The 56,390-nt window shown below is 74.4% G+C and carries 49 protein-coding genes; 23 read left to right on the forward strand and 26 right to left on the reverse strand.

Annotation, left to right across the window (positions count from 1 at the left end; genetic code table 11):
* Window positions 1-495: 495 nt before the first annotated feature.
* A complete protein-coding gene (locus RCG67_RS13525) occupies window positions 496-1,023 on the forward strand; it encodes an Lrp/AsnC family transcriptional regulator (RefSeq protein WP_368827070.1) in 528 nt (175 codons plus the stop codon).
* On the opposite strand, the gene RCG67_RS13530 is transcribed toward RCG67_RS13525, so the two are convergent.
* The 5 genes from RCG67_RS13530 to RCG67_RS13550 form a co-directional block, all read right to left on the reverse strand.
* Window positions 998-1,321 (reverse strand): hypothetical protein, encoded by a 324-nt coding sequence (locus RCG67_RS13530; protein WP_368826997.1) that lies wholly within the window; start codon window positions 1,319-1,321, stop codon window positions 998-1,000. The two genes, RCG67_RS13525 and RCG67_RS13530, sit on opposite strands and share 26 nt — an antisense overlap.
* A gap of 155 nt (window positions 1,322-1,476) precedes the next feature.
* Window positions 1,477-2,013 (reverse strand): hypothetical protein, encoded by a 537-nt coding sequence (locus tag RCG67_RS13535; RefSeq protein WP_368826999.1) that lies wholly within the window; start codon window positions 2,011-2,013, stop codon window positions 1,477-1,479.
* Window positions 2,014-2,193: 180 nt separating this feature from the next.
* Window positions 2,194-2,898 carry a response regulator gene (locus RCG67_RS13540; RefSeq protein ID WP_368827001.1) on the reverse strand — a complete coding sequence of 235 codons (705 nt, stop codon included), beginning with the start codon at window positions 2,896-2,898 and terminating at the stop codon, window positions 2,194-2,196.
* Window positions 2,895-4,097 (reverse strand): sensor histidine kinase, encoded by a 1,203-nt coding sequence (locus RCG67_RS13545; RefSeq protein WP_368827003.1) that lies wholly within the window; start codon window positions 4,095-4,097, stop codon window positions 2,895-2,897. The genes RCG67_RS13540 and RCG67_RS13545 overlap by 4 nt, the downstream gene beginning before the upstream one ends.
* Before the next feature lie 12 nt (window positions 4,098-4,109).
* Window positions 4,110-4,631: a hypothetical protein gene (locus RCG67_RS13550; protein WP_058873093.1), complete on the reverse strand. Its 522-nt coding sequence runs from the start codon at window positions 4,629-4,631 to the stop codon at window positions 4,110-4,112.
* Between the two features lie 247 nt (window positions 4,632-4,878).
* Here RCG67_RS13550 and RCG67_RS13555 point away from each other — a divergent pair, with 247 nt between their 5' ends.
* Window positions 4,879-5,706 carry an SRPBCC family protein gene (locus RCG67_RS13555; protein ID WP_368827005.1) on the forward strand — a complete coding sequence of 276 codons (828 nt, stop codon included), beginning with the start codon at window positions 4,879-4,881 and terminating at the stop codon, window positions 5,704-5,706.
* Window positions 5,707-5,823: 117 nt separating this feature from the next.
* On the opposite strand, the gene ilvD is transcribed toward RCG67_RS13555, so the two are convergent.
* Window positions 5,824-7,515: a dihydroxy-acid dehydratase gene (gene ilvD, locus RCG67_RS13560; RefSeq protein ID WP_368827006.1), complete on the reverse strand. Its 1,692-nt coding sequence runs from the start codon at window positions 7,513-7,515 to the stop codon at window positions 5,824-5,826.
* Between the two features lie 201 nt (window positions 7,516-7,716).
* Here ilvD and RCG67_RS13565 point away from each other — a divergent pair, with 201 nt between their 5' ends.
* Window positions 7,717-8,619: an SDR family oxidoreductase gene (locus tag RCG67_RS13565; protein ID WP_368827007.1), complete on the forward strand. Its 903-nt coding sequence runs from the start codon at window positions 7,717-7,719 to the stop codon at window positions 8,617-8,619.
* Between the two features lie 26 nt (window positions 8,620-8,645).
* Window positions 8,646-9,068 (forward strand): ChaB family protein, encoded by a 423-nt coding sequence (locus RCG67_RS13570; RefSeq protein WP_058873097.1) that lies wholly within the window; start codon window positions 8,646-8,648, stop codon window positions 9,066-9,068.
* 13 nt (window positions 9,069-9,081) lie between these two features.
* Here RCG67_RS13570 and RCG67_RS13575 read toward each other — a convergent pair whose 3' ends face one another.
* Window positions 9,082-9,834: a TSUP family transporter gene (locus RCG67_RS13575; RefSeq protein ID WP_368827009.1), complete on the reverse strand. Its 753-nt coding sequence runs from the start codon at window positions 9,832-9,834 to the stop codon at window positions 9,082-9,084.
* Window positions 9,835-9,956: 122 nt separating this feature from the next.
* Between RCG67_RS13575 and RCG67_RS13580 the strand changes: the two genes are divergently transcribed.
* Window positions 9,957-11,420 carry an aldehyde dehydrogenase family protein gene (locus RCG67_RS13580; RefSeq protein WP_368827011.1) on the forward strand — a complete coding sequence of 488 codons (1,464 nt, stop codon included), beginning with the start codon at window positions 9,957-9,959 and terminating at the stop codon, window positions 11,418-11,420.
* A 14-nt stretch (window positions 11,421-11,434) separates the two neighbouring features.
* Complete coding sequence (locus tag RCG67_RS13585; protein WP_368827012.1) at window positions 11,435-13,120, forward strand: RecQ family ATP-dependent DNA helicase; 1,686 nt, start codon at window positions 11,435-11,437, stop codon at window positions 13,118-13,120.
* A 21-nt stretch (window positions 13,121-13,141) separates the two neighbouring features.
* Here RCG67_RS13585 and RCG67_RS13590 read toward each other — a convergent pair whose 3' ends face one another.
* Window positions 13,142-13,699 carry a dihydrofolate reductase family protein gene (locus RCG67_RS13590; protein WP_368827013.1) on the reverse strand — a complete coding sequence of 186 codons (558 nt, stop codon included), beginning with the start codon at window positions 13,697-13,699 and terminating at the stop codon, window positions 13,142-13,144.
* Between the two features lie 195 nt (window positions 13,700-13,894).
* On the opposite strand from RCG67_RS13590, the gene RCG67_RS13595 reads away from it, so the two are divergent.
* Complete coding sequence (locus RCG67_RS13595; RefSeq protein ID WP_368827014.1) at window positions 13,895-15,133, forward strand: FAD-dependent oxidoreductase; 1,239 nt, start codon at window positions 13,895-13,897, stop codon at window positions 15,131-15,133.
* A gap of 33 nt (window positions 15,134-15,166) precedes the next feature.
* Here RCG67_RS13595 and RCG67_RS13600 read toward each other — a convergent pair whose 3' ends face one another.
* Window positions 15,167-15,712 (reverse strand): TetR/AcrR family transcriptional regulator, encoded by a 546-nt coding sequence (locus tag RCG67_RS13600; protein ID WP_368827016.1) that lies wholly within the window; start codon window positions 15,710-15,712, stop codon window positions 15,167-15,169.
* A gap of 123 nt (window positions 15,713-15,835) precedes the next feature.
* Between RCG67_RS13600 and RCG67_RS13605 the strand changes: the two genes are divergently transcribed.
* The 6 genes from RCG67_RS13605 to fmdA all read left to right on the forward strand — a co-directional run bounded on the left by RCG67_RS13605 (window position 15,836) and on the right by fmdA (window position 23,385).
* Window positions 15,836-17,353, forward strand: coding sequence for an MFS transporter (locus RCG67_RS13605; RefSeq protein ID WP_368827017.1), 1,518 nt, complete (start codon window positions 15,836-15,838; stop codon window positions 17,351-17,353).
* Window positions 17,354-17,479: 126 nt separating this feature from the next.
* Window positions 17,480-18,004 carry a mycothiol transferase gene (locus RCG67_RS13610; protein ID WP_368827019.1) on the forward strand — a complete coding sequence of 175 codons (525 nt, stop codon included), beginning with the start codon at window positions 17,480-17,482 and terminating at the stop codon, window positions 18,002-18,004.
* A 234-nt stretch (window positions 18,005-18,238) separates the two neighbouring features.
* On the forward strand, window positions 18,239-20,107 hold the full coding sequence (locus tag RCG67_RS13615) for a M23 family metallopeptidase (RefSeq protein ID WP_368827021.1): 1,869 nt from the start codon (window positions 18,239-18,241) through the stop codon (window positions 20,105-20,107).
* A gap of 110 nt (window positions 20,108-20,217) precedes the next feature.
* Window positions 20,218-21,645, forward strand: a complete 1,428-nt coding sequence (locus RCG67_RS13620; protein ID WP_368827023.1) for an FAD-binding oxidoreductase — start codon at window positions 20,218-20,220, stop codon at window positions 21,643-21,645.
* A gap of 149 nt (window positions 21,646-21,794) precedes the next feature.
* Window positions 21,795-22,079, forward strand: coding sequence for an FmdB family zinc ribbon protein (locus RCG67_RS13625; RefSeq protein ID WP_368827024.1), 285 nt, complete (start codon window positions 21,795-21,797; stop codon window positions 22,077-22,079).
* Between the two features lie 52 nt (window positions 22,080-22,131).
* The gene (gene fmdA / locus RCG67_RS13630; protein ID WP_368827026.1) at window positions 22,132-23,385 is read left to right on the forward strand and encodes a formamidase; all 1,254 of its coding nucleotides are present in this window, start codon (window positions 22,132-22,134) and stop codon (window positions 23,383-23,385) included.
* Between the two features lie 2 nt (window positions 23,386-23,387).
* On the opposite strand, the gene RCG67_RS13635 is transcribed toward fmdA, so the two are convergent.
* From RCG67_RS13635 to RCG67_RS13645, 3 genes are all read right to left on the reverse strand, one after another.
* Window positions 23,388-24,335, reverse strand: a complete 948-nt coding sequence (locus tag RCG67_RS13635; protein WP_368827028.1) for a serine hydrolase — start codon at window positions 24,333-24,335, stop codon at window positions 23,388-23,390.
* 52 nt (window positions 24,336-24,387) lie between these two features.
* Complete coding sequence (locus RCG67_RS13640) at window positions 24,388-24,921, reverse strand: alpha/beta fold hydrolase (protein ID WP_368827029.1); 534 nt, start codon at window positions 24,919-24,921, stop codon at window positions 24,388-24,390.
* Between the two features lie 74 nt (window positions 24,922-24,995).
* Complete coding sequence (locus RCG67_RS13645) at window positions 24,996-25,643, reverse strand: maleylpyruvate isomerase family mycothiol-dependent enzyme (RefSeq protein ID WP_368827031.1); 648 nt, start codon at window positions 25,641-25,643, stop codon at window positions 24,996-24,998.
* 73 nt (window positions 25,644-25,716) lie between these two features.
* Between RCG67_RS13645 and RCG67_RS13650 the strand changes: the two genes are divergently transcribed.
* From RCG67_RS13650 to RCG67_RS13670, 5 genes are all read left to right on the forward strand, one after another.
* A complete protein-coding gene (locus RCG67_RS13650; RefSeq protein ID WP_368827033.1) occupies window positions 25,717-26,160 on the forward strand; it encodes a MarR family winged helix-turn-helix transcriptional regulator in 444 nt (147 codons plus the stop codon).
* A 114-nt stretch (window positions 26,161-26,274) separates the two neighbouring features.
* Entirely contained in the window at window positions 26,275-27,312 is a 1,038-nt protein-coding gene (locus tag RCG67_RS13655) for a zinc-dependent alcohol dehydrogenase (RefSeq protein WP_368827034.1), read from the forward strand.
* The gene (locus RCG67_RS13660) at window positions 27,300-27,719 is read left to right on the forward strand and encodes a 6-pyruvoyl trahydropterin synthase family protein (RefSeq protein WP_058873117.1); all 420 of its coding nucleotides are present in this window, start codon (window positions 27,300-27,302) and stop codon (window positions 27,717-27,719) included. Before RCG67_RS13655 ends, RCG67_RS13660 begins: the two co-directional genes overlap by 13 nt.
* Window positions 27,716-28,954, forward strand: coding sequence for a glycosyltransferase (locus tag RCG67_RS13665; RefSeq protein ID WP_368827036.1), 1,239 nt, complete (start codon window positions 27,716-27,718; stop codon window positions 28,952-28,954). The genes RCG67_RS13660 and RCG67_RS13665 overlap by 4 nt, the downstream gene beginning before the upstream one ends.
* Window positions 28,951-29,817, forward strand: a complete 867-nt coding sequence (locus RCG67_RS13670; RefSeq protein ID WP_368827038.1) for a class I SAM-dependent methyltransferase — start codon at window positions 28,951-28,953, stop codon at window positions 29,815-29,817. Before RCG67_RS13665 ends, RCG67_RS13670 begins: the two co-directional genes overlap by 4 nt.
* Here the strand turns inward: RCG67_RS13670 and RCG67_RS13675 are convergent.
* Window positions 29,810-30,577 (reverse strand): CDP-alcohol phosphatidyltransferase family protein, encoded by a 768-nt coding sequence (locus RCG67_RS13675; RefSeq protein WP_368827039.1) that lies wholly within the window; start codon window positions 30,575-30,577, stop codon window positions 29,810-29,812. The genes RCG67_RS13670 and RCG67_RS13675 overlap by 8 nt on opposite strands.
* 93 nt (window positions 30,578-30,670) lie before the next feature.
* On the opposite strand from RCG67_RS13675, the gene RCG67_RS13680 reads away from it, so the two are divergent.
* The 3 genes from RCG67_RS13680 (at window position 30,671) to RCG67_RS13690 (ending at window position 35,812) form a co-directional block, all read left to right on the forward strand.
* Window positions 30,671-31,603: a lysylphosphatidylglycerol synthase domain-containing protein gene (locus RCG67_RS13680; RefSeq protein ID WP_368827041.1), complete on the forward strand. Its 933-nt coding sequence runs from the start codon at window positions 30,671-30,673 to the stop codon at window positions 31,601-31,603.
* 167 nt (window positions 31,604-31,770) lie between these two features.
* Window positions 31,771-34,116: a coiled-coil domain-containing protein gene (locus tag RCG67_RS13685; RefSeq protein WP_368827042.1), complete on the forward strand. Its 2,346-nt coding sequence runs from the start codon at window positions 31,771-31,773 to the stop codon at window positions 34,114-34,116.
* Between the two features lie 232 nt (window positions 34,117-34,348).
* Window positions 34,349-35,812, forward strand: coding sequence for an Ig-like domain-containing protein (locus RCG67_RS13690; protein WP_368827044.1), 1,464 nt, complete (start codon window positions 34,349-34,351; stop codon window positions 35,810-35,812).
* 57 nt (window positions 35,813-35,869) lie between these two features.
* On the opposite strand, the gene xdhC is transcribed toward RCG67_RS13690, so the two are convergent.
* The 3 genes from xdhC to RCG67_RS13705 are packed head-to-tail and all read right to left on the reverse strand — an operon-like array spanning window position 35,870 to window position 40,552.
* A complete protein-coding gene (gene xdhC / locus RCG67_RS13695; RefSeq protein ID WP_368827047.1) occupies window positions 35,870-36,664 on the reverse strand; it encodes a xanthine dehydrogenase accessory protein XdhC in 795 nt (264 codons plus the stop codon).
* Window position 36,665: 1 nt separating this feature from the next.
* The gene (xdhB, locus tag RCG67_RS13700; RefSeq protein ID WP_368827049.1) at window positions 36,666-39,047 is read right to left on the reverse strand and encodes a xanthine dehydrogenase molybdopterin binding subunit; all 2,382 of its coding nucleotides are present in this window, start codon (window positions 39,045-39,047) and stop codon (window positions 36,666-36,668) included.
* Complete coding sequence (locus tag RCG67_RS13705) at window positions 39,044-40,552, reverse strand: xanthine dehydrogenase small subunit (RefSeq protein WP_368827050.1); 1,509 nt, start codon at window positions 40,550-40,552, stop codon at window positions 39,044-39,046. Before RCG67_RS13705 ends, xdhB begins: the two co-directional genes overlap by 4 nt.
* A 483-nt stretch (window positions 40,553-41,035) precedes the next feature.
* On the opposite strand from RCG67_RS13705, the gene RCG67_RS13710 reads away from it, so the two are divergent.
* Window positions 41,036-41,533 (forward strand): nucleoside deaminase, encoded by a 498-nt coding sequence (locus tag RCG67_RS13710; RefSeq protein ID WP_368827052.1) that lies wholly within the window; start codon window positions 41,036-41,038, stop codon window positions 41,531-41,533.
* Window positions 41,534-41,690: 157 nt separating this feature from the next.
* Window positions 41,691-43,301 carry a nucleobase:cation symporter-2 family protein gene (locus RCG67_RS13715; RefSeq protein ID WP_368827054.1) on the forward strand — a complete coding sequence of 537 codons (1,611 nt, stop codon included), beginning with the start codon at window positions 41,691-41,693 and terminating at the stop codon, window positions 43,299-43,301.
* 93 nt (window positions 43,302-43,394) lie between these two features.
* Here RCG67_RS13715 and RCG67_RS13720 read toward each other — a convergent pair whose 3' ends face one another.
* The 10 genes from RCG67_RS13720 to RCG67_RS13765 all read right to left on the reverse strand — a co-directional run bounded on the left by RCG67_RS13720 (window position 43,395) and on the right by RCG67_RS13765 (window position 56,322).
* On the reverse strand, window positions 43,395-44,027 hold the full coding sequence (locus RCG67_RS13720; RefSeq protein WP_368827055.1) for an AmiS/UreI family transporter: 633 nt from the start codon (window positions 44,025-44,027) through the stop codon (window positions 43,395-43,397).
* Between the two features lie 195 nt (window positions 44,028-44,222).
* Entirely contained in the window at window positions 44,223-45,539 is a 1,317-nt protein-coding gene (gene allB / locus RCG67_RS13725) for an allantoinase AllB (protein ID WP_368827071.1), read from the reverse strand.
* A 461-nt stretch (window positions 45,540-46,000) separates the two neighbouring features.
* Window positions 46,001-47,167: a glycerate kinase gene (locus RCG67_RS13730; RefSeq protein ID WP_368827057.1), complete on the reverse strand. Its 1,167-nt coding sequence runs from the start codon at window positions 47,165-47,167 to the stop codon at window positions 46,001-46,003.
* Between the two features lie 31 nt (window positions 47,168-47,198).
* The gene (gene gcl, locus RCG67_RS13735) at window positions 47,199-48,974 is read right to left on the reverse strand and encodes a glyoxylate carboligase (protein WP_368827058.1); all 1,776 of its coding nucleotides are present in this window, start codon (window positions 48,972-48,974) and stop codon (window positions 47,199-47,201) included.
* A 65-nt stretch (window positions 48,975-49,039) separates the two neighbouring features.
* Window positions 49,040-49,924, reverse strand: a complete 885-nt coding sequence (locus RCG67_RS13740; RefSeq protein WP_368827059.1) for a 2-hydroxy-3-oxopropionate reductase — start codon at window positions 49,922-49,924, stop codon at window positions 49,040-49,042.
* Between the two features lie 76 nt (window positions 49,925-50,000).
* A complete protein-coding gene (locus RCG67_RS13745; protein ID WP_368827060.1) occupies window positions 50,001-50,807 on the reverse strand; it encodes a hydroxypyruvate isomerase family protein in 807 nt (268 codons plus the stop codon).
* A 233-nt stretch (window positions 50,808-51,040) separates the two neighbouring features.
* Complete coding sequence (locus RCG67_RS13750; RefSeq protein WP_368827062.1) at window positions 51,041-51,862, reverse strand: bifunctional allantoicase/(S)-ureidoglycine aminohydrolase; 822 nt, start codon at window positions 51,860-51,862, stop codon at window positions 51,041-51,043.
* Entirely contained in the window at window positions 51,862-53,190 is a 1,329-nt protein-coding gene (locus RCG67_RS13755; protein WP_368827064.1) for a DUF6986 family protein, read from the reverse strand. Before RCG67_RS13755 ends, RCG67_RS13750 begins: the two co-directional genes overlap by 1 nt.
* Window positions 53,187-54,815, reverse strand: coding sequence for a malate synthase A (gene aceB, locus RCG67_RS13760; RefSeq protein ID WP_368827065.1), 1,629 nt, complete (start codon window positions 54,813-54,815; stop codon window positions 53,187-53,189). Before aceB ends, RCG67_RS13755 begins: the two co-directional genes overlap by 4 nt.
* A 91-nt stretch (window positions 54,816-54,906) precedes the next feature.
* A complete protein-coding gene (locus tag RCG67_RS13765) occupies window positions 54,907-56,322 on the reverse strand; it encodes an NAD-dependent malic enzyme (RefSeq protein ID WP_368827066.1) in 1,416 nt (471 codons plus the stop codon).
* Window positions 56,323-56,390 lie beyond the last annotated feature (68 nt).

Genomic DNA, 56,390 nt, shown 5'->3' on the forward strand with positions numbered 1-56,390 from the left:
TCTGGGCCACCATCGCCCTGGGCCTGGCCTTCGCCGCGCCGTTCCTGCTCTCGCGGCCGCTGTTCCGCGAGGGCCCGCTCGCCGGCGAGCCCCTGCTCGACCCGGCCGTGTGGACGCCGTGGGTGCCGCTCTACCTGGGGATCGTGCTGCTCGCCTGGGGGTGGGAGCTGCCGCGCTTCCGCCGCGGTCCCGGACCGCGGGCCGGGCCCGGCCCGGGCGGCGGCCGTGCTGTCCGGGACAGCGCTCGGCCCGCGGGAGCTCCTCGGAGCTCCCGCGGGCCGGGAGAGGGCCTCTGCCGCCGCGGGGTGCCGAGCGGTGCGGAGCGCGGGACGCCTCGTGGGCGTCCGGCGCCGGCCGGGATGCGCGGAACCGGGTCCGGTGGCGCACCGTGTGATCACCAGTTGACACCGTGGTCAGCACGATGCGCAAACGTCTACTCTGAACCTGATCAGATCGACCGATTTCGGTCGGGAAGGAGGGGCTGCTGTGGTCAGCATGACGAACGGCGGGGCCGGGACGGGTCCGCTGGACCCGACGGACCGGAGGATCCTGGCGGCGCTGGACGAGGACCCGCGGATGACCGTGCTGGCCCTGGCACAGCGCACGGGCCTGGCGCGCGGGACCATCCACGCCCGGCTCGAGCGCTACCGCGCGAGCCCCGCGCTGCGCCCGCACAGCACCCGGGTGACGCCGGCGGCGCTCGGCTACGGTCTGGCCGCGAGCGTGGCCGTGGAGCTCGACCAGCACCAGCTCGACGAGGCGATCGCCGGTCTGCAGGCGATTCCCCAGGTCATCGAGGTGTTCGCCCCCGCCGGGCAGACGGACCTGCTGTGCCGGGTGGTCGCGAAGGACCCCGAGGACCTCTACCGGGTCTCCGAGGAGATCCGGTTGTGCCCCGGCATCCTGCGGACGTCGACGAGCATGTTCCTGCGCACCGTCATCCCGTACCGGGTGGCGCCGCTGCTCGCGGAGGACGGGACGCCGGGCAGGGACGGGGTCAGTTCCGGGCGGCCGCGCCCATGACCTCGGCCCGCAGCCGGTCCAGGTCCACGTCGTCGCCCTCGTGCAGGCCGTGGGTGCGGACCCACGCGCGGGCGCTGAGCATGATCTCGTCGTAGTACTGGTGGGTCTCGCAGTGGGCGGCCCCGATCCGGGCCTGGGCGCGGGGCTCACAGCTGTCCTCCGTGAAGGAGATGACGGCCACCGGGCTGAGCGCCAGGCCGACCACGCCGCGGACCGCCGTGATGGTGCGGCCGTGGAACGTGTCGCCGGGGGCGAGGTCCCAGGCCCTGGCGGTGGGGTGCTGATGGGTGAGGTCCATGATCGATCGGCTCTTGAGCTGGAGGGGAGTCCGCCCCGCCGGCGCACAGCGCCGGGGAACGGCCCCGGGAACGGGAGGTGATGGAGGAAGAGCGGAGGAAAGGAGGGGGCGGCCGGGGGCCGGCCGGTGTGCGGCCGGCCCCCGGCGCCGTCCGGTCAGTGGCCGAGGCCGGTCCAGTGGCTGGTGTCCTGGTACCAGGGGGACCAGGAGTAGCCGTCGTAGTAGCGGTACTTGACCACGTGGTAGACCTTCTTGTCGTCGTGGTGGTCCAGGTGCTTGTAGTGCCCGCCGCCCCAGGCGCCGCCCCAGTAGTAGTAGTGGTCGCCGCCGGTGTAGTGGTGGTGGCCGTGCTTGCTCACCGCGTAGTAGTGCTGCTTGACCTCCACCTTGTACCACTTGGGGCACTTCACGTGGAACGGGTACTTGACGATCTTCTTCCCGTGGTGCCACGTCCAGGAGGGCTTGTGGGCGTCGACCGAGCAGTGCTTCTGGTGCGGCTTGTGCGACTCCGTCCCGAGCACCGAGGACTGCGCCGAGTCGGCCGGCGCCGGAGCCGCCTGGGCGGGGGAGCCCAGCAGGGGCAGGGCGCCGGCGGCCAGGGTCAGGGAGGCCAGGGACAGCACCGCCTTGCGGGCGTAGCGGCGGGCGCCGGCCGGCTGCGGGGCTGCGGACGAGGTGGTTTCGATGGACATTTCGGGTCTCCTGCGGAAGAGGGACTGCGTGGCTGCCGGTGGTTCCTCCCCGGGGTCCGGCGGGGAACTTCTCGAACCGACAGGACCAGATTCGCAGTCGGGGGCACCGCGCGGCGTCCACCCGGGAGTTGAACTCCGGCGTACAACCGGGGTGGTACGCGCCGGGCCGGGGGGCAGGGCTCAGAAGCTGTCCGTGGGCTTGACGAGCCCGCTCTTGAACGCGGCCGTCACCGCCTGGGCGCGCTCGCTGACGCCCAGCTTCAGGAAGATCCGGTGGACGTGGGTCTTCACGGTCGCCTCGCTGAGGAACAGCCGCCGGGCGATCTCCGTGTTGGTCAGGCCGTGGGCGACGGCGACCAGGACCTCGCGCTCCCGCCGGGTGAGCTGCTGCAGCTGCTCCGGCGGCGGGACGGCCGGGTCGGGGTGCCGGCTGAACTCGGTCAGGAGCCTGCGGGTCACGTCCGGGTCCAGCCAGCCCCCGCCGCGGGCGAGGGAGCGCACGGCGTCCGCCAGGACCTTGGGCGCGGAGCTCTTGAGGATGAAGCCGGAGGCGCCCGCCCGCAGCGCGGCGTGGACGGCGGCGTCCTCGTCGAACGTCGTCAGCATCAGGACGGTGGTGACGTTCGGCATCCGGTCGAGGAACGCGTCGGACGTGAGCACCCGGGTGGCGGCCACCCCGTCCGTGCCGGGCATGCGCACGTCCATGACCACCACGTCCGGCTGCAGGCGGGCCGTCTCCTCGACGGCCGCCGCGCCGTCGGCGGCCTCGCCGACGACGATCAGGTCCGGCTCGGCGGTGAGGAGCATGGCCAGCCCGGAGCGCACCATCGCCTCGTCGTCCACCAGGAGCACCCGGACGGGTGCGGGTTCCGTGCCCCGTGTCATCCGGTGGCCTCCCCGCCCGCGGCGGCCGCCGCGGCGCCGTGCGGGTCGGCGGGGCCGACGGGAAGCCGCGCCGACACCAGGTACCCGCCGTGCGGGTCGGGGCCGGCCGTCGCCTCGCCGCCCACCGCCCGGGCGCGCTCCGCCATCCCCCGCACTCCGTGCCCGGTCGACAGCCGCGCGGCGAGGCGACCGCGGGTCCCGGCGCCGTCCGTGCGGACGGAGAGCTCGACGTCCCGGGGCCCCCAGTCGAGGGCCACCCGGACGGGGCGGTCCGGGGCGGCGTGCTTGACGGCGTTGGTCAGGGCCTCCTGCGCGATGCGGTAGGCAGCCTCGTCCACGGCCGGCTCCAGGGCGCAGGGCTCGCCCGCCACGCAGAGCTCCACCTCCCGGCCCGCCGCGCGCAGGTGGTCCAGCAGCCCGTCGAGGCGCTGCAGGCCCACCGGCTCCTGCTCCGCCCGGGCCGCCGGCGCCGGGGAGAGCAGGCCCAGCATGCGCCGCAGCTCCGTGACGGCCTGCTCACCGAGCTCGTCGACCTGCCGCAGCGCCGCCCGGGCCCGGTCCGGGTCGCGCTCCATGACGCGCTCGGCCCCTCCGGCCTGCAGCACCATGAGGCTCACCGCGTGCGCCACGACGTCGTGCAGCTCCCGGGCGATGCGCTGGCGCTCCTCGGCCTCGGCCCGGGCGGCGGCCAGCCGGGCCACGAGCTCACGCTGCGCCACGCTCCAGCGGACCCACCGGCCCACGCCGAAGACGACGAGGTGGGCCACGGTGAGGAACAGGGCCGCGACGAGGAACGCGGCCGCCCGCATCGACGGGTCGGGGGTGTCCTGGACGGTGGCGTGCACGCTGGTGGCGACCGGCAGGAACGCGATCGCCAGGCCGGGGACCGCCCTGCGGTCCGGGCAGTGCGCGGCCACCGCGAAGAGGGCCAGCCAGACGCAGAAGATGGGGTGGAACCCGAAGCCGAGCAGCGCGACGGCCACGGCGCCCAGCGCGACCAGCAGGAGCACCGCCAGGGGCCACCGCCGGCGCCAGAACAGGGGCAGGTACAGCAGCGCCGCCGAGAGCACGACGAGCCAGGGGGCGACCGCGCCGGGCTCCGCCGTGCGGTCCCACGTGATCTGGAGCTCGATGCCCCACAGCACCGGCACCGCGACGAGGTCCAGGGCCACGCGCGAGGGGTGTCTCCAGGATCTCATCGGCCCCCCCGCTCAGCTGCACACGGACCTGCCGAAGACGGTGCAGATCCACATCCGCTCGACGGGAGGGGCGGGCAGCCGGCAGTCCTCGACGATCGAGTGGCGCCGGATCTCCTCCCACGCCACCACGGGCCGCAGGGCGTCCTCGGCGCAGTCCGGGACCTCGGCGGGCCGTGCCCCCAGCGCCGTCTCCACGGCCGAGCACAGTTCGGCGCCCGTGGCGAGCCGGCGCTCGGAGCCCGCGCCGTCCGGAGGGCCCTGCGCCGGGCACCCGGACGGGTGCTCGAGCCGGATGCCCGTCATCTCGGAGTCCGGGTCGTGCAGGACGCCGTGCAGCAGGATCCGCGAGATCCTGATCCGCTCGACCTCGTCCGTGCGCCCCGACGCGACCCGGGCGATCAGCACCTCGGGGTCGACGTCCCGTCCCAGCCAGTCCGGCGGGCCCTGCACCAGCACGTAGTCGCTGTCCACCAGCCGTCCCCACGCCAGGTGCCCCTCGACGGCGTCGGGCGCTCGCGCGTTCTGGACGGACACCAGTGTCCGGAATTCTGTCTCGAGTGTCGCCATGCCGAGCCCCCCCGCCAGTCGTGCGGCAATTCTCCTCGTCCGCCCACGTCAAGTCCATAGTCGGCGTCCCGGGCGGGCCGGCCGGTGCGTCCCGCGGCGCCTTCGGGGGCCCGGAGCCCTGGTCTCGCGGGGCCGTGCGCGGTACCGTAAGCAGACTGGCGAATTTGTTGTTTTTCGTCACCGCTGATCGTCGAGACGGAACGAAGGAGATGCCATGAGCACCAAGGTCGAGAAGACTGTCGTGGTCGACGTGCCGCTGACCACCGTGTACAACCAGTGGACCCAGTTCGAGGACTTCCCCCACTTCATGAGCGGCGTGCAGAGCGTGACGCAGCGCGGCGACGACCGCCTCGAGTGGGTTGCCGAGATCGGCGGCGTCCGCCGGCAGTGGGAGGCGAAGATCGTGGAGCAGGTCCCGGACCGCCGGGTCTCCTGGGCCGCCACCGAGGGCGCCACCAACGCCGGCACCGTGATGTTCCACGACGCGGGCAACGGCCGGACCGAGGTGCACCTGGTCCTCGAGTACGAGCCCGAGGGCCTCGTGGAGAAGGTCGGGGACAAGCTCAACGTGGTCGAGAACCAGGCCGAGGGCGACCTCGAGCGGTTCAAGAAGTTCATCGAGGACGAGGGCTACGCGACCGGCGCCTGGCGGGGCTCCGTCGACGAGGGCGCGCCCGTCGGCACCCCCGGGGTCGAGCACGCGGCCGCCTCCCGCGGGGACGACGGCAAAGCCGGGGTGTCCGGCAAGGCGGTCGCCGCCGGCGTCGCGGCGGCCGGCGTCGCGGCCGCCGGGGCGGCCGCCGCGGCGAAGAAGAAGGACTCCGCTCCGGACACGGAGCCGGTCACCCTCGAGTCGTCGGCGCCGCCCGCGGCACCGACGGCCCCTGCGGCGCCGGTGACCTCCGGCGAGACCGTGACCGGTGAGGTCCCGCCGATCCCCACCGTGGACGAGGCCCTCACCGACGACACCGTCGACGCGGACCTGGACGTGGACCCCACCAGCCGGCGCATCGACGACCGCCCCGCGGGCGGCGCGCTCTGAGCCGGCCCCTCCCGTGCGCCGGGCCCCCGACCGCCGCGGTCGGGGGCCCGGTGCACGGGAGGGGTGACCGGTGCGGCCGAGCCGCGCCCGGACCGGGCACGGGGGCCGCCGGCCCGGTCAGCCGGTGACGGCCCCCAGCGACGCCGAGCGCACCAGCTTGACGTACTTGCCCAGCACACCGCCCTCGTACTGCGGGCGCAGGGGGGCCCAGCCGTCGCGGCGCCCGGCCAGCTCCTCGGCGTCCACCAGCAGGTCCAGGGAACGGGCCGCCAGGTCCACTCGGATCCGGTCGCCGTCGCGCAGGAACGCGATCGGACCGGCGTCGACGGCCTCCGGCGCGATGTGGCCGATGCACAGGCCCGTGGTGCCGCCCGAGAACCGCCCGTCGGTGAGCAGCAGCACGTCCTTGCCGAGCCCCGCGCCCTTGATCGCCCCGGTGATGGCCAGCATCTCGCGCATCCCCGGACCGCCCTTGGGGCCCTCGTAGCGGATGACGAGCACGTCCCCGGCCGTGATCTCGCCGGCCTCGAGGGCGTCCATCGCCGCCTGCTCGCGCTCGAAGACCCGGGCCGGGCCCTCGAAGACCTCGGCGTCGAAGCCGGCGGACTTCACCACCGCGCCCTCCGGCGCCAGGGAGCCGTGCAGCACCGTGATCCCGCCCGTGCGGTGGATGGGGTTGTCGAGCGTGCGGATCACGTCGCCGTCCAGGGGATCGGGGTCCAGGGCGGCCAGGTTCTCGGCCACCGTGCGCCCCGTCACGGTGAGGGCGTCGCCGTGCAGCAGCCCGGCGTCGAGCAGCGCCTTCATGACCACGGGGATGCCGCCGTGCCGGTCGACGTCGTTCATGACGTAGCGGCCGAACGGCTTGAGGTCCGCGAGGTGGGGGACGCGGTCACCGATCCGGTTGAAGTCCTCCAGGGTGAGCTCCACCTCCGCCTCGTGGGCGATGGCCAGCAGGTGCAGGACGGCGTTGGTGGACCCGCCGAGGGCCATGAGCACGGTGACGGCGTTCTCGAAGGCCTCCTTCGTCAGGACGTCCCGCGCCGTGATGCCCTGCCGGAGCATCTCGACCACGGCCTCCCCGGAGCGGTGGGCGAACTGGTCGCGCCGCCGGTCCGCCGAGGGCGGGGCCGCGGAACCCGGCAGGCTCATGCCCAGGGCCTCGGCCACGGAGGCCATGGTGTTGGCCGTGTACATCCCGCCGCAGGCGCCCTCGCCCGGGCAGATGGACCGCTCGATCCGGTCGAGGTCGGCCCGGCCCATCAGGCCCGCCTTGCACGCGCCCACGGCCTCGAACGCGTCGATGAGGGTGACGTCCTTCTCGGTCCCGTCGCTGAGCTTCACCCACCCCGGCGCGATGGTCCCGGCGTAGAGGAACACCGAGGCCAGGTCCAGGCGGGCGGCGGCCATGAGCATGCCGGGCAGGGACTTGTCGCACCCGGCCAGCAGCACGGAGCCGTCGAGGCGCTCCGCCTGCATCACCGTCTCCACGGAGTCCGCGATGACCTCCCGCGAGACCAGCGAGAAGTGCATTCCCACGTGCCCCATCGAGATCCCGTCCGAGACCGAGATCGTGCCGAACTGGAGGGGGTAGCCGCCCCCGGCGTGGACGCCCTCCTTGCAGCCCTGGGCGAGCCGGTCCAGCGAGAGGTTGCACGGGGTGATCTCGTTCCAGGAGCTCGCGATGCCGATCTGCGGCTTCTCCCAGTCGGCGTCGCCCATGCCCACGGCGCGGAGCATGCCGCGGCTGGCGGTCGCGTCGATGCCGTCGGTGACCTGACGGCTGCGGGGCTTCATGTCGGGGCTCATGCGGTCTCTCCCGGGTCGTCGGTGCGCGGTGGGGTGCGCGGGGCAGGGCGTCCCGCGAACCTATCAACGGAACTCGAGGAGCGTCGAGGGATGTCCACGGCCGGCACGGAACTTTGTGCCCGCAGGGGGAAGACAAGGCGTGCCCGGCCCTCCTAGGGTGGGAGCAGGCAACGATAAGCAACCTGATCGAAGGAGCCCGAGATGCCCGAGGCACCCGTCTCCCAGCACGCCCGCGCGATGGCCGACGACGAGGGCGGGATGCCCGAGCAGCAGCAGACGCCCCCGGGCCTGACCGCCGCCATGGACCCCGTGCCGGACCACGGGGAGGCGTCCTGGGAGGGGCGGGGCCGGCTCGAGGGGCTCAAGGCCCTGATCACCGGCGGGGACTCCGGGATCGGCCGGGCCGTGGCGATCGCGTTCGCCCGGGAGGGCGCCGACGTCGCGATCAACTACCTCCCCGACGAGCAGGAGGACGCCCAGGACGTGGTGGGCTGGATCGAGAAGGCCGGGCGCACCGCGGTCCTGGTCCCCGGCGACGTGCGCGAGGAGCGGAACTGCCAGGACATCGTGGACCGGGCGGTCGATGGCCTCGGCGGGCTCAACGTGGTCGTGAACAACGCGGGCTTCCACTGGGCGCGCGGGGAGGCGGGGCTCCAGGGGCTCGCCACGGAGGACCTGGAACGGGCCGTGCGCACCAACCTCTACGGCACCCTGTGGATCAGCCGCGCGGCGCTGCCGCACCTCGGCCGCGGGGACAGCATCATCAACACCACGTCCGTGCAGGCCTACGACCCCTCGGTGTCGATGGTCGACTACGCCGCCACGAAGGCGGCCCTCAACAACGTCACCGCCAACCTCGCCGCCGAGCTCGGCCCCGACGGCATCCGCGTCAACGCCGTGGCCCCCGGGCCCGTGTGGACCCCGCTGGGGCCGGCCACCAAGGAGCCCGGGGCGGTCGCGAACATGGGCAAGGAGACGCCCCTCGGGCGGGTCGCCCAGCCCGCCGAGCTGGCCGGCGCCTACGTCTTCCTCGCCAGCCCGGCCGAGGCCAGCTACGTCAGCGGCATCGTGCTCGGCGTCACCGGCGGCATGCCCGTCTTCTGAGCAACCCCCCACGGAAGGAGCACCTCGTGCCCAAGACCGGCCAGGACGACCACGCCAAGAAGAGCGAGCTGCCCTCCACCCTGCAGCGCTCGGGACGGAAGGCGCAGGACACGTTCGCCAAGACCTACGACTCCGCGCTCGAGCAGTACGACGACGAGGAGCGCGCGGCGCGCACGGCCTACAGCGCGCTCAAGCACACCCACGAGAAGGTCGGCGACCACTGGGAGGGCAAGGAGGAGCCCGGGCCCTCCGACGAGCACGCCGCCGGGGGCCGCGACTCCCGTGCGGAGACCGCCGGCGGGGTCGACGCGAACTCCTCGAAGCAGCACCTCTACGAGGTGGCGAAGCGGCTCGGCGTCGAGGGCCGCTCCTACATGACCAAGAAGGAGCTCGTCGACGCGATCCGGAAGGCCAACGACGCCGCGACGCGCCGAGCCCGGGAGGACTGAGGAGCGGCCGGGCTCAGAGGACGCCCAGCAGCCCGCGCACCAGCGTGATCGCCCCGCCCAGCCCCGCCAGGACGAGGGCGATCGTGCGCGCGGTGCTCAGCGGCACGCGGCGGGCGACGACCCCGCCGATCCGCACGCCCAGCACCACCGTGAGGACCACTCCGGGCGCCACCCACCACGGGGGCATCCCGTCCGTGCCGGCCGCCCCGAGCAGGGTCTTGGTGAGCACCGACAGGGCGCCCATCGTCATGAACACCGGCTGCAGGGTCGCGGCGAAGGAGCGCTGCTCCCAGCGGGCCAGCCGGGAGTGGATCACCATGACCGGTCCGGCCACCCCCGCCGTGGTGTTGAAGAAGCCCCCGATCGCCCCGGCGAGCACCGTGGGCAGCCGCCCCGGCCACTCGGGCAGGCGGGGGAGCCCGAACATGGTGGTCAGCGCCAGCAGCACCACACCGCCCACGACCACCTGCAGCCAGGCCGCGGGCAGCTCGCGCACCACGAGCGCCGCGGGCACGGCGCCCACCGCGGCGGCCGGGGCGATGAGCGCGTAGCGCCGCCAGTCCACGTGGCGCCACACCGAGAGCATGATGAGGAACCCGGAGACGGTCGTCGTCGCGTTGGTCACGAGCACGCCCGTGGCGGGGCCCAGCAGCAGCGCGAGGGTCGGGGCCACCACCAGACCGACCCCGGTGCCCGAGACGCGCTGCAGGACCGAGCCCACGAGGATCGCGAGGGCGGCGACGACGATGATCTCCACGGGTCCCATTCTGCGCCCCGTCCGCCCGGTCCCGGTGCGCACGCGGCCGGTCGTGGCACTTCCCGGATTCGATAAGTACCCTTGCTGTCACGCGAGGTCCCTGCGGGACGACGACGACCGAAAGGTGCGCCATGAGCATCACCCGAGACCTGATCATCGACGGGGAGCACGTGCCCGCCCTCAGCGGGAGGACCGCCGAGGACGTCAACCCCTACACGGGCGAGGTCTTCGCCACCGTCGCCGCGGGCGGGCCCGAGGACGTGACCCGCGCCGTCGACGCCGCCGCGGCCGCCGCCGAGGAGTGGGCGGGGATGGCCCCCGGCGCCCGCCGGCGGATCTTCCTGCGCGCGGCGGACCTGTTCGAGGAGCGCATCGAGCAGGGCGCGGACATCATGGCCCGCGAGGTCGGCGGCGTGCGCGGCTGGGCGGAGTTCAACACCCACCTGGCCGCCGACATCCTCCGGGAGGCCGCCGCCGCCACGACCCTGCCCCAGGGCGAGGTGCTGGCCACCGACCTGCCGGGGGTGCGCTCGATGTCGGTGCGCCAGCCCTACGGGGTGGTCGCCGCGATCTCCCCCTGGAACGCCCCCTTCATCCTGGGGATGCGCTCCATCGCGGTGCCCCTGGCCGTGGGCAACACCGTGGTCCTGAAGCCCAGCGAGGACGCGCCGCTGGCCTGCGGCCTGTTCCTCGCCGACGCCCTGGTCGACGCCGGCCTGCCGGCCGGGGCGCTGAACGTGGTGACCAACGACCGCGCGGACGCCGCGGACGTCGTCTCGGCACTGATCTCCGACCGGAGGGTGCGGATCGTCAACTTCACCGGGTCCACCGCCGTGGGCCGCACCATCGGCACGCTCGCGGCGCAGCACCTCAAGCCCGCCGTGCTGGAGCTCGGCGGCAAGAACAGCCTGGTGGTGCTCGAGGACGCCGACCTGGACTACGCGGTGGACGCCGCGGCGTTCGGGGCCTACATGAACGCCGGGCAGATCTGCATGTCCGTGGACCGGGTGCTCGTGGACCGCGCCGTCGCCGCGGAGTTCACCGAGAGGTTCGCCGAGAAGGTCAAGGGCCTGCCCACGGGGGACCCGACCGACCCGGGCACCGTCATCGGCCCCGCCGTCAACGCCCGGGCCGCCGAGCGGCAGTACGGGCTCATCGACGACGCCGTGGCCAAGGGCGCCGTGGTGCGCGCCGGCGGGCACCGGCTCGAGAACTCGCTCGTGCCCGCGACCGTCCTCACCGAGGTCACCCCGGCGATGGACATCTTCGACGACGAGATCTTCGGCGCCATCACCACCGTCTTCGAGGTGGACGGCCCGGACGAGGCCGTGGAGTTCGCGAACAACACCGACTACGGCCTCACCGCCGGGGTCATCACCGAGGACCTCGGGGCGGGCATGGCCGTGGCGAAGCGGCTCCGGACCGGGATCGTGCACGTCAACGACCAGTCCGTCGCCGACGAGCCGCAGGCCCCCTTCGGCGGGATCCAGGAGTCCGGGTACGGGAAGTTCGGCGGCCAGGCCGGCGTCGAGTCGTTCAGCGAGCGGCGGTGGATCACCGTCCAGGAGGAGGGCCACGCCCGGTTCCCGTTCTGAGCGGGAGCGCAGCCGTGAGCCCGAACCAGCACACAGCGCAGGTCTCCGCGGAACGGCTCCGGGAGGTCGCCGCGTCCCGCTTCGGCATCGACGAGTTCCGGGAGGGGCAGCTCGAGGCGATGGAGGCGGCGGCCACCGGCCGGGACGTCCTGGCGGTGATGCCCACCGGTCACGGCAAGTCCGCGATCTACCAGGTCCCGGGCGCCGCGCTGCCCGGGACGGCCGTGGTGGTGTCCCCGCTGATCGCCCTCCAGCACGACCAGGTCGAGGCGATCAACGAGGACCTGGGGGCGGAGGTCGCCTTCGCGCTGAACTCCGCGGTGGGGGCCCGCCGCGAGCGTGCCGCCTGGGCGGCGGTGGAGCGCGGGGACGCGAAGTTCCTCTTCCTCGCCCCCGAGCAGCTGGCCCGGGAGGAGACGACGCAGCGGCTCGCCGCGCACCCGCCGTCCCTGTTCGTGGTGGACGAGGCGCACTGCATCTCCTCCTGGGGCCACGACTTCCGCCCCGACTACCTCGTGCTCCGGGAGGCGGCCGAACGGCTGGGCCGCCCGCCTGTCGTGGCCCTCACCGCCACCGCCTCCCCGCACACCCGGGCCGAGATCGTCGACCGGCTCGGTCTGCGCGACCCCCTGGTCCTGGTGCACAGCTTCGACCGGCCCAACATCGAGCTGCGGGTCGTGCGCCACCATCGCTCCTCCGACAAGCGCCGTGCGGTGCTCGACGAGGTCGCCGGACTCGGGGGCCCCGGGCTGGTCTACGTCGCCACCCGCAAGGAGACCGAGGACTACGCCGCGGAGCTCACCCGGCGCGGCGTGCGCGCCGAGGCCTACCACGCGGGGCGCCGGAAGTCCGAGCGGGACCAGGTGCACACCCGGTTCCACGACCACGAGCTCGACGTGGTCGTGGCCACCACCGCCTTCGGGATGGGCATCGACAAGCCGGACGTGCGCTTCGTGGTGCACGCGGACATCCCCGACTCCCTGGACAGCTACTACCAGGAGATCGGCCGGGCGGGCCGGGACGGGCGGCCCGCCCTGGCCGTGCTGCACTACCGCTCCGAGGACCTGGGGCTGCAGCAGTACTTCGCCGGGGCCGCCCCCGAGCCGGAGGACCTCGAGAAGGTCTTCCGCGCGGTCCGCCGGCACGGGCCGGTCCGGTCCCGGGAGCTGCGCGAGCACACCGGGCTCGGCCCGCGCGCCCAGGCCCGGGCCCTGCACCTCCTCGAGCACAGCGGCGGCGTGCTCGCCCGGCGCGAGGGCTGCCGTGCCGTGGACGGCGCCACGACGGGAGCCGCCGTCGCCGCCGCGCTCGCGGAGGCCGAGGCCCGGCACCGGATCGACCGGTCCCGGATCGACATGATGCGCGGCTACGCCGAGACGGACGGGTGCCGGCGGGACTGGCTGCTCAACTACTTCGGCGAGGAGACCGGCGGCTGGTGCGGCAACTGCGACAACTGCGCGGAGACGGGCTCCGCCGCCGAGGCCGAGGAGCGGGCCGCCGCCACCCCGCACGGGTGGGAGATCCAGACCCCGGTCACCCACCGCGAGTGGGGGCACGGGATCGTCATGGGCGCGGAGCCGGACCGGATCATCGTCCTGTTCGAGTCGGTCGGCTACAAGGAGCTGTCTCTGCGGCTCGTCGAGGAGCACGAGGGCCTGCTGGAGCGCGGTCCCGAGGAGCGGCGGGAGGACGGCGGGTGAGCCCCGGGAGGCGCCCGCCGGTCAGCGGACGACGTCGTAGACGGCCTTGAGGACGCCGTTGGCGTAGGCCTCGTGCTCGACCAGCTCGAGCCTGCGGAAGGTGTCGGTGCTGTCGTCGAAGAGGCGGCGGCCCGCGCCGAGCAGCACGGGGAACACCAGGAGGTGGTACCGGTCCACGAGTCCCGCGGCGGCGAGGCCCTGGGCCAGGGTGGCGCTGCCGTGGACCAGGACGGTGCCGTCGACCGTCTCCTTCAGCCGCGCGACCTCGTCGAGGGAGCGCAGCACGGTGGTGTTGTGCCACTGCGGGTCCTCCAGGGTGGAGGAGACCACGTACTTGGGCATGGCGTTGTACTCCGCGAACTCCTCCATCGAGGGCCACACGGGGGCGAACTCGTCGTAGCTGTCCCGGCCCATCAGCATCGCCGCCGCCTCCTTCTGCTCCCGGTCCTTGAGCTCGTAGGCGGCCTCGTCGTAGGGGACGTGCCGGAACGTCCAGCCGGCGTGCGGGTGCGGGCCGCCGCCGGGGGAGTCGACGACGCCGTCGAGGGTGATGAACTCGGTGACGATCAGCTGGCCCACGGGGATCTCCTGCCGGTGCGGTCGGTGCTCCTGTCTGCGGCTCCTACTCTGGCGCGGCCGCGCGGCGGTGGAAAGGGCTCGGCGCCCCATGACGGGATCGGCCGTCGGCCGGGGCGTGCCGGTCCCTTGCGCGGCCGGGGCCGCGGTGGGACCCTCGGCAGGGACGAGGGTTCGGCGAGGGTCCGGGAGGCACCCGTGGCGGCGGAGCAGGCGACCGGGCGGACGGTGGCGCAGGTGCGGACCACGTGCTGCGTGGTGGGCGGAGGCCCGGCCGGGCTGCTGGCCGGTGTGCTGCTCGCGCGCCAGGGCGTGGACGTGGTCGTGCTGGAGAAGCACGCGGACTTCCTGCGGGACTTCCGCGGCGACACCCTGCACCCCTCCACCCTGGAGGTGATGGCCGAGCTCGGCTGGCTCGAGGACGTCCTGGCGCTGCCGCACACCCGCGTGGAGCGCGCCACCGTCTCCCTCGGCGGGGAGACGGTCGTGGTCGGCCGCTTCGACCGCCTGCCCGTGCGCTGCCCGTTCATCGCGTTCCTGCCGCAGTGGGACTTCCTGGACCTGCTCGCCGAGAAGGGCCAGGCACTGCCCGGCTTCCGGCTGCTGCGCTCCACGGCCGCCGACGGCCTGCTCGTCGAGGACGGCCGGTGCACCGGCGTCACGGCGCACGACGACGACGGGACCCCGGTGCAGGTCCGGGCCGAGCTGGTGCTGGCCGCCGACGGCCGCGACTCCGTGCTGCGGGCCGCCGCCGGCCTGGTCCCGCGGGCCTCGCCGTCCCGGATGGACGTGCTGTGGTTCCGCGTGCCCCGCAGCGAGGGCCAGGAGCAGCCGCTGTTCAACGCCGGGGACGGGGCGGTGGTCGCCCTGCCGCGCACCGGCTACTGGCAGGCCGCCATGATCGTGCGGGCCGGTGAGCACGACGCGCTGCGCGCCCAGGGGCTGGAGGCCTTCCGGGACCGGGTGCGCGCGCTCGCCCCCGGGCTGGGGGAGGGGCTCGCCACGATCGAGGACTGGGAGCAGGTGAAGCTGCTGCGCGTGCGCGTGGACCGGCTGCGCCGCTGGTGGCGGCCCGGGGTCCTGTTCCTCGGCGACGCCGCCCACGCGATGTCCCCGGCCGGCGGCGTGGGCATCAACCTGGCGATCCAGGACGCAGTGGCCGCGGCGAACCTCCTCGGCCCGCGCCTGCTGCACGGCGGGGTGCGGGCGCGGGACCTCGCGCGGGTGCAGCGGCGGCGGGCGTGGCCGGCGCGCGTCACCCAGCTGTTCCAGCTCGTGCTGGCCCGTCGGTTGGTCCCCTCCCGGCCCGGGCAGGCGCCGCGGCCGCCGGTGCCGCTGGGCGTGGTGCGGGCGCTGCCGTTCCTGCCCCACCTGACCGGACGGGCCATCGGCATCGGCCTCCGGCCCGAGCACGTCCGTCCGCTGCCCCGCGACTGACGGACCCCGGCCCGTCCGGCCGGGGCCGTGAGCTCAGGGCCGCGGGCTGAGCCGGTCGACCGCGGCCAGGAGGTGCTCCAGGATCGTGTGCCGCTGCGCGCTGCCGTCGGGCAGCAGGCCGATCGACGCGTTCTGGTAGAGCCCGTCGCCCATCTGCTGCACCGCCGTGGCCACCACCGGGTCCCCCACGTCCGCGAGGATGAGCTCGTACCACGCCTCCTCGAGCCGCTTGAGGGCGGCACGGGCGTTCTCGTCCCCGGCCTGGACCAGGCGGGAGGCCACGATCAGGGCCCGGTCCAGCCGGCTGTCCTCGAACAGGGACGTGACGAGGAAGTAGCGGGCGGCCCCGTCCGGCGCCGCCGCCATGGCCTCGAGGTCCAGGCGCATGAGCTCCTCGAGCCGCTGCAGCGTCGCGTCCACGAGGGCCTGGCGGTGCGGGAAGTGGTAGAGCAGGCCCCCCTTGGACACGCCGGCGGCGGCGGCGACGGCGTCGAGGGTCGCGGCTCGTTCGCCGTCGTCGAGGACGATCTGCTCGAAGGCGGCCAGGAGCTTGTCCCGGGCCACGGGTGGGCGCGGCATGTGAGGAAGACCTCCCTGGATCGGACGTGGTGCCCATTGTGCCAGCCCGCCCATAACTGTACCGTCTAGACGGTACAGTTAATGCGGCTGTCCGATCCCGATCCGTTTCCCCGGAGGTGAACCATGACCACTCTGCTGACGCCCCGCCCCACGGCCGGTGCGCGCGAATGGGCCGCGCTCGCGGTCCTGATGATGCCCGTCCTGCTCGTGTCGGTCGACAACACGGCCCTGAGCTTCGCGCTGCCCACCATCTCCCAGGCACTGCACCCCACCGGGGCGCAGCTGCTGTGGATCGTGGACGTCTACCCCCTCGTGCTGGCCGGCCTGCTCATCCCCATGGGGTCACTGGGGGACCGGATCGGCCGTCGGCGGCTGCTGCTGATCGGCGGCACGGGCTTCGCCGCCGTCTCCGCGGCGTCGGCCTTCGCGCCCACCGCCGAGTTGCTGGTGGCCGGGCGGGCCGCGATGGGGCTCTTCGGCGCGATGCTGATGCCGGCCACCCTGTCCCTGCTGCGCAACATCTTCCTGGACCCGGGCCAGCGCCGGATCGCGATCGCGGTGTGGGCCGGCGGCTTCAGCGGCGGCGCCGCGCTCGGGCCGATCGTCGGCGGCTTCCTGCTCAACCACTTCTGGTGGGGCTCGGTGTTCCTGATGTCCGTGCCGGTGCTGCTGCCGCTGCTCGTGCTCGGCCCCGTCCTGGTGCCGGAGTCGCGCGACCCCCGGCCCGGGCCCGTGGACGTCCCGTCCGTGCTGCTCGCCATGCTGGCCATGACCCCGGTGGTGTACGGCGTCAAGGCGGCGACGGCCTCCGGGGAGCTGTTCCACGGCCTGCTCAGCGCGGCCTTCGGCGTGCTGGCCGGTGTGCTCTTCGTCCGGCGCCAGGCGGTCCTGGCGCACCCGATGCTCGACCTCGCCCTGTTCCGGCACCCGGGCTTCCGGGGCGGGGTGACCGTCAACGTGCTCGGCAACGTGGGGCTCTACGGGTTCCTGTTCATGCTGACCCAGTACCTGCAGCTCGTGGTCGGCCTGGACCCGATGAGCGCCGGACTGACCATGGTCCCGGGCCTCGTCCTCACGGTCCTCGCCGGCTTCCTGGCCGTGCGGGCCGTGCAGTGGCTGAGCCCGCGGACCGTGATCACCGCGGGGATGCTCCTGTCCGCGGCCGGCTTCCTCGTGGTCGCCCTCGCCGATCTCTCCGCGACCGCCGGCGCCGTGGTGGTCCTCATGGCCTTCTGCCTGGTCGGCACCGGCATCGGGCTCGCCGAGACGCTCTCCAACGACCTGGTCCTCACGGCCGCGCCGCCGCACAAGGCCGGGGCCGCCTCGGCGATCTCGGAGACCGGCTACGAGGTCGGTGCGGTGCTGGGCACGGCCGTGCTCGGCGGGCTGCTGACCGCGTTCTACCAGCGGCACCTCGATCTGCCCACGGCGCTGGAGCCCGGCTCCTCCGCGGCGGCGCACGAGACCCTCGGCGGGGCCGTCGAGATCGCGGAGGGCGCGGGGGCGCTCGGTCCCGCCGTGCGGGAGGCCGCCTTCGCGGCCTTCACCGCGGGCATGCACTGGACGGCGCTGGTCATGACGGCCGTGGTGGTCCTGGCCGCGTTCACGGTCGCCCGCGTGCTGCGGCCAGCCGCGCGCTGACCTGCCCGCCGCAGGCAGGGGCCGGTGTCGCCGCCGGATTGTTGTGCGGCTCCCCGCCCCGGGCGGACGTAGGCTCGGCGGCAGGGGCCGTCCGGTCCCCCCCCCGGTACGGAAGGAGCGGTCGCGATGACGCCGCAGGACCTGTTCGAGGACGCCGCCCGCCGCCCGTCCCAGGTGGCCGAGCACGTGCTCGAGGACATCTCGCCGGAGGTGCTGAACACCATGCCGGGAGGGACCGCGAACTCCGTGGCCTGGCTGGTGTGGCACGCGGCCCGCCAGCAGGACGCGCAGGTGGCCCGGCTCGCCGGTGCCGAGGAGGTGTGGACCGCCGAGGGCTGGAGCGGGCGGTTCGGCCTCGACCTCCCCGACTCCTCCATGGGCTTCGGCCACGGCCCGGAGGACGTCGCGCGCGTCCGTGTGGCGTCCCCCGACCTGCTGCGGGGCTACCTCGACGCGGTGGTCGAGCGCACCGTGGCCTACGTGCACGGGCTCACCGACGCCCAGCTCGACGACGTGGTGGACCGGTCCTGGAGCCCGCCCGTCACCCGCGGGGTGCGCCTGGTCAGCACGGTCGACGACGCCGCGCAGCACCTCGGCCAGGCCGCCTACGTCCGGGGGCTGCTCGACGACGGGTGGTCCGGGCCCTACTGACCGTTCCTCCCGGTGGCTCTCGCCCGCGCGGGCGCCGCGCAAGAGCGCTTCACCCAGGGCGAGAGCGTTTGCGTTTGCATAAAGTCGTCGTGTGACAAGGCGCCGATGAGGGGACGGCGGATCCCTCGGTCACGACCGGTTGTTCACTTAAGCTGATGCCGCGGGGCGACAGCGCCCCGATCATCTGCACGATCTTCTCGTCGCCGTCCGCGACATCCTGGGGGAAACACCGTCATGCCCCGCGACTCCTCTCGCCGCCCTGCTCCCACCGGTCTGCGCCACCGCGCGTCCTCGCCGGTCACCGCCCTCACCGCGTTCTCGGCCCTCGTGGCCGTCAGCGTGGCCGTCAGCGCGGGCATCGCACCGGAGGCCGGCGAGGACCGGGGGACCTCGGCGTTCGGCGCCCCGGCGGCCTCCGCGGAGCGGGCGGAGCACCAGGAGAGCCGGTGGAGCCTGCTCGCGGCCGGCCAGGAGCAGGAGGCGCCTCCGGCCCGCCCGGTGCGGGAGGACCGCGCCGTCTCGCCCGTGCGGGACGGCGGCGAGGGGAAGGGCTCCTGGCGGGCCGGGACAGGACGCGGTGACGGCGGTCGCGAGTCCGCGTCGACCGTGCGCCCGGGCCGGCAGGCGCCGAAGCTGTACCAGGGCGAGCTGCCCGTCAACACGATCATCGCGCCGACCCGGCCCGGCGCCGTGCTGCCCGGCGGGCAGTTCGGCTGGCGGATCGCCCCCGACCGCGGCGGGCGCGAGTTCCACAACGGGACCGACGTCTCGGCCGCGCCCGGCCTGCCGGTCGTCGCCGCCCTCGACGGCGTGGTGACGGCCGTGTTCTGGGACGTCTGGGGCGGCAACCGGGTGGAGGTCACCCACGCGGACGGGGTCAGGACCACCTACAGCCACCTCGAGGACGTCCGGGTGCGGACCGGTGACCGGCTCGCCGCCTCCGAGCAGCTCGGCACGGTCGGCGCCACCGGCGTCCGGGTCACGGGTCCGCACCTGCACTTCGAGACCTGGGTGGACGGCCAGGCGGTCGACCCCCAGTCCTTCGACTGGGTCGACGGCATGCGCGTCATTCCTGCCTCCCGCAGCAAGTACTCCCTCGAGGTCCCCGTGCCGGACGCGGTCGAGGACCCGGCGGCGCAGAAGGCCGAGGCCGCCCGGAAGAAGGCCGACGCCGCGAAGAGAGCGCAGGCCGCCCAAAAGTCCGAGGCCGCGAAGAAGCAGGCGAAGGCCGCCGAGAAGGCGGACGCGGTCAAGAGAGCCGAGGCAGCGAAGAAGGCCGAGGCGGCCCGGAAGACCGAGGCGGCGAAGAAGGCGGACGCGGCGAAGCGGGCGGAGGCGGCGAAAAAGCAGGCGGACGCCGCGCAGCGGGCGGAGCACGAGCAGAACGGCACCACCGAGCGGCCGGGGCGGCCGGTGGGGGACCCGCCGGCACCGGCGGCCCCGGTGGTGCCCGCTCCTCCCGCCGCTCCCGTGGAGGCCGACCCCGTGGTCCCCGCTCCGGCCCCACCGGCCGGGGTGGACCCTGCGCCGATCCCTGCCGAGCCGGCCCCCGGGCAGCAGCCCGTGCCGGCACCGGACCGTGAGCCGGTGACCGCCCCGGACCCGGTGCCGGTCCCCGACCCCGCACCGGCGCCCGACCCCGTGCAGGTCCCGGACTCCGTGCCGGTCCCCGACCCGGAGCCCGAGCTCGAACCGGGCGTCGCGCCACGGGTTCCCGACGCGGTGCGGGACACCGACGGGGACGGGACGCTCGACACGGAGGACCCCGACATCGACAACGACGGCACCCCCAACGAGCTGGACGACGACATCGACGGGGACAGGATCCCCGACGTCGTCGATCCCGACCTGGACGGGGACGGCCTGCGCAACGAGGAGGACCCGGACCGCGACGGGGACGGGATCCCGAACGACGAGGACGCGGAGCCGGACACCCCGGCGCCCACGGCGGCGGCCGGAGCGACCACCGACGCCGCCGAGGCCGCGGACCCGGCCGGACCGGGCGGGGCGGCCGGTCCGGAGGAGGCCGCCGGCGCCGCCGCGGCCGCTCCGGCGGACGGGTCCGTGCCGGCGGACGGAGCGGGCGAGGCGGACGGCCTCTGACGCCCGGCACGGAGTTATGCAGGTGTGACAAGGGCTTTCGCTGCGCCCTGCGCCGGGCGGACTAGAATCTGGCCCCGGGCCGACACATTCTTCGCGCAGGAGCGGGAGCCATGAGCACCACCGATCACGGTGCGCCGGGCGACGGGACGGCCAGGGCGCTCCGGGAACTCCGGGACCGCCTCACAGGGGGACTGGTCGAGCCGGGGGACCCCGACTACGACAGGGCCCGCCGGGTCTGGAACGGCCTGGTCGACGTCCGCCCCCGGGCCGTCGTGCGGGCCGGCGACGTCGGCGACATCGACCTCGTCCTGGCCGCGGCGCAGCGCACGCGGCTGCCGCTGGCGGTGCGGGGCGGCGGACACGGCGTGGCGGGCCACGGCACGGTCGAGGGCGGCCTGGTGCTGGACCTGGGGCGGCTGCGGGGCGTCGTCGTCGACCCCGCGAACCAGCTCGTGAGCGTGGACCCCGGCACCACCGTCGCCGGGCTCGACCGTGCCACGGCCCGGTACGGTCTCGCGGTCCCCGGCGGTCTCGTCGGCGCCGCCGGCGTGGCCGGACTGACCCTGGGCGGGGGCATGGGCTGGCTGACCCGCAGCAACGGGCTGACGCTCGACAACCTGGACTCCGCCGACGTCGTGACCGCGGCCGGCGACCATCTGCACGCCAGCGAGGAGGAGAACGCCGGGCTCTTCTGGGGCCTGCGCGGCGGCGGCGGCAACCTCGGAGTGGTCTCCTCCTTCACCTTCAGGGCCCGCCGGCTGCCCTCCGCCGTGCTCGCGGGGAACCTCTACTACCGCAGGCCGCACTGGCGGGACGCCCTGAGCGCCTTCGCCGGGTGGTCGCGCGGTCTGCCGGACGAGATGAACCCGGTGCTCAGCTTCGCGATCCCGCCGCCGGGAGCCGGGATGGGCGACGAGCCGGTGCTGACCGTGGGCTTCAGCTGGGCCTCCGAGAACCACGCCGCCGGCCTGGACGTCGTCGACGGGCTGCGGGAGGACGCTCCGCCCGACGCCGAGGAGATGGGGCCGACACCGTGGCTCGCCTGGCAGGGGGCCAGGGACGGCGCCTTCCCCAGGGGCTCGCACGGCCACTGGCGGAACGTGCCCTTCTCCCGGCTGGACGACGAGGTCGTCGACGTCCTCGCCGGCCTGGCCTCCGGGATCACGTGCCGGGGCGCCGGCATCGACGTCCACCACCTCGAGGGCGCCTTCGGGCGGGTGCCGGAGGAGGCCACCGCCTTCCCCAACCGCTCCGCGCGGTACTGGCTGACGGTCTACGGCGTCCGGCACGACCCCGCCGACGACGAGCACCTCGCCGGCTTCGTCCGGACCGTGCGGAACGGGATGCAGCCGTTCGCCGAGCACGGGGAGTACGTCAACCTCATGGGCCCGGACACCGAGCTCGGGGGCGACCTCCCGGAGGCGGCGCGACTGGCCTACGGGCGGGAGAAGCACCAGCGGCTGGCCGCCCTCAAGGACCGCTACGACCCCGGGAACCTCTTCCGGCACAACCTCAACGTCGAGCCCCACCGGCCCTGAGCGTGCCGCGGCCGGCACCGCACGGGGCGGGCGCCCGGCGCACCCGCCCCGTCATCTCCGGGCGATGTCGGCGACCGCCCTTCCCCGGCCGCGGGCACGGCACTACGGTCGACAGTCCAGAGACCCCGCGTTCCCGGGAGGCGCACCGCATGCCGATCTACGAGTACCGCTGCCCGGACTGCGGCGTCTTCGAGAAGCTGCTGGGGATGGGCGCCGCCGCGCGCGAGCGCACCTGTCCCGGCTGCGGGGCCCCGGCGCGGCGGCTGATGAGCGCGGCCGGGCTCTCCCGGGCCGGCACCCCCGCGGCACGGCTGATCGAGCGCACCGAGCGCACCGCCGCCGAACCCGACGTCGTCGCCGCACCCCCGCCCGGTGCCCGCGGCGCGACCCGGACCACCGGCAACCCCCTGCACCGCAGGCTTCCCCGGCCCTGAGAGGCGTCCCGACCGAGCACCACCCCGCACACCGCAGCCTAGGAGGCACGTCATGCCGGAGCTCATCTTTCCCCTGGACTCGTCCCGGCCGTTCGAGGACCAGCAGCTGGTGGGGCACAACCGGTGGCACCCGGAGATCCCTCCGGTGGCGACCGTGCGACCGGGGGACACGTTCCGGGTGCACTGCCGGGAGTGGTTCGACGGCGCGATCGTCAACGACGACTCCGCCGAGGACGTCCTCAACGCGCCGCTGACCACCGTGCACAAGCTCTCCGGCCCGTTCGCGGTGGAGGGCGCGAAGCCGGGGGACCTGCTCGTCGTCGACATCCTCGACGTCGGCCCCGTCCCGCAGGAGGACTCCGGTCCGCTGGCCGGGCAGGGCTGGGGGTACACCGGGGTCTTCGCGCGGTCCAACGGCGGGGGCTTCCTCACCGACCGCTTCCCCGACGCCTACAAGGCGATCTGGGACTTCCGGGGCCAGACGGCCACCTCCCGCCACGTCCCGGAGGTCTCGTTCACCGGCATCGTCCACCCCGGCCTGATGGGCACCGCGCCCTCCGCCGAGCTGCTGGCCCGGTGGAACGCGCGCGAGGGGGCGCTCATCGCCACCGACCCGGACCGGGTCCCGCCCCTGGCGCTGCCGCCCGAGCCCGCGGACGCCCTGCTGGGCGGGGTCCCCGACGCCGACGTGGAGCGGGTCGCCGCGGAGGCCGCGCGCACCGCCCCGCCCCGGGAGAACGGCGGGAACCAGGACATCAAGAACCTCACCAAGGGCACCCGGGTCTTCTACCCGGTCTTCGTGGACGGCGCGAACTTCTCCGTGGGGGACCTGCACTTCTCCCAGGGCGACGGCGAGATCACGTTCTGCGGCGCCATCGAGATGGGCGGGTTCGTCGACTTCCACGTGGACGTCATCAAGGGCGGCATGGAGACCTACGGGGTCTCGGAGAACGCGATCTTCCTGCCGGGCAGGACGGACCCGCAGTACAGCGAGTGGATCTCCTTCTCCGGCACCTCGGTGACGCTCGACGGCGAGCAGCGCTACCTCGACTCGCAGCTCTCCTACCAGCGGGCGTGCCTGCACGCCGTCGACTACCTCACGAAGTTCGGGTACTCCCCGGAGCAGGCCTACCTGCTGCTGGGCGCCGCGCCGATCGAGGGCCGGTTCTCCGGGGTGGTGGACATCCCCAACTCCTGCGCCACGGTGTACCTGCCCACCGCGATCTTCGACTTCGACATCCGGCCCTCCGCGGCCGGCCCGCACCAGGTGGACCCCGGCCGGGGCGCGCCGCACGCGGCGGCCTGAGCTCAGGCGGCGCCGAGCGCGAAGTACAGCTCGACCACGGCGGTGGCCACGTCCTGGCCGCACGCCGCGGTGGGGTAGCCGGAGCCCAGCACGGCGATGTGGTGGGCCGTCCCGCCCGTGGCGGCCCGCCCCACGCTGTGGGTGTCCCACTGCCCGCCGGCGTCCGGGAGCCACCCGTTCTTGACGAGGGAGTCCGCGGCGGCAGCCCCGCCCGCGCGGGGGCCGCCCACGCCCCACGTCTGGGACGGATGGCCGGGCCGCATCTGCTCCCGCAGCCAGGCGAGGTCCTCCTCGGGCAGCCAGTCCGCGCCGTGGACGACCGTGCCCAGCACGGCCAGCTGGTCGGAGGCCGTGGTCATGTTGTGGCCCCAGCCGCCCGAGGACCGGGTCGAGCTGACGCCCATGAGGTCGTAGGTCTCGTTGAGCTCGGCCTCCATGGCGGGGACCGTGGGGCCGAGCGCGCCGTAGAGGGCGGAGGTGGACTCGTTGCCGCTCTCGTGGACGCTGTTGCGGATCAGCTCCCGCTGCTGCGCCGTGAGCCGGCCGTCCCGCTCGGCGGCCAGGCGCATGGTGGTCAGGGCCAGCGGGACCTTCGAGAGGCTCGCCTCCATGCCGGCCAGGTCGGGGCGGTGGGCGAAGAGCGTGCGGCCGTCCGGGTCCTGCACCAGCAGGCCGATCTCCGCGCCCACGGCCCCGCTCAGCCCGTCCAGGGCGGCGGTGAGGGCGCGCCGGTCGTCCTCCGCGGTGGGCCCGTCCGCCACGGCGAACGATCCGGCGCCCGCCGGGCCGCAGGAGGCTGGGACGGCGACCGAGGTGGTCCCGGGGATCTCGCCGCCCGGGGCGGCGGGCAGTGCCGATGCGGGAGCCTGCACGGAGAGCCCCACGAGGAGCGCGGCGGCGGTCCCCAGGGTGCGGGCGGTCCTGCGGGGCACGAGCTGGGATCGGGTCATGACCTCCATGCTCTCGCACGGCGGCGGTTCTGCCGATCCGCCCGGCTCCGCATCACGCAATGAGACCCCGGTCCGTCCAGGATGTCGGCAGGTGCCCCCCGGAAGGGAGCAGCACGAGTTCGGCCGAGGGCAGCTGCTCGGCGAGGCAGCGCGCGTGGGTGGAGGGCACGACGTCGTCGTCCTCGGCGTGGACCACGACGATCTCGAGGTCCGCGAGCGTCCGGCCCACAGTGGGGGGCAGGGCGAAGCCGCGCTCGTTCCAGTCCGGGTGCTCCGGGCACCAGCACGGGGCCGCCACGGTCACGACGCGCTGCAGCAGGGTGGGGATCCGGTTGCAGAGGAAGCGCAGGGCCTCGGACCCGCCGAGGGAGTGGCCCACGATCACCCAGGGCTCGTCCGGGATGGCGCGGACGGCCCGGCCGATCGCCTCCTGCCACAGCTCCGGATCGGGGTTCTCCGGGCTCGGGAGGTCGGGGGTGACGAGGTCCGCGTCCGGCCACTGCCGTCGCACGGCCTCGAGCACCGGGTTTCCGCCGGGGCCGGGCTGGAGTCCGGCCCCGTGCAGGAAGAGGATGCGCTGGACCATGGGTCACCTCGGGGGACGGGGGAGGTGACGGCGGACGCCGCCTCCACCAGCGTCCTCGCCGCCGCGGCGGGGTGTCAAGAGCGCCGGACGGCCCCCGCCCCCGGGTCCACGAGGTCCAGGCCCGGACCCTCGAGCCGGTCGAGCGCCGCCGTCCGTCCGGTCAGCAGCAGGAGCAGGGCCTCCATGGTCCCGCGGACCTCGGGTCCGCTGCCCGCGCGCCAGTCGACGTCGGTCGCGGCGAGCGTCACCCCGCGCAGCCGCCGGCGGGCCCGGAACGGGAAGGAGACCGACCACACCCGGTCGGCGGCCGTGCGGGCGGCCTCCGGGGGCATGGCGTGGTGCTGTCCCAGGGGCAGGGCGATGTCCTGGGTGTGGACCAGGACGTCGAGCAGGGGATCCCGCACCCCCGTGCCCGGAGGGTGGCGCCTCGACCCGTCCAGGCGGCGGTAGTCCGCGACGATCTCCTCGACCGGCCGGCGGCCGCGGCGCCGGGCGTCCAGGAACACCGCGCGGTCGTAGTTCCCCCGGCCGCGCCACAGGGCGACGGCGAGATCGGCCACCCCGAACTGCGGCGAGGAGATGACGTGGGCCGCCACGTCCCGCACGGCCCATCCCGGGCACAGGGTGGGGTGGTCCCACTCCTCGGGACCGAGCGTCCCGAGGAGGTCGGCGAGCGCGGACCGCTCCCGGTGGACGGCGTCCCAGATGGCGGTGCGGTCCATGATAATCTTCCTTAGTGGTCAGATTTACTGACTAAATTTTCCGACGGCTGCGGCACGGTGTCAAGGGGTGGGAATGCACGAGGACGAGGGGACGAACACGGGGCTGCTGCTGTACTACCCGTACCGCGACATGGAGATCCGGGTGGTGGAGGCCCTGCACGCCGCCGGGTTCGCGGACCTCTCCTACGCCCAGGCGCGGATCTTCCAGCGGATCGGCCCCGACGGCACCCGCACGGTGCAGCTCGCGGAGCAGGCCCGCGTCACCAAGCAGACGGCCAGCCTGCTCGTGCAGGCCCTGGAGAAGGAGGGATACGTGGAGCGGCGGCCCGATCCCGCCGACGCCCGGGCGCGGCTCGTGACCATCGCCGGGCGCGGCCGCGCCGCCCAGGCGGTCGCGGCGGGCGTGGTCGCCGAGGTGGAGGAGCAGTGGCGGCGCAAGCTCGGGGCGCGGCGCTACGCCGCGCTGCGGCGGGCGCTCGCCGAGCTGCACGAGGAGGAGCCCGCTCCGACCGCCTGACCCACGGGCCGCGGCCGAGCACGTGCTGCCGCGGCCGCCGGGGTGCGCGGCGCGCACGGGCCTCCGCGGCGGCCGCCCGGTGGCGTGCCCCCGCCGGCACGCCACAATGGGAGCATGACCGACACCGCCGCCCCGGAGCAGCCCCTGACCTGCCGCGCCTACTGGACCGTGGAGCCCGGCCGGGGGGAGCTGCGCACCGCGGAGCTGCCCGTCCCGGGCCCGCAGGACGTGCTGGTGCGGGCGCTGCGCTCCGGGATCAGCCGCGGCACCGAGTCGCTGGTCCACCGCGGTCTGGTCCCGGCGCGGGTGCACGGGCGGATGCGCGCCCCGTTCCAGGAGGGGGACTTCCCGGGCCCGGTGAAGTACGGCTACCTGTCCGTGGGCGTCGTGGAGCAGGGGCCGGAGGACCTGGTGGGCCGGCGGGTCTTCGGCCTGCACCCGCACCAGGACCGCTACGTGGTCCCGGCCTCCGCCGTGACCCCCGTGCCCGACGACGTGCCCTCCGACCGCGCCGTGCTCGCCGGCTCCGTGGAGACGGCCGTCAACGCCCTGTGGGAGGCCGCGCCCCGCCTCGGGGACCGCGTGGCCGTGGTCGGCGCCGGGATGATCGGCGCGTGCACGGCCGCGCTGCTGGCCCGCTTCCCGCTCGCCCGGCTGCAGCTCGTGGACCCGCAGCCGTCCCGCGGGGAGCTCGCGGCACGGCTCGGCGTGGAGCACGTGCTGCCGGAGGACGCCGCGGGGGAGTGCGACGTCGTGGTGCACGCCTCCTCCACCGCCGCCGGCCTGGCGCGGGGGCTCGAGCTGCTCGGCGACGAGGGCGAGCTGATCGAGCTGTCCTGGTACGGCGACGAGGACCCGGCCGTCCCGCTCGGCGCGGACTTCCACGCCCGGCGGCTGCAGATCCGCGCCAGCCAGGTGGGCGCCGTCGCCCCCGCCCGCCGGGCCCGCCGGACGACCGCCGACCGGCTCGCCACCGCGCTGGACGCGCTGCGGGACCCCCGCTTCGACGCCCTGCTCTCCGGGAGCTCCGCCTTCGCGGAGCTGCCGGCCACCATGGCGCGGCTCGCCGCCGGAGCCCCGGACGTGCTGTGCCACGTGGTGGACTACGACCGATCCGTCCCGCCGACCCGAGGAGCCCCGTGTTCACCCTGACCGTCCGAGACCACATGATGATCGCCCACAGCCTGCCGGACCCCTTCTTCGGCCCCGCCCAGAACCTGCACGGGGCCACCTACGAGGTGGAGGCCACCTGGTCCCGGCCGGTCCTCGACGAGCACGGGGTGGTCATGGACATCGGCCTGGCCGGCGACCTGCTCACGGGCGTGCTCGACGGGCTGCGCTACCGCAACCTCGACGAGCACCCGGACCTCGCGGGCCGGCTGACCACCACGGAGGTCCTCGCCCAGTACGTGGCCGAGCGGCTCGCGGCGGGCGCGGCGTCCGTCGAGGGGCTCGAGCGGCTGGCCGTGACCCTGCGGGAGAACCCCGACGCCTGGGCCTCCTACACCCTCGAGCTGCCCGTGCTGAGCGAGCGCGGCGGGCCCGTCCCGGCCCGGTGAGCACGGTGCGGGCGGGCATCGACGTGGTGGTGCCCGACGACGGCGGACGGCCCACCGGGGGATCGCTCTACGACCGCCGGCTCGTGGCGGCACTGGGCGCCCTGGGCCGCCCGGCCCGCCTCGTGCCGGTCGCGGGGGACTGGCCCGCCCCGGACGGCGCCGCCCGGTCGCGGCTGCGGCGGGCCCTCGGCGGCCCGTCCCCCGGGCGGGCGGTCGTCCTCGACGGCCTCGTGGGGTGCGCCGCCCCGGAGGCCGTCGAGGACGCCGTGCGCTCCGGCGTGCCCGTGCACCTGCTCGTGCACCTGCCCCTGCCCGCCGAGACGGGGCTGGACCCCGCGGCCGCCGCGGAGCTCGCCCGGCGGGAGGCCGCCGCCCTCGCCGCGGCCACCGGGGTGCTGGTGCCCAGTGCCTGGGCGGCCCGGGACCTCGGCCGCCGCTACGGCGCCGCAGGGGTCGCCGTGGCCGAACCCGGGGCCGAGCGCGGACCGGTGGCCGCGGGATCCTCCCCGCCGCGACTGCTCTGCCTCGCGTCCCTGACCCCGCGCAAGAACCAGCGCCTCCTGCTGCGGGCCCTCGCACCGCTGGCCGGCCTCGACTGGACCCTCGACCTCGTGGGCCCCGAGGGCGATCCCCGCCACGTCCACGAGCTGGACGCCGCGGCCCGGCAGCTCCCCGATCCGGGACGCGTGCACCGCCACGGTCCCCTCCGGGGCGCCGCGCTGGCCCGGCAGTGGGCGCGCACGGACCTGCTGCTGCTGCCCTCCACGGCCGAGACCTACGGCATGGTCGTCACGGAGGCGCTCGCCCACGGCGTGCCCGCGGTGGTCGCGGCCGGCACCGGCGCGGTCGAGGCCCTCGACGGCGCGCCGCCGTCCCGGCCCGCCGGCGGCGCGGACCCCACCACCGCGCCCGCCGCCGGGGCCCGGGCCGGCGCCGCCCTCGACCCCGCCGACCCGTCCGCCTGGACCGAGGTGCTGCGGGACTGGCTGACCGACCCCGTCCTGCGCAGGCAGTGGCGGGCCGCGGCGCTGGCCCGCCGCGAGCGCCTGCGCCGCTGGGAGGACACCGCCCGCGACGTCCTCGCCGCGATCGCCCGGCCCGTCGGAGCCCCCGGGCACGACACCGGCGACGAGCACGCCGCCGATGACCACGCCACCACAGCCGCAACCACCACCGCCATCGGCTGCGACGCCGACCACGACACCACCACCGAGCGCACCAGGAGACCGAGATGACGAACCACTCCGCCCCCGACCGTCCCGTCGCCGCCGACTGGCTGGCCCTGCGCGAGCCCGCCGACGCCGCCGCCCGCGAGGACTCCCTGCCCCTGATCGCACGGATCGTCCGGCACTGGGAGGAGCGGCCGCCGTCCGGCACCGACACCGCCCCGGGTACGGAGCCCGTCGTCGTCGTGGACCTCGGCGCCGGGACGGGCGCTAACCGGGCCTGGCTGGCCCGGCACCTGCCCGGCCCCCAGCGCTGGATCCTGCTCGACCACGACCGCGGGCTGCTCGAGCAGGCCGTGGCCGCCGCCCGGGCCGAGGGGACCGACGTCGTGCCCGTCCTCGCCGGGGTCGAGGAGCTCGGCCGGGTCCTCGCGGAGCACCCGGGCGACCGCCGGCTGGTCACGTGCTCCGCGCTGCTCGACCTGCTCACCCGGGAGCAGGTCCGGGAGCTGGCCCGCGTGCTGGCCGAGGCGGGCGTCCCGGCGCTCCTCGCCCTGACCGTCGACGGCGAGGTCCTGCTCGACCCCCCGCACCACCTGGACCCCTCGGTGCTGGGCGCCTTCGAGGACCACCAGCACCGCGGTGAGCTCGCCGGCACCGACGCCGTGCGGCTGGCCGCCGAGGCCCTGCAGGAGCACGGGATGGCCGTGGACGTGACGCCCACGCCCTGGTGGATCTCCGACCAGGCGTGGGCCCGGCCCCTCCTGGAGCGCTTCCTCGCCGACCGGGCGGACGCCGCCGTGGAGCACCGCCCGGACCTCACGGCCGAGGCCCACGCCTGGCTGCGGACCCGCCTGGTGGACTGCGCCCGCGGCCGGCTGCGGGCCACGGTGGGGCACGCGGACGTGCTCGGCCTGCCGCCCGTCAGCTGAGCCCGCGCTCCGACCGCTCCAGCCACCGGACGTCCCGGCCGAAGGACACCAGCAGCAGCACCAGCGCGACGGCGACGGCGGTGACGGCCAGCGGCAGCGGGATGAGCGGGACCAGCGCCCCGAGCAGGACCCCGCCCTGGATCCCCGCCACGACCCGCCGGTACGAGGAGAAGGGCAGCCCGCGGCGCCACGCGGGACGCACCCGCAGGCCGAGCAGGAACAGGTAGCGCATGGCGCCGATCAGCACCACCCACCACGCCCCGGGCAGCCCGAGCCGGGCGGCGACGGCCACGGAGAGGACGAGCAGCAGCACGGCGTCGACCTCCTGGTCGAGCCGCGCGCCGGCGTGCGTGGCGGTGCCGGTGCGGCGGGCGACCCACCCGTCGACGCCGTCGAGCAGCCAGGCGGGCAGCGCGACGGCGAACACGGCCCAGCACCAGGCCTCGGCGGGGCGGCCCCCGTCCTGGCCCAGCACGGGCGCCAGGCCCACGGGCAGCAGCGCGGCGGCCAGCGCGACGAGCACCGAGCGGCCCACGGTGACCCGGTCGGCGGGGCCGTAGGGCTCACCGCGGCGGCGCACGGTGCTGCGCACCACCGCGCCGAGCACGCCGAGGCCCAGCGCCCCGGAGGCCAGCAGCACGGGGAGCTCCGCGTCCGACAGGACGGGGAGCACCGCGAGCGCGCCGCCCAGCAGCAGGAACGCCAGCACACCGTCCCGGCGCGCCGAGGGGCGGGAACCGGTGGATCGGGCCAGGGCCATGCGGTCGCCTTCCGCGTCGGGGGTCTTCATCGTGGGCGGGCCCGGCCCGCCGCGTCAATCCGGGCGACGACGGGCGGTGGCTAGACTGCGCCCATGCCCGCCGAGACCCCGCCAGCCCCCACCCGGCGGCGGCCCGCTCTCCGCGCGCTGCTCGCCGCCGGCCAGGCGGCGGCCGGGCTCCTGCTGCTCGCCCTGCTGTTCCGCGCCCTGGGCACGGACGCGGTGCGCAGCGCCGTCGGGATCCTGACCCCCGCCACGGTGCTCCTCGCCCTGGGGGCCGGGCTCCTGGCCACGGCGGCCCAGGCCCAGCGCTGGCGGCTCGTGGCCCGCAGCCGGGGCATGCCGATCGGCTTCCGGGAGGCGTTGGGCGAGTGCCTGGCGTCCGGGCTGGTGAACCTGCTGCTGCCCGGCGGCGTGACCGGGGACGCGGTGCGGGTGCTCCGCCGCCGCCGGCGCGGCGACAGCTGGCCCGGGGCCGGCGGGTCCGTGCTGGGCGAGCGGCTGGCCGGGACGTCCGTGCTCCTCGCGGCGGGCACCGTGCCCGCCCTGGCGGTCGGCGGCTGGCTCGCCGCGGCCCTCGGCCTCGGGGCGCTCGGCCTCGGGGCGGTCGCCTGGCGCTCGACGAGCGGTGCCCCGGCGCGCGACCGGGCGGGGGTGTGGGCGCTGTCCGTGCTCGCCTGGGCCTGCTACCAGGGGCTGTTCCTGCTGGCCGCCGTGCGCACCGCCCCGCAGGAGTCCCTGGCGAACCTGTGGGGGACCGTCGTGCTGGGCCTGGCGGGAATGTCCGTGCCCGTCGGGGTGGGCGGCTGGGGCCCCCGGGAGGGGATCACCACCCTGGCCGCCATGGCCCACGGGCTGCCCGCCGGGACCGGCTTCGCGATCTCGATCGGCTACGGACTGCTCGCCCTGATCTCCGCGCTGCCGGGGACTCTCGTGCTGCTCCGGTGGCTGGGCGCGGGATCTCCGCGTCCCCGCCGGGAGTCGCAGAGGGCCGCGGGCGCACGCCCGGACCGCGGCGCAGACTGACCGTGGCGCGCCCCGCCGCGTGTCACGGGCGTCCGCGCACGACGTCACAACTCGACGCATTTGCATCATCCCCACCGTGTCGTGCCATGAACTTGCGTTAACTGATGCAAACTCCAGGTGGGGTCCACCCGTGGGGGGCGGACCGATCGACTCTGGGGGGACCAGACATGTCATTTTTCCGTGGATCCACGCTGTCTTCGAGGGGCCAGAGCACGCAGGGCACCCGCCGTGTCGTCGCGGCACTGGCCGTCTCCACCGTCTTCGGGGGACTCGCCGTGGCAGTGCCGGCGCACGCCGCACCGCCGGCCGGGACGGGCGGTGTCTGCAACGGCGTCGTCAACCAGTTGTCGCACCGGGGAACGGTGCAGCAGAACCTGCTGAAGGCGGCCGCGAAGCAGAACGCCGAGCAGATCGCCGCGCTGCAGGCCGAGCGCGCCGCGCTGGTGACGACCTCCGAGGAGCTCGTGGCGGAGATCGCGGCGGGGGAGCAGGCTCTCACGGCCCTCGACGCCGAGGAGGCACAGGTCGCCGCCGACATCACGGCGGCCGAGGACGAGATCGCCGCTCTGCAGGACGAGCTGGCCGCGACCGTCGCCGCGGTGTCGGAGGCCGAGGAGGCTCTCGCGGACCTGGAGACCCAGCGGGTCGCTCTGCAGGACGAGCTGACTCCGCTCCAGGAACAGCTGGCCACCGCCGAGCGGAACCTCGCCGACCTCGAGGGCCGGGCCGACGGCGCCACCGCCGACGCCACCGCCGTGCAGGAGCGGATCGACGCCGCCGAGGCCGAGCTGGCTGCTCTGGAGGCGACCGCCGCGGAGACCGCCGACGCCGTGGCCGCCCAGCACGAGCGGATCGACGCCGCGGGGACCGAGCTGGCCGCTCTGGCGGCGACCGCCGCGGATGCCGCGCACGCCGTGACCGCGGCGGGCACCGCCGTCATCGACGCCGAGGCGGAGCTGCAGCGCCTCCGGGACGGCGGCCAGGCCGCGCAGGAACAGCTCGACGCCGCGCAGGACGAGCTCACCGGAGCCGAAGCGGTCCTCGCCGACACGCAGCGCGAGGCGGACAGCGCGGCCGGCGCCCTGGCCGAGCAGCAGGAGGAGATCACCCGAGCCCAAACCGACCTGGCCGCACTGCAGGCCACCGCGGACACCGCCGCCGAGGCCGTGACCGCCCAGCAGGAGCAGATCGCCCGGGCCGAGGCCGGGCTGGCCGTCCTCGGGGCCACCGCGAAGGCCGCCGCGGACGCCGCCGCCGCGAACGATGCGAAGATCGCCGTCGCCGCCGCCGGGATCGCCGTGCTCGAGGAGCAGCTCGGCGAGAAGCGCGCGGCGATCGAGGCCGCCGAGGCCGAGCTCGTGAAGGCCCAGGACGAGCTGCGGACGGAGCAGGAGCGGAAGACGTTCCTGGAGCAGGAGATCGCCCGCCTGGACGCCGTCAAGGGCGAGGGCCAGACGAAGAAGCAGCGAGAGGCGCAGATCGCCCAGCACAAGGCGGAGCTCACGACCGTCACCGCGCAGATCACCGATACCACCGCATTGATCTCCGGCCTGCAGGGCGACCTGGGCGGGCTGCAGCAGCAGGTGACCGTCCTGAACGAGCAGCTCGCCGCGCAGCAGCAGGAGAGCGCCGCGCTGCAGCAGGAAGCGGCCCCGCTGCAGGAGGCCTTGACCGCCGCCGACGCGGCGGTCGCCACCAGGACCGGCGAGATCGCCGACCTGCAGGACCGGCTCCCGGCGCTGCGGACCGCGGCGGTCGAGGCGCAGTCGACGGCCTCGGCGGCGCAGGACGCGCTCACCGCGCTGCAGGAGGGCCTGCCGGCGCTGGAGGCCGCGGTCACCGCCGCGGAGGACGCCGTCGCGGCGCAGGAGCAGACCGTCGCCGAACTGAAGGCCGTGCTGCCGGGGCTCGTGGACGGGGTGGAGACCGCCCAGCGGGAGATCGACGACCAGGAGGCCGTGCTCGACGGTCTGCGGACCGAGCTCGCGGACGCCGAGACGGCGCACCGGAGCGCCACCGCCGCCGTCGCGGAGCAGCAGGCGGAGCTCGACGCGCTCCGGGAGGAGCTGACAGGTCTGCAGACCGCCGCGCACGAGGCCGACCGGGCGGTCGCCGCGAAGCAGGACGAGGTCGCCGCGCTCTCCGCCGAGATGGACGCCGTCCTCGCCGAGCTGAAGGACCTGAACGCGCAGATCTCGGCGAAGGAGCAGGAGATCCTCGGCACCCAGACCCGCGTCGCTCCTCTGCTGGCCGAACTCACCGAGGTCGACGACGCCGTCAGCACCACGGAGACGCGGCTGAGCACGCTTCAGGAGCAGGTGATGACGCTGGACGGCCGGCTGACGGACGCGCAGGACACGCTGCGCGGCCTGGAGGCGGCCAAGAAGCAGAACAAGGATGCGATCCGGGCCCAGACGGCTGTCGTGCAGGGTCTCCAGGCGCAGCTCGTGGAGGTGCAGCAGCAGATCACGGCCATCGACGGCACCATCGCCCTCGGCGGCTGCCTCGCCTGATTCCGGGTCCCGGTGACGTCCTCACGCCGACCCACGGGAGGGCGTCACCGGAGCGGAGCACTGGTCACACGACGGTCAGGAGCCCGGAAGGATTGTGCCGGCCCACCGCCCGGGACAGACTGTCCCACGGGCAGGGGCGCGGGCCCCCGGCGGGGGCCGGGGCGCGACCGGCCCCGTCCGCAGCGACCGCTCACTCCAGGGGGAACCCATGCGTCGTCTTCTGAGAAGCATCGTGCACGCCGTCGTCGCCGGACTGGTGCTCTCGCTGGCCGTGCTGTGGTCCGGTCCGGCGCAGGCTCGCACCGTCCCGGAGACCCTGGCCGAGGCCGAACCGGTCCGGGCCGGCGAAGTGACCACGGACTTCACCATCGACCACGTCGGCGTCCTGTGGGACGTCCCGGCCGGTCGGGAGCACGCCGCGGAGGCACCCGGCGCCGAGCCGCACGGTGCGGTGCGGCTGCGCCACGACGAGACGTGGGGGCCCTGGATCCCGCTGATCGAGGACGGCGTCACGAGCAGAGGACAGTGGGCCAGCGGCCTGGTCCCCGCCGGTGACGCCACCGCCTACCAGGTGCGCGGCCTCCCCGCCGATGCCGTCGCCCCGCGCGCGGTGGCGATGAACACCACCGACGGGCCCCGGAGCACCGTCGGCGAGACTCCGGGCGGGGCCGCTCAGGCCCTCAACAGCAGCCAGTGCCGCTCCCGCGCCGACTGGGGTGCCGACGAGTCCCTGCGCCACGACGCGGACGGCCAGGAGCTCTTGGCGCCGCAGTTCTACGACGCCCAGGTCACGACCGTCCACCACACCGCGACCACCAACGACGACCCCGACCCGGCCGCCACCGTGCGGGCCATCTACCGCTACCACGCGGTCGACCAGGGATTCGGCGACATCGGCTACCAGTACCTGATCGACGAGTTCGGGATCGTCTACGAGGGCCGGTGGTCGGGCACGGCCAGCACCTCGTGCGGGGCTGCCGGCGGCACCGGGACCGACTTCGCCCACGAGGACGGCACCGACCGGATGGTGACCGGCGCCCACGTCGGCGGCTGGAACTCCGGGAACCTCGGGGTGGCCCTGCTCGGGGAGTTCACCGGCCACCGGAGGTTCGGGGCCGACCCGGAACCGGCGGCCGTGTCCTCCCTGGAGGACCTGCTCGCCGAGCTGGCCCTGCGCCACGACCTCGACCCGGCCGCCACGGTCACCTACACGAACCCGGTCAACGGCACCCAGAAGACCGTGCCGACGATCGGCGGGCACCGCGACTACGAGGCCACCGAGTGCCCGGGCGAGCGCCTCTACGCCCAGCTGCCCACCGTCCGCCTGCACGTGGCGGACCGGATGGCCGCCGCCGCCGACGACCCGCCCCGTGTCGCGGTCACCGCTCCCGCCGACGGCGCGACGGTGAGCGGGACCGTGCCGGTGACCGCCGAGGCCGTCGACGACGTGGCGGTCGCCCAGGTCGCCTTCGCCGTGGACGGCAGGGTCCTGGGCACCGACACGGACGGCGCGGACGGGTGGACGGCGTCCTGGGACACCACCACGGTCGCCGACGGCAACCGCACGCTCTCGGCGACCGCCACGGACTCGGCCGGGCAGACCTCGACCGACCTGGCCGAGGTCACGGTCGGCAACGGTCCCGGCGAGGAGAAGGGGAAGGGGACCCCGCCCGTCCGCCCTCCCCGCGCGGGGTGAGCCGGCCGCGCGCTCCGGGGAGGGCCACGACGTCGTCGTCGCGGCTGCCGGGGACGGTCAGGCGGCGAGCACCCGGAGCAGGTCGGCGGCGACGCTGACGGCGATCACCGCCGGCGCCTTGCCCGGGATGCCGGGGAGCCCGATGGGACAGGCGATGCGCTCGAGCGCCGCGTCGCCGTGCCCCTCCTCCCGCAGCCGCACCCGGAACCGCGACCACTTGGCCGCGGAGCCGATCAGCCCCACGGAGCCGAGGTCCTCCCGGCGCAGCGCGGCGTCGCAGAGCACGAAGTCCTCCGCGTGGTCGTGGCTCATGATCAGCACGTGCGCCCCGGCCGGCAGCGCGGCGAGCACGTTCTCCGGGGCGGGGCTGCGGTGGACGTGGACCTGCGCGGTCCCGTCGGTGACGTCGGCCAGCCGGGCAGGATCCAGCTGGCCCTCCCGGCTGTCCACCAGGTGCAGGTGCAGGGGCAGCCGGGACAGCACCCGGGCGAGCTCGTGGCCCACGTGCCCCACGCCGAACACGGCGACGGACGGCCGGGCGCGCTGGGGCTCGAGCAGGACGCTGACCACGCCGCCGCAGCACTGCCGCCCGTGGGCCACGGCGGCGTGCTCGTTGAGCGCGAAGGTCATGGTCTCCGGAGCGCTCGCCCCGGACGCCAGCATCGCCCGCGCGCGCTCCACCACGGTCGCCTCGAGGTTGCCGCCGCCCACGGTGTCCCACGCGGCGGTCTCGGCCACGACCATCTTGGCCCCGGCCTCCCGGGGGGCGTGCCCGCGCACCTCGGTCACGGTGGCGAGCACCCCCGGAGCGCCCTCCGCGCGCAGGTGCTGCAGCGCGTCCAGCCAGTCCACGTCAGCGCGCCGCCGGGGCGGCCGTCCCGACGGCGTCCTGCGCGGGCGCGGGCAGCGCGCGGCGCGCCTCCTGGACCGCCCAGAACACGGCCTCCGGGGTGGCGGGACTGGCGAGCGCGACGCTGCGGCCACCGGGGCCGAACGCGGCGGCAGCCTCGCGCAGCGCCTCGCGCACGCTGAGCGCGAGCATGAGGGGCGGCTCGCCCACGGCCTTGGAGCCGTAGACGACGCCGCTCTCGGTGGCCTCCTCGAAGAGGTGCACGTTGAACTCCTCGGGCATCTCCGAGAAGCTCGGCAGCTTGTAGGTGCTGGCCGACTGGGTGGCCAGCCGGCCCCGGTGCGGCCCGTCGGACTCGTCCCAGCGCAGCTCCTCGAGGGTCAGCCAGCCGGCGCCCTGGACGAAGCCGCCCTCGATCTGCCCCACGTCGATGAGGGGGGAGAGGCTGTCCCCGACGTCGTGGACGATGTCGGTGCGCAGCAGCCGGTAGGCGCCCGTGAACCCGTCGACCTCCACCTCGGAGACGGAGGCGCCGTAGGAGAAGTACTTGAACGGCTCGCCCTGCATCCGGGAGCTGTCCCAGTGCAGCCCCTCCGTGCGGTAGTAGCCGGCGGCCCACAGCGAGATCCGCTGGAAGTAGGCGTCGTGCGCGAGCTGGGCGAAGGACAGCTCCCGGTCGGAGAAGCCGATCCCGGTCACCGTGCCGTCCACGAACCGGACGTCGTCGGGATGTATGTCGAACTTGCGGGCGGCGACCTCGGCCAGCCGGTCGCGGATCTGCTCGCACGCGTTCTTCACGGCCCCGCCGTTGAGGTCCGCCCCGGAGCTCGCGGCCGTCGCGGAGGTGTTGGGCACCTTGTCCGTGCGGGTGGGCGCCAGCCGGACGGCCTCCAGCGGGACGCCCAGGGCGGTGGCGGCGACCTGGCGCATCTTGGTGTGCAGGCCCTGGCCCATCTCGGTGCCGCCGTGGTTGATGAGCACGGACCCGTCCTTGTAGACGTGCACGAGCGCACCGGCCTGGTTGAAGGCCGTGAGGTTGAACGAGATGCCGAACTTCACCGGGGTGACGGCGAGCGCCCGCTTGGTGTCGGGGTGGGTCGCGTTGAACGCCGCGATCTCCTCGCGGCGGCGCTCGACCTCGGCCCGGCCGAGCAGCTGCGTCCAGACGGTGCGCATCCGCTCGGCGTGCCGGACGGGCTGGCCGTACGGCGTGGACTGCCCGGGGACGTAGAGGTTGCGCAGGCGCAGCTCCGTGGGGTCCAGCCCGAGCAGCGGGGCGCTCCGGCCCAGCACCTCCTCGATCACCAGCATGCCCTGCGGGCCTCCGAAACCGCGGAAGGCGGTCTGGGAGGTCTTGTGGGTCCTCACGATCCGGCCGTGGACCTGCACGTGGGGGATCCAGTAGGCGTTGTCGATGTGGCACAGCGTCCGCTGCAGCACCGGTTCGGAGAGGTCCAGGCTCCAGCCGCCGTCGCTGGTGACGGTGGCCTCCAGGGCCTGCAGGCGGCCGCTCTCGTCGAAGCCGGCCTCCCACCGGGCGTGGTACGGATGGCGCTTGCCGGTCATGGTGATGTCCTGGGTGCGGTTGAGCCGCAGCCGGACCGGCCGCCCCGTCAGCACCGACCCGAGGGCGGCCACGGCGGCGTAGCCGTGCGGCTGCATCTCCTTGCCGCCGAACCCGCCGCCCATGCGCAGGCACTGCACGGTGACCTCGTGGCTGTGCAGGCCGAGGACGTGGGCGACGATCTCCTGGGTCTCCGTGGGGTGCTGGGTGCTGCAGTGCACCAGGACCTGGCCGCCCTCGTCGACGTAGGCGAAGGACGCGTGGGTCTCCAGGTAGAAGTGCTCCTGGCCCCCGAACTCGAACTCCCCGCCGAAGCGGTGGGCGGAGGCGCTCAGCGCCGTGCCCGTGTCCCCGCGGCTGACGGTGGGCTGACCGCCCTGGAAGCTGCCGGCCTCGACGGCCTCCGCCACGGTGACCAGCGAGGGCAGCGGCTCGTAGTCGACCTCGACGGCCTCCGCGCCCCGCCGGGCGGCCTCCTGGGTCTCGCCGAGCACCCAGCACACCGCGTGCCCGTGGAACATGACCTCGGAGGGGAACAGGGGCTCGTCGTGCTTGGTGCCGGAGTCGTTGACCCCGGGCACGTCCGCCGCGGTGAGCACCCGGGCCACGCCGGGGACCTCGAGGGCGCGGGCCGTGCGCACGTCCTGCACCCGGGCGTGGGCGTGGGGGGCCTGCACCGGCCAGGCGTGCAGCACGTCCTGGTGCCGCACGATCAGGTCGTCGGTGTACAGGGCCGTGCCGGTGACGTGCAGGGCGGCGCTCTCGTGCGGGACGGACAGGCCCACCACGGGGTCGACGGGGCGGTCGGCGAGGGACGTCATCGGGACACCTCCGGGTCGGCGGGCGCGTGCTGCGCCCAGAACTTCAGCAGGGCCTGCTCCAGCATCGCCGAGCGGTAGCGGGCGCTGGCCCGGTGATCGTCGATGGGGGTCCCCTCGCCGGCCAGGGCCGCGGCCGCGGCGAGGACCGTGTCGCGGTGCCACGGCGCGCCGCGCAGGACGTCCTCGGCGGCGCGCGCGCGGATCGGGGTCGCCGCCACGCCGCCCAGGCCGATCCGCACGGAGGAGACCGACCCGTCCTCGAGCTGCACGGCGATGCCGACGGCCACGCTGGAGATGTCGTCGAAGCGCCGCTTGGCGATCTTGTAGAACGCGCTGTGCTCGGCCGTCGGCAGGGGGATCCGCACGGCGCGGATGATCTCCCCGGGCTCCCGGACGCTGCGCCGGTACCCCGTGTAGTACTCGTCCAGGGGCACCTCGCGCTCACCCGCGGCGGAGGCCAGGACCACGGAGGCGCCCAGGGCCAGCAGGGCCGGTGCGGAGTCCCCGATGGGCGAGCCGGTGCCGAGGTTGCCGCCGAACGTCGCGGCGTTGCGGATGAGGCGGGAGGCGAACTGCGGGAAGAGCTGGTCGAGCAGGGGCACCCGCCCGGCGAGACCGCGCTCGACCTCGGACAGGCTCAGGGCCGCCCCGATCTCGATCCGCTCCTGCCCCACCTCGAGCGTGCGCAGCTGCTCGAGCCGGTCCACCGCCAGGGTCAGCGGCGGACGGGCGTGCTGGATGTTGACACCCACGCCCGCGTCTGTGGAACCGGCGACCAGCTGGGCGTCCGGGGTGTCCTCCAGGTGCTCGAAGAGCTCCTCCAGGGAGCCGGGACGGACGAACCGTGCGTTGTCGGCCGCTACCCGGGTGGGCGGGGCCGGCGGCGCGGGCCGGTCCTGGCGCCGCCGCAGCAGGTCGGCCTCGGCAGGGGTGCCCAGCGCGTAGGCGGCGTCGCGGATGGGGCGGTAGCCGGTGCAGCGGCAGAGGTTGCCGCTCAGGGCGTGCAGGTCGAACCCATTGGGCCCGCACTCGTGGTCGGCGGCGTGCTCCTCGCCGACGGCCTCGGTGCCCGTCCGCTCCTCCTGGGCCGCGGGCGGGGCCGCGCGCTCGTGGCGGTAGTACTCGGCGGCCATGGAGCAGACGAACCCCGGCGTGCAATAGCCGCACTGGGAGCCTCCCCGGACCGCCATCTCCTGCTGGACGGGGTGCAGCTCCGCGGCCGTGCCGGTCCCCGGGGCGGCGCCGAGTCCCTCCGCGGTGACGACCTCCTGGCCGTCGAAGGAGACCGCGGGGGGCAGGCACGCGTTGACCGAGGTCCACCGGCTGCGCCCCTCGCCGTCCGGCCGGGCGACCAGCACCGCGCAGGCACCGCACTCGCCCTCGGCGCAGCCCTCCTTGGCCCCGGTCAGACCCTCGTCCCGCAGCCAGTCCAGCAGCCGGGTGTGCGGACCGGCTCCCGCGCAGCTGCGGGCCCGGCCGTTGACGGTCACGCGGATGTCACTCATGTCCCGTGCTCCTCCGGGCCTGGCCGTGCCGGCCGTGCGGTGGCACGGGCGCGGTCCTGGGGACGTGGGTCGCGGAGAAGGGGGTCATGCAGAAGCTCCTCGGTGCAGGCCACCGGCCGCGCCGTGGAGCGAGATGGTTCCCCTGGGGTACCGGGAGCTCTCTGGCGGCGGGCCAGCGCGGTTCGTGGTTGCTCGCCCGGTAGATAGTCCGGTGAGGACCCGCCGTAGGCTGTCTCACACCTTAATCACGCCACGACGCACCCGCAAGAGGTCGTGCGCGGCCGGCGCGGCCGCCGGGGGAACGGAAGAATTGTTCCGGAATGTGTTGTGCGTCACGTCGAACTGCTCTACGTTTGCCTCAGCCAATGGCGGGTCCCGGACGAGCGGGGCTATCTACCGGGCATGATCTGACAGCCGGGCGGACCCGCCGACGGACATGAGCCGTTCCCCGGGTCCCCCACGATCCGTGAGGACCTGAGCAGCATGTCGACCACCCACGAGACCACCACGCCCACGCAGAGGCACCTCCAGCGCGCCGTCGACCTCGCGGCGGAGAACGCCGCCGTCGACGGCGGCCCGTTCGGCGCCGTCGTCGTCACCGCCGACGGGCGCGAGTTCCCCGGCGTCAACCGCGTGACGGCGGACCACGACCCCACGGCGCACGCGGAGGTCATGGCGATCCGCAGCGCCTGCCGCGAGCTGGGCACCTTCCACCTCGGCGGGGCCGTGCTCTACACCAGCTGTGAGCCGTGCCCGCTGTGCCTCTCGGCGTCGCTGTGGGCCCGGCTGGACGCGGTGTACTTCGCCGCCGACCGGCACGACGCCGCCGCCGGCGGGTTCGACGACGCGGAGTTCCACGATTTCTTCGCCCACGACGCGGAGCAGCGGGACCGGGCCCTCCCCGTCCGCCACGTGCCGCTCGCCACGCGCACGCAGCCGTTCGAGACCTGGGGCGGGAACGCCCACCGCACCGCGTACTGATCCGAGCACCAGCCGCACCCGGGCGGCTCCCACCGGGACCACCAGATCTGGACACTTCACGGCCGACCCGCCGGAACGGGCGGGCCCGGGAAAAACAGAGGATCGCCGGACCTTGCGCAGCAGAGCGGACGCCTGCGCGCTGAAGGAGGCTCTTCCCATGTCATCTCCCATGTCATCGACCACACCGGACAGCCGGCGCAAGGACCGCTCGACCCGCCGTGGACGCACGGTGCGAGCGGCGCACGCCCCCGGGCCCGAGGACGAGGTGCTGCCGCTGGGGCGCACCACCGCCTACGGCTTCCAGCACGTCCTGACCATGTACGGGGCCATCGTCGCCGTCCCCCTCATCATCGGTCAGGCGGCAGGGATCTCCGGCGAGGAGACCGCCCTGCTCATCAGCTCCTGCCTGCTCATGGGAGGGATCGCCACGATCCTGCAGAGCTTCGGCGCCCCCTGGCTCGGCTCCAGGCTGCCGCTCGTCCAGGGCGTCTCCTTCGCCGGGGTCGCCCCCATGCTCGCGATCCTCGCCGGGGGCAACGACCTGACCACCATCTTCGGGGCCGTGATCGTCTCCTCGGTGGCGGGCTTCCTGCTCGCCGGCGCGTTCTCCCGGATCCTCCGGCTGTTCCCCCCGGTGGTCACCGGAACGGTGATCACGGTCATCGGCATCTCCCTGCTGCCCGTCGCGATCACGTGGGCGGCCGGCAGCGGGGAGGGCGGGGCCGCCGACCCCCGCAGCCTCGCGCTGGCCGGGACCACCCTGCTCATCGTGCTGGCGCTGTCCAAGGTCGGTGTCGGGATGATCTCCCGCCTGTCCATCCTGCTCTCCTTCGTCCTGGGGACGGCGATCGCCGCGGCGATGGGCATGGTCGACTTCTCGGGGGTGGGCGAGGGCGGCCTCGTGACCTTCCCGACGCCGCTGGCCTTCGGGCCGCCGAGCTTCGAGATCGCCTCGATCATCTCGATGCTCATCGTGGTGCTCGTGACCATGACCGAGACCACCGCGGACATCCTCGCGGTGGGCGAGATCACCGGGGCCGAGGTCGACTCGAAGCGCGTGGCCAACGGCCTGCGGGCGGACATGCTCTCCTCCGCGGGGGCGCCGCTGCTCAACTCGTTCACCCAGACGGCCTTCGCGGCCAACGTGGGCCTCGTCGCGGTGACGGGCATCCGCAGCCGCTTCGTGGTCACGGCGGCCGGGGTCATCATGGTGGGGCTGGGCATGTTCCCCGTCATCGGTGAGGTCGTCGCGGCCATCCCGGCCCCGGTCCTGGGCGGGGCGTCGATCGTGCTCTTCGGCACGGTGGCCTCCTCCGGGGTCCGCACGCTGGCCAAGGTGGACTTCGGCAACTCCATGAACCTCGTCATCGTGGCGGTCGCCTTCGCCTTCGGCCTCGTCCCCGTGGCCGCACCCCTGTTCTACGCCGGTTTCCCGTCCGGGGCCCAGACCGTCCTCGGCTCGGGGATCAGCGCCGCGGCGATCGTGGCCATCGCCCTCAACCTGCTGTTCAACGAGCTGACCGCCGGCAACTCCCCGAACCAGTCCGTCATGGCGGCCGCGCCGGTGCGGGTCGTCCGGGCGGACGTGCTCGCGCACCTCCAGGAGGGCGACCGGGTCCAGAACGGTGCCGTGGTCAACAGCGACGGGGCCGAGGTGGCGGTGGTTCCGGAGCACCACTTCGAGGACGTCCGGAGGATGATCGACGCCGGGGAGATCACGCACACGGGCCAGGTCCTGCAGGTCCTCGGGCAGAGGGACGGGGCCTGAGCCGCCGGGGGCGACCCGGCGGCGCGGGGCCCTGCGCCGCCGCTCCGGGCAGGACACCGCTGCCGGGGCCCCGCGTCCTTCCGGGGCCCCGGCTCAGCGGCGTGGCGCCGGGGGCGCTGCGGGGGAGTGCGGACGGGCCGCCAGGAGCCGGCCCGCCGGCCGGCAGAGCAGCAGCAGGAGGATCCCGAGGACGGCGAGGCCGCCGGCGAGCGCGGGGGAGTCGTGCCACGCTCCGGTGAGGGCGAGGAAGCCGGGCAGGCCGGTGCTCAGCAGCGCGTTGCCGATGGCGAGGACCCCCACCGCGGGCGCCAGGTCCGCGCGGTCCCGGGCCAGCAGCACGAAGAACGCGCCCCAGAGCACCGACCACATCAGCCACTGCACGACGAGGACGCTCCCGCCCAGCACCACCCAGGAGTGCACCGCGAAGCCGGCCCTGCTGACGGCCACGACCAGGGAGAACCAGCCCAGTCCGTGGTCGGGCCAGCGGGTGACCAGGTTGACGCCCAGCCAGAGGTAGGTGAAGCCGAAGAAGTAGAGGCCGGCGGCCTCGGCGATCCGGGTCGCGTCGCCCCCGGCCGAGACGATGAGCCAGGTGGGGGCCACCACCTGCAGCGCCCCCACGAAGAAGTTCAGCGGAGCGGCCCCGGTGGCGCTGACGTGGCCCAGCAGCATCATCCCGTTGACGAACAGGACCGCACCGACGTAGAGCAGGCCGACGGCGCTCATGGGTGCCGTCGCCGGGGAGGGCAGCGGTCCCCGGCGCGCCCCGGCCGCTCCGCGGCACCGCCCGAGCACGCGGGCCGTGCCGGCGGTCCCGCGCGGTGCGCCGGACCACCCTGCGGAGCGGCGCCGAGGAATGCTCGGCCGGGGTTCGCGGCACCGTTCCCGCCCAGGAGAATGCGCATGGGGTCCGGTTCTCCGTCAGCTCTCCCCGCGCCGGATCAGCCGGCCCGTGGGGGTCCGGAAGTCCACGGCGGCGCCGCGCAGGTAGGTCCTGCGCACCTTCCCGGACAGTGCCTTGCCCTGGTAGGGGGTGATGGGATTCCGGTGGTGCAGCTTCCCGGCGTCCACGACGAACGCGTCGTCGGGCGCGAAGACCACCAGGTCGGCGTCGTAGCCGAGGGAGACCTTGCCCTTGGCGCGCAGGCCGGCCCGCTGGGCGGGCTTCGTCGACATCCACTCCACCACGCGGCCCAGGGGCACTCCGCGGCGGCGGGCCTCGGTCCAGATCAGGGACAGCCCCAGCTGCAGGGAGGAGACCCCGCCCCAGGCCACCCCGAAGTCGCCGTTGTCCAGGTCCTTGAGGTCCAGGGTCGAGGGGGAGTGGTCGGAGACGATGAAGTCGATGGTCCCGTCGATCAGCCCCTCCCACAGCAGCTCGCGGTTGCCGACCTCCCGCACCGGCGGGCAGCACTTGAAGGCGGTGGCGCCGTTGGGCACCTCCTCGGCGAGCAGGGTGAGGTAGTGCGGGCAGGTCTCCACCGTGATGTCCAGGCCGTCCCGCTTCGCGGTGGCGAGCATGGGCAGGGCGTCCGAGGAGGACAGGTGCAGGATGTGGGAGCGGGCGCCGGTCCAGCGGGTGCGCTCGATGACCTCGGCGATGGCCAGGTTCTCGGCGCCGCGCGGGCGGGACCTGAGGAAGTTCTCGTACACGTCCCCCTCGGGCCGCGGGGCACGGTCGATGGCCCGGGAGTCCTCGGCGTGCACGATCATCAGCGAGTCGAACGTCTTGATCTCGGCCAGGTCCTCCTCCATCTCGTCGGCCTCGAGGTGGGGGAACTCGTCCACCCCGGAGTGCAGCAGGAAGCACTTGAAGCCGAAGACGCCGTCGTCGTGCAGCTCGCGCAGGTCGGGCTTGTTGCCGGGGATGGCCCCGCCCCAGAAGCCGACGTCCACGAAGACGTTGTTCTGGGCGAAGAGCCGCTTGTACTCGAGGGCCGGCACGTTGACCGTCGCCGGGACGGAGTTGAGCGGCATGTCCAGGACCGTGGTGACGCCCCCGGCGGCGGCGGCGCGGGTCGCGGAGGCGAACCCCTCCCACTCGGTGCGGCCGGGCTCGTTGATGTGCACGTGGGTGTCCACCAAGCCGGGCAGCAGGTGCTCGTCCTCGGCCAGCTCCACGACCTCGCGGCCCGCCAGGCCGGCGCCGAGCGGTTCGATGGCCACGATCCTGCCGTTGCGCACGCCGACCTCGCGCGGGGCGAAGTGGTCGCCGCAGGAGACGTTCCGGCCGCGCACTACGAGGTCGAACTCGCGGCGGCCGTGCGCGTCGGCGCTCGCCGAGTCCGGGCGGGGGGTGTCGGCGGCATCGGCGGGGATCCCGTGCTCCCGCTGGTAGTCGGCGATCAGCCGGCGGACGCGCTCGGGGTCGTTGACGTCGTGGCTCACGTCCAGCTTGTGCGCCTGCTCGGCCTCGTAGGCGCTCCGGGCGGAGGCTGGCTTGGTGGCCGCGCGGGCGGAGTCCTCCCGGGCGATCGCCGCGGGGTCCTCGCTCAGCTGCTGCGCACGCCCGGCGGCGTCAGCGGTGCCGTCCGCGCCCCGGCCGGGCTCCGCGGGCGGCTGCCGCGGGTCCGGCCGGTGCCCCTGCTCGTCGCTCTGCTGCCCGCCCCGGCCGGGGGTCTCCGGCTGCTGCGGCGTCTTCTTCTCCGTCATGTCGGAGCTCCTCCTCGTCATCGGCGTCCGCACCGGCCGCCGGGTCGTCAGTTGGGTCGGGTCCCGGTGAGCAGGCCGGGGAGATCGCGGGCGAGGCGGGCGCCCACCTGCTCGAGCAGCCTGCCGGCCTCGCGCATGCTGACCCGCGGGTCCGGCTCGAGCTCGGCCAGGGCATAGGTGCGCACGAAACCCGCGGCCCGGCGGGTCTCCTCGTCCAGGGTAGTGCGGCCGCACACGGCCACCACCGGCACGCCGGCGGCGTGCGCCGTGGCGGCGACCCCCATGGGGGTCTTCCCGCCGAGCGACTGCTCGTCGAGGCTGCCCTCCCCGGTGACCACGAGGTCGGTGCCCGCCATCCGGTCGGCGAGGCCCACGAACTCCAGGACCACGTCGATGCCCGGGCGGCGCTGGGCCCCGAGCACGGCGAGGGCCGCATAGCCCACGCCGCCCGCGGCCCCGGCGCCGGGCGATGCGGCCGCGGCCAGGGCGGCCGGGCCCAGGGCGTCCGCCAGCCGGTCCCGGAAGACCGTCAGCGCGGCGTCGAGGGATGCGACGAGCTCCGGGTCGGCGCCCTTCTGCGGGCCGAACACGGCGGCCGCGCCGTTCGCCCCCGTGAGGGGGTTGTCCACGTCCGCGGCCAGGACGAACCGTGCGTCCCGCACCCGGGGGTCCAGTCCGGCGAGGTCGACCCGGGCCAGCCGGGCGAGCTCGGCGCCTCCGCGGCCCAGCTCGGCGCCCTCGTCGTCCAGCAGGCGCGCGCCGAGGCCCTGGAGCAGCCCCGCGCCGCCGTCGGTGCAGGCGCTGCCGCCCACTCCCAGGACGATCCGGGTGGCTCCGGCGTCGAGGGCGGCGCGGATCAGCTCACCGGTGCCGCAGCTGGTGGCGCCCCCGGCGTCGAGCACGGGATCGCCGTGCTCGTCCACCGGGAGGGCGGCCAGTCCCGAGGCCAGGGCCATCTCCACCACCGCGGTCCGCTCCAGCAGGGCGAACCCTGCCTCGACGGGGTCCCCGACGGGACCGGTCACGGTGGCGGAGCAGGCGGTGAACCCGGCGCCGACGGCGGCGTCGAGGGTGCCCTCGCCGCCGTCGGCCACCGGGACGGCCACGACCGCGGCGGACGGCTCCACGGACCGGATCCCCGCTGCGAGGTGCTCCACCACGTCGGTGGCTTCCAGCGAGCCCTTGAACTTGTCCGGGGCGACGACGATGCGCACGGTCGTTCCTCCTGTTGTGTGCGGACGGGGGTCAGTCGAGCAGGGCGATCGCGGTCGGGGCGTCCGCGCCGCGGGCGGCGAGCTCCTCGAACTCGACCACGTTGTCGATCTCGGTCCCCATGGAGATGTTGGTGACCTTCTCCAGGATGACCTCCACGACCACGGGCACCCGGTGCTCCTCCAGGAGGGCGCCGGCCTGGTCGAAGGCCTCCCGCAGCTTCTCGGGGTCGGTCACGCGCAGGGCCTTGCAGCCCAGGCCCTCCACGACCTTCAGGTGGTCCACCCCGTAGCCCTGGGTCTCCGGGGAGTTGATGTTCTCGAAGGCCAGCGAGACGTTCTGCTCCATCTTGAACCCTCTCTGGGACTGGCGGATCAGGCCCAGGTAGGAATTGTTCACCACCACGTGGATGTAGGGAAGGTTGAACTGCGCCCCGACGGCCAGCTCCTCGATCATGAACTGGAAGTCGTAGTCCCCGGAGAGGGCCACCACGGTGGCCTCGGGCTTGCCCCGGACGACGCCGAGGGCGGCGGGCCCGGTCCAGCCCAGGGGGCCCGCCTGGCCGGCGTTGATCCACTGCCGGGGGCCGTGCACGTGCAGGAACTGGCCGCCGGCGATCTGGGAGAGCCCGATCGTGGAGACGTAGGTGACGTCCGTGCCGAAGACGGAGTTCATCTCCTCGTAGACGCGCTGCGGCTTGACCGGGACCTGCGTGAAGTGCGTCTTGCGCTGCATGGAGCCCTTGCGCTGGGCGCAGTCCTTGACCCACACGGACCAGTCCGGCACGGCGAACCGCTCCTTCCGCTCCCGGGCGACCTCGAGGAGGATCTCCAGGGCCGCGCCGGCGTCGGAGACGATGCCGAGGTCGGGGGAGAAGACGCGCCCGATCTGGGTGGGCTCGATGTCGATGTGCACGAACGTGCGGCCCCGGGTGTAGGTGTCCAGGCCGCCGGTGTGCCGGTTGGCCCAGCGGTTGCCGATGCCGAGCACGAAGTCGGACTCCAGGAACGTCGCGTTGCCGTAGCGGTGGGAGGTCTGCAGCCCCACCATCCCGGCCATCAGCGGGTGGTCGTCCGGGATGGCGCCCCAGCCCATCAGGGTCGGGATCACCGGCACGTCCAGCAGCTCGGCGAGCTCGACCAGCTGCGCGGAGGTGTCGGCGTTGATGATGCCGCCGCCGGCCACGATGAGCGGGCGCCGGGCGGAGGAGAGCATGTCCAGGACCTTCTCGGCCTGCGCGCGGGTCGCCGCGGGGCGGTGCACGGCCAGGGGCTCGTAGACGTCGATGTCGAACTCGATCTCGGCGAGCTGCACGTCCAGGGGGAGGTCCAGCAGCACGGGTCCGGGCCGGCCCGAGCGCATGAGGTAGAAGGCCTTCTGGAACGCCCCGGGCACCTGGCCCGGCTCCAGCACCGTCATGGCCATCTTGGTGACCGGCGCGGCGATCGTGGAGATGTCCACGGCCTGGAAGTCCTCCTTGTGCAGCTTGGCCACGGGGGCCTGGCCGGTGATGCACAGGATCGGGACGGAGTCCGCCCACGCGGCGTAGAGGCCGGTGATCATGTCGGTGCCGGCAGGGCCGGACGTGCCCACGCAGATCCCGATGTTGCCGGGGGCGGCGCGGGTGTAGCCGTCGGCCATGTGCGAGGCGCCCTCGACGTGCCGGGCGAGGGTGTGCCGGATGCCGCCGTGGGCGCGCATCGCGGAGTAGAACGGGTTGATGGCGGCGCCGGGCAGGCCGAAGGCCTCGGTGGCGCCCTCCTTCTCGAGGATGGCGACGACGGCGTCGACCGTGCGCATTCTGGCCATGATGAACTCCTTGGAAGCAGGACCCGGGATCGGGTCGGGAAGCGGTGGGGCGGGGTGGGGGCAGGTCAGCGGCCGGCGCGGCCGGAGAGCTCCTCGACGAGCTTGAACAGACCCGAGTGGTCGAGTCCGCCGTCGCCCTTGTTGACGGTGGCGGCCACGAGCTGGGCGACGATCGCGCCGAGCGGCACGGCCACGCCGGCCTCGCGGGCGGCGGAGGTCACGATGCCCATGTCCTTGTGGTGCAGCTGCAGCCGGAAGCCCGGGTCGAAGTTGCGGTCCAGCATCTTCTGGCCCTTCTGGTCCAGGACCTTGGAGCCGGCCAGGCCGCCGCCGAGGACCTTCAGCGCGGCGTCCGTGTCCACGCCGTAGGCCTCGAGGAAGACGACGGCCTCCGCGAGCAGCTGGATGTTGCCGGCCACGATCAGCTGGTTGGCGGCCTTGACGGTCTGCCCGGAGCCGGCGGGGCCCACGTGCACGATGGTCCTGCCGACGGCCTCGAGCACCGGGCGGGCGGCCTCGAAGTCCGCGGCCTCGCCGCCGACCATGATCGAGAGCACGGCGTCGACGGCGCCCTGCTCGCCGCCGGAGACCGGGGCGTCCAGCGGGCGCAGGCCGTGCTCGACGGCCTCCCGGGACAGGCGGGCGGCGACGTCCGGGCGGATGGAGCTCGCGTCGATCCAGACGGTGCCCTGCGCGGCGTGGGCGAAGACGCCGTCCTCGCCGGTCACGACGCCCTCGACGTCCGGGGAGTCCGGGACCATCGTGATGACGACGTCGGCGTTCGCCACCGACTCGGCCACGCTGGACGCGCCCTGGCCGCCGGCCTCGACGAGCTGGTCGATCTTGTCCTGCGAGCGGTTGTAGCCGACGACGTCGTAGCCGGCCTTGACGAGGTTCTTGGCCATGGGCAGGCCCATGATGCCGAGTCCGATGACGGTGACGTTGGTCATGGTGGAGGTCCTCACTGTGGGGGCCCGTGCGGTGCGGGCGACGGGCGGTGGTGGCAGGTGCGGAAGATGAGGTGGATCAGGCGCCGGCGCGGGCGCCGGACCACGCCGAGGTCCAGGCGAAGGGGTCCTGCTGCGAGGCCTTGTACTCGAGGCCCACCCGGCCGGTGTAGCCGAGCTCCCGGCTGCGCTCGACCCACTGCTGGAGCGGGAGCTCGCCGGTGCCGGGCTCGTTGCGTCCGGGGGCGTCGGCGATCTGGATGTGGCCGAAGTCCGCGGCGTGCTTCTCGATGACGGCGGCGACGTCGTCGCCGTTGACCGACAGGTGGTAGAAGTCGGCGAGCAGCCTGATGTTGTCCGCGCCGGCCCGCTGGACCTTCGCGATGACGTCGAGGGCGTCCTGGGCGGTCTTCAGGGGGTAGGCCTCGGTGCCGGAGACCGGTTCCAGCAGCACGGTCCCGCCGATCCGGGCCACGCCCTCCGCCGCGGCCACGAGGTTGCGCACCGCCAGCTCGTCCTGGGCCTCCGGGGAGTGCTCGGGCCGGCGGTTGCCGTAGAGGGCGTTGAAGGCCCGGCAGCCGGTGCGCTCGCCGATCGCGGCGACCACGGCGACGTTGTCCTTGAACTCGTCGCAGCGGCCCTTCCAGGACACGAGGCCGCGGTCCCCGCCCGGCATGTCGCCGGCGTTGAAGTTCAGCCCGCTCAGCTGCACCCCGGCGTCCCGGATCGCGTCCACGAAGGCGTCGACGTCGCGGTCCGCGGGCACGGACTCGGCGAAGGGCCACCAGAACTCGACCGCGTCGAAGCCGGCGGCCTTCGCCGCGGCCGGCCGCTCGAGCAGGGGCAGGTCGGTGAGAAGGATGGAGCAGTTCACGGTGTAGGACATCTGGATCCTCCTGGTTCGCACGGGACCCCCACTTATTTCGAGATGTGGAAGTCGGCTTCTGTCTTATGAAACAGCGTACGGTCCGCTGTGATGCAGGTCAATCCTTTATTGGAAACATTATTTCGGCATGTGGAAACAAGAGGGGAAGGGTCGGGTGGCATGGAAGAACCCCGTGCCGCCGCGGTGGCAGGGCGGCACGGGGTCCGGTCGGTGGGGACGGGATCGCCGTCGGGTCAGCGCAGCTTCATCTGCCGGTTGACGTCCTTGTAGAGCAGGTAGCGGAACCGGCCCGGCCCGCCCGCGTAGCAGGCCTGGGGGCAGAAGGCGCGCAGCCACATGAAGTCGCCGGCCTCGACCTCGACCCAGTCCTGGTTGAGGCGGTAGACGGCCTTGCCCTCGAGGACGTAGAGGCCGTGCTCCATCACGTGCGTCTCGGCGAAGGGGATCACCGCGCCCGGCTCGAAGGTCACGATCGTCACGTGCATGTCGTACCGGACGTCGTCCGGGTCGACGAAGCGGGTGGTCGCCCACTTGCCGTCGGTCCCCGGCATGGGGGTCGGCTCGACCTCCTGCTCGTTGGTGACGAACGGCGCCGGGACCTCGATGCCCTGGACGTACTCGTAGGCCTTGCGGATCCAGTGCAGGCGGGCGGGGTCCCCGCCGGGATTGCGCACGGTCCACTCGCACTCCGGCGGCAGGAACGCGTAGCCGCCGGGAACGAGCTCGTGCTCCTCGCCGTCGATCGTCAGGACCAGCGTCCCCTCCATGAGGAACAGCACGCCCTCCACGCCGGACTCCGTCTCGGGCCGGTCGCTGCCGCCGCCGGGGGCGATCTCCACGATGTACTGCGAGAAGGTCTCGGCGAAGCCGGACAGGGGCCGGGCGAGCACCCAGACCCGGGTGTCCTCCCAGAAGGGGAGCCGGCTGGTCACGATGTCGCGCATGGTCCCGCGCGGGATCACCGCGTAGGCCTCCGTGAACATCGCCCGGTCCGTGAGCAGCTGGGTCTGGTCGGGGTGGCCGCCGTGCGGCGCGTGGTAGGTGGTCTCGGTCATCAGAAGTCGCCTCCGGTGGTCGATGCGGCCGGTGCCGCGGCCTTGGGGTGGGCCAGGGAGAAGAGCTCGTGCTCGCCGATGCCGGCGCTCTCCTCGAGCTCCTCCCCGGAGATCGCTCCGCACAGCACGCCGCGGTGGACGAAGCGGGCCAGGGCGCGGGCCGTGGCGGGCTCGTCCATGATCTCCGACTCGATGCCGTGCACGTAGTTCTTCAGCCGCAGCGCCGCCGCGGCGAAGCCCTCGCGGTAGAAGAAGTACGTGGCGAGGTAGCGGGTGGGCAGCTGGTGCGCGTGCAGGTCCCAGCCCTGGTAGTAGCCCCGCTCCAGGGAGCGGCGCACCAGACGGGCGTGCAGCCGCCAGGCGGCCAGCTTCTGCTGCTCGTTGCCGGTCGGCAGGATGTTCGTGGAGCCGTCGGAGAGCCGCACCCCGGTGCCGGCCACGGCGACCTGCATGACGGCCTTGGCGTGGTCGGCCGCCGGGTGCTCCATGGACTGGTACTGGGCGGCGATCTGCAGGGAGTCGGAGTAGTCGTAGGTCCCGTAGTGCAGGGCCTCGACCCGTCCGTCCGTCCGGTGGAGCATCGCCGGGATGGGGCAGGTGCCGTCGGGTCCCAGGATCATCGGGGCGGTCTCCATCTGCACCTCGAACCGCAGCCGCCCGGCCGGCAGCCCGAGGCCCGCCTCGAGCTGCTCGCAGGCCTCGACCATGACGTCGACCTGCTCCGGGGTGCTCACCTTCGGCAGGGTGAGCACGAGGCCGCGGGGGAGGCCGTCCTCGCTGTGCCCGGCCTCCCGCAGCCCGCCCTCGTGCACCAGGGTGGTGACGAACAGGTCGAGGGTGCGCAGCCCGCGGTCCCGGGTGGCGGCCTCGAAGCACTTGAAACGGATCCCGATGTACGGCGGCGCGGTCCCCTCCCGGACGGCCTGGGCCACGGTGTGCGCCGCGCGCACGGCCCACTCGTCCTCCTCCTGGTCCCCGCGGTCGCCGAAGCCGTCCTCGAAGTCCAGGCGGACGTCCTCGATCGGCTCGGTGGCGAGCTTGCGCTCGACCGCCCGGGCCACCCGGTCGACCAGGCCCGGGTCGGCGCCCTCGGGGGCGACCTGCTCCGCGAGGGAGGCCGCCCCGAGCCCGGCCACGGCCTCGGCGGCGCGCTCCCCCCACTGCCGGGCGGTCGCCGGGGTGAAGCTGTCGGCGGGGAGGTAGACGGTGTGCACCGGCTGGCGTGTTCCCGGGTCCCCGGGATAGGACCGCCGGAGCAGCTCGTCGGTGCCGGCCAGCCGCTCGGCGGCGCGCTGCCGGAAGGCCGTGCCCAGCGTCCCGGCGCTCACTTCGTGGCCACCCGGTCGCGGCCGGACTGCTCGAGCAGCTCGTAGGCGGGCAGGGTGAGGAAGTCGACGTAGTCCTCGTCCAGCACCAGGTCGGCGATCAGGGCGGCCGCGGGCTCGAAGTGCGCCGCGTAGGACTCCGGGTCGACCTCCTCGCGCAGGACCTCCTTCTGCCGCCGGAGCTCCTCGGCCACGAGCTCGCGGGTCGCGGTGTTGCCGGTGTCCTCGTAGACCACGCCGTTGCGGATCTGCTGCCAGATCTGCGAGCGCGAGATCTCGGCGGTGGCGGCGTCCTCCATCAGGTTGTGGATGGCCACGGCCCCGTTGCCGGACAGCCACACCGCGGTGTAGCGGATCGCCACGTAGAGGTTGGCCGCGAGCTCCTGCTGGGTGCTCACCCGACCGGCGCTGGCGACGTCGAGCAGCTGCTCGGCGCTGACCTGCACGTCCTCGCGCAGCCGGTCCACCTGGTTGGGCTTCGGGCCGAGGACGCCGTCGAAGACCTCGCGGCAGGTGGGCACCAGGTCCGGGTGGGCCACCCAGGACCCGTCGAAGCCGTCGTCGGCCTCCCGGGTCTTGTCCGCGCGCACCTTGGCGAACGCGGCCTCGGTGGCCTCCGGGTCGCGGCGGTTGGGGATCACGGCGGCCATGCCGCCCATGGCGAAGGCCCCGCGGCGGTGGCAGGTCCGCACGAGCAGCTCGGTGTAGGCGCGCATCAGGGGCGCGGTCATGGTGATGGTGGAGCGGTCCGCCAGGACGAACTTCTCACCGGCGTCCCGGAAGTACTTGATGATGCTGAACAGGTAGTCCCAGCGCCCCGCGTTGAGCCCGGAGGCGTGCTCGCGCAGCTCCCAGAGGATCTCCTCCATCTGGAAGGCCGCGGGGATCGTCTCGATGAGCACGGTCGCCCGGATCGTGCCGTGCTCGATGCCCAGGTGCTCCTCGGCGAAGCTGAACACGTCGTTCCACAGCCGGGCCTCGAGGTGGGACTCCATCTTCGGCAGGTAGTAGTACGGGCCGTGGCCGTTGGCCAGCAGCTGCTGCGCGGTGTGGAAGAAGTGCAGGCCGAAGTCCACGAGCGCGCCGGCGGCGGGCCGGCCGTCCACGGTGACGTTGTGCTCGGGCAGGTGCCAGCCGCGGGGCCGGGTGACCACCACGGCCAGCGGGGCGTCCTGGCGCAGCGCGTACTCCTTGCCCTCCGGGGAGGTGAAGCCCAGGGTGCCGCGGGCGGCGTCGCGCAGGTTGAGGATGCCGTCCACCTGGTTGTGCCACGTGGGGCTCGAGGCGTCCTCGAGGTCGGCGAGCCAGACCTTCGCCCCCGAGTTCAGCGCGTTGATCGCCATCTTGGCGGGCGAGGCGGGCCCGGTCATCTCGACCCGGCGGTCCTGCAGGGCGGGCGGGGCCGGGGCCACCTGCCACTCGCTCTCGCGGATCTCCCGGGTCTCGGGGAGGAAGTCGAGGGTGCCGGTCGCGGCGGCGCGGCGGCGGGCGTCCTCCCGGGCGCCGAGCAGCTCGGTGCGCCGGGCGGCGAAGCGGTGGTGCAGGGCCTCGACGAACGCGAGGGCCTCGTCGGTGAGGATCTCGTGCGCGCGGTCCAGGCCGGCTGGGGTGGTGGACTCGATGGCCATGGTGGTCTCCGTTCGGTGCTGGGTTCGGTGGGGGGCGCCGCCGGCGGTGCCGGGCGGCGACGCCCGGTGGTGCGGGCTCGGTGCCGCGCTGCTAGTGGGCGGCGACCGGTGCGAGCCGGTGGGCGTCCTGCTGGGCCACCCGCTGCACGGCCTCGGCCACGGCCGGGGCCACGTGCTGGTCGAAGACGCTGGGGACGATGTAGCTCGCGTTGAGCTCGTCCTCGGCCACGCAGTCGGCGATGGCCTGCGCGGCGGCGACCAGCATGTCGGTGGTGATGTCGGACGCCCCCGCGTCGAGCAGGCCGCGGAACAGGCCCGGGAAGGCCAGGACGTTGTTGATCTGGTTCGGGAAGTCCGAGCGGCCGGTCGCGACCACCGCGGCGTGCTCCGCGGCGACGCCCGGATCGATCTCGGGGTCGGGGTTGGCCATGGCGAAGACGATCGCGCGGTCGTTCATGGACGCCACGTCGGCCTCGTCGAGCAGGTCGGGGGCGGAGACGCCGATGAAGACGTCGGTGCCCACCACGGCCTCCTTGAGCGAGCCGGAGAACCCGGCCTCGTTGGTGTTCTCGGCGATCCACTGCCGGTGCGGGTCGTCGTAGCCCTCCCCGCGGTGGATGGCGCCCTTGCGGGAGCAGGCGATGATGTCCTGCACGCCCTGGGCCTTGAGGAGCTGGATGATGGCGTGGCCGGCGGCGCCCACCCCGGAGACCACGACCTTGACGTCGCCGATCTGCTTGTCCACCACGCGCAGGGCGTTGAACAGCGCGGCCAGGGCCACGATCGCGGTGCCGTGCTGGTCGTCGTGGAAGACCGGGATGTCGAGCTCCTCGCGGAGCCGGGCCTCGATCTCGAAGCAGCGCGGGGCCGCGATGTCCTCGAGGTTGATCCCGCCGTAGACGGGGGCCATGGCCTTGACGATGCGCACGATCTCGTCGGTGTCCGTCGTGTCGAGGCAGACCGGCCAGGCGTCCACGCCGGCGAAGGCCTTGAACAGGGCCGCCTTGCCCTCCATGACGGGCAGGGCGGCGGCCGGGCCGATGTCGCCCAGGCCGAGCACCGCGGTGCCGTCGGTGACCACGGCCACCGTGTTGCGCTTGATCGTCAGCCGCCGGGCGTCCTCGGGGTTGTCGTGGATGGCCATGCACACCCGGGCCACGCCGGGGGTGTAGGCGCGGGAGAGGTCGTCGCGGTTGCGCAGCGAGACGCGGGGGGTGACCTCGATCTTGCCGCCGAGGTGGATCAGGAACGTGCGGTCGCTGATCTTGCGCACCTGCACGCCGTCGAGCGCCTCGAGGGCGTCGCGCACCTCGTCGCGGTGGGACGCGTCGGAGACGTTGCAGCTGACGTCGACGACGACGTGGGCGGCGTGGGACTCCACGACGTCGAGGGCGGTCACGGCCGCGCCGGCCCGCGCGGCGGCGGTGGCGAGCTCGCTGGTGACGGTGAGGCCTGCCGGGGCCTCCACACGCAGGATCATCGAGTATCCGGGACTGGGCGTGGCCATGGTTCCTCCAAGGGCTCTGGTTCGACTATTTCAGTCGCATTGTGGAATGAAACTTTCGTATTATGGAT

Origin of the sequence: Kocuria cellulosilytica, assembly GCF_040981245.1 — a bacterium.
Classification (GTDB): Bacteria; Actinomycetota; Actinomycetes; order Actinomycetales; family Micrococcaceae; genus Kocuria; species Kocuria cellulosilytica.

Excerpts from the sequence above, each read along its gene's own strand:
- aceB (WP_368827065.1), bottom strand. The coding sequence starts at position 54,815 with ATGGCCATCGAGTCCACCACCCCAGCCGGCCTGGACCGCGCGCACGAG.
- RCG67_RS13745 (WP_368827060.1), bottom strand. The coding sequence starts at position 50,807 with ATGTCCTACACCGTGAACTGCTCCATCCTTCTCACCGACCTGCCCCTG.
- xdhB (WP_368827049.1), bottom strand. The coding sequence starts at position 39,047 with ATGACGTCCCTCGCCGACCGCCCCGTCGACCCCGTGGTGGGCCTGTCC.
- RCG67_RS13765 (WP_368827066.1), bottom strand. The coding sequence starts at position 56,322 with ATGGCCACGCCCAGTCCCGGATACTCGATGATCCTGCGTGTGGAGGCC.
- RCG67_RS13645 (WP_368827031.1), bottom strand. The coding sequence starts at position 25,643 with ATGGACCGCACCGCCATCTGGGACGCCGTCCACCGGGAGCGGTCCGCG.
- RCG67_RS13685 (WP_368827042.1), top strand. The coding sequence starts at position 31,771 with ATGTCATTTTTCCGTGGATCCACGCTGTCTTCGAGGGGCCAGAGCACG.
- RCG67_RS13640 (WP_368827029.1), bottom strand. The coding sequence starts at position 24,921 with ATGGTCCAGCGCATCCTCTTCCTGCACGGGGCCGGACTCCAGCCCGGC.
- RCG67_RS13525 (WP_368827070.1), top strand. The coding sequence starts at position 496 with ATGACGAACGGCGGGGCCGGGACGGGTCCGCTGGACCCGACGGACCGG.
- RCG67_RS13620 (WP_368827023.1), top strand. The coding sequence starts at position 20,218 with ATGAGCACCACCGATCACGGTGCGCCGGGCGACGGGACGGCCAGGGCG.
- RCG67_RS13675 (WP_368827039.1), bottom strand. The coding sequence starts at position 30,577 with ATGGCCCTGGCCCGATCCACCGGTTCCCGCCCCTCGGCGCGCCGGGAC.
- RCG67_RS13750 (WP_368827062.1), bottom strand. The coding sequence starts at position 51,862 with ATGACCGAGACCACCTACCACGCGCCGCACGGCGGCCACCCCGACCAG.
- RCG67_RS13610 (WP_368827019.1), top strand. The coding sequence starts at position 17,480 with ATGACGCCGCAGGACCTGTTCGAGGACGCCGCCCGCCGCCCGTCCCAG.
- RCG67_RS13540 (WP_368827001.1), bottom strand. The coding sequence starts at position 2,898 with ATGACACGGGGCACGGAACCCGCACCCGTCCGGGTGCTCCTGGTGGAC.
- RCG67_RS13565 (WP_368827007.1), top strand. The coding sequence starts at position 7,717 with ATGCCCGAGGCACCCGTCTCCCAGCACGCCCGCGCGATGGCCGACGAC.
- RCG67_RS13710 (WP_368827052.1), top strand. The coding sequence starts at position 41,036 with ATGTCGACCACCCACGAGACCACCACGCCCACGCAGAGGCACCTCCAG.
- RCG67_RS13705 (WP_368827050.1), bottom strand. The coding sequence starts at position 40,552 with ATGAGTGACATCCGCGTGACCGTCAACGGCCGGGCCCGCAGCTGCGCG.
- RCG67_RS13580 (WP_368827011.1), top strand. The coding sequence starts at position 9,957 with ATGAGCATCACCCGAGACCTGATCATCGACGGGGAGCACGTGCCCGCC.
- fmdA (WP_368827026.1), top strand. The coding sequence starts at position 22,132 with ATGCCGGAGCTCATCTTTCCCCTGGACTCGTCCCGGCCGTTCGAGGAC.
- RCG67_RS13625 (WP_368827024.1), top strand. The coding sequence starts at position 21,795 with ATGCCGATCTACGAGTACCGCTGCCCGGACTGCGGCGTCTTCGAGAAG.
- RCG67_RS13545 (WP_368827003.1), bottom strand. The coding sequence starts at position 4,097 with ATGAGATCCTGGAGACACCCCTCGCGCGTGGCCCTGGACCTCGTCGCG.
- RCG67_RS13575 (WP_368827009.1), bottom strand. The coding sequence starts at position 9,834 with ATGGGACCCGTGGAGATCATCGTCGTCGCCGCCCTCGCGATCCTCGTG.
- gcl (WP_368827058.1), bottom strand. The coding sequence starts at position 48,974 with ATGGCCAGAATGCGCACGGTCGACGCCGTCGTCGCCATCCTCGAGAAG.
- RCG67_RS13555 (WP_368827005.1), top strand. The coding sequence starts at position 4,879 with ATGAGCACCAAGGTCGAGAAGACTGTCGTGGTCGACGTGCCGCTGACC.
- RCG67_RS13635 (WP_368827028.1), bottom strand. The coding sequence starts at position 24,335 with ATGACCCGATCCCAGCTCGTGCCCCGCAGGACCGCCCGCACCCTGGGG.
- RCG67_RS13655 (WP_368827034.1), top strand. The coding sequence starts at position 26,275 with ATGACCGACACCGCCGCCCCGGAGCAGCCCCTGACCTGCCGCGCCTAC.
- RCG67_RS13535 (WP_368826999.1), bottom strand. The coding sequence starts at position 2,013 with ATGTCCATCGAAACCACCTCGTCCGCAGCCCCGCAGCCGGCCGGCGCC.
- RCG67_RS13650 (WP_368827033.1), top strand. The coding sequence starts at position 25,717 with ATGCACGAGGACGAGGGGACGAACACGGGGCTGCTGCTGTACTACCCG.
- RCG67_RS13600 (WP_368827016.1), bottom strand. The coding sequence starts at position 15,712 with ATGCCGCGCCCACCCGTGGCCCGGGACAAGCTCCTGGCCGCCTTCGAG.
- ilvD (WP_368827006.1), bottom strand. The coding sequence starts at position 7,515 with ATGAGCCCCGACATGAAGCCCCGCAGCCGTCAGGTCACCGACGGCATC.
- RCG67_RS13720 (WP_368827055.1), bottom strand. The coding sequence starts at position 44,027 with ATGAGCGCCGTCGGCCTGCTCTACGTCGGTGCGGTCCTGTTCGTCAAC.
- RCG67_RS13670 (WP_368827038.1), top strand. The coding sequence starts at position 28,951 with ATGACGAACCACTCCGCCCCCGACCGTCCCGTCGCCGCCGACTGGCTG.
- RCG67_RS13680 (WP_368827041.1), top strand. The coding sequence starts at position 30,671 with ATGCCCGCCGAGACCCCGCCAGCCCCCACCCGGCGGCGGCCCGCTCTC.
- RCG67_RS13740 (WP_368827059.1), bottom strand. The coding sequence starts at position 49,924 with ATGACCAACGTCACCGTCATCGGACTCGGCATCATGGGCCTGCCCATG.
- RCG67_RS13605 (WP_368827017.1), top strand. The coding sequence starts at position 15,836 with ATGACCACTCTGCTGACGCCCCGCCCCACGGCCGGTGCGCGCGAATGG.
- RCG67_RS13530 (WP_368826997.1), bottom strand. The coding sequence starts at position 1,321 with ATGGACCTCACCCATCAGCACCCCACCGCCAGGGCCTGGGACCTCGCC.
- RCG67_RS13615 (WP_368827021.1), top strand. The coding sequence starts at position 18,239 with ATGCCCCGCGACTCCTCTCGCCGCCCTGCTCCCACCGGTCTGCGCCAC.
- RCG67_RS13715 (WP_368827054.1), top strand. The coding sequence starts at position 41,691 with ATGTCATCTCCCATGTCATCGACCACACCGGACAGCCGGCGCAAGGAC.